At 67.6% G+C, this 56872-nt stretch carries 50 protein-coding genes (1 of these 50 cut by a window edge); 27 read left to right on the top strand and 23 right to left on the bottom strand.

Features of this window, described 5'->3' with window-relative positions:
• The 9 genes from budC to AC07O8_RS11635 form a co-directional block, all read left to right on the top strand.
• Positions 1–576, top strand: partial view of a meso-2,3-butanediol dehydrogenase gene (gene budC, locus AC07O8_RS11675; protein WP_495048187.1) — the 3' portion only. 186 nt of this gene lie to the left of the window's left edge; only the last 576 of its 762 coding nucleotides appear in the window; its start codon lies beyond the left edge, outside the window; its stop codon occupies positions 574–576.
• Entirely contained in the window at positions 576–1925 is a 1350-nt protein-coding gene (locus tag AC07O8_RS11670) for an NRAMP family divalent metal transporter (RefSeq protein WP_495048186.1), read from the top strand. Before budC ends, AC07O8_RS11670 begins: the two co-directional genes overlap by 1 nt.
• Positions 1926–1934: 9 nt before the next feature.
• Positions 1935–3035 (top strand): tetratricopeptide repeat protein, encoded by a 1101-nt coding sequence (locus tag AC07O8_RS11665; protein WP_495048185.1) that lies wholly within the window; start codon positions 1935–1937, stop codon positions 3033–3035.
• 145 nt (positions 3036–3180) lie between these two features.
• Positions 3181–3981: a tellurite resistance TerB family protein gene (locus AC07O8_RS11660; RefSeq protein ID WP_495048184.1), complete on the top strand. Its 801-nt coding sequence runs from the start codon at positions 3181–3183 to the stop codon at positions 3979–3981.
• Between the two features lie 541 nt (positions 3982–4522).
• Entirely contained in the window at positions 4523–4765 is a 243-nt protein-coding gene (locus AC07O8_RS11655; protein ID WP_297525041.1) for a hypothetical protein, read from the top strand.
• The gene (locus AC07O8_RS11650) at positions 4758–6734 is read left to right on the top strand and encodes an AAA family ATPase (RefSeq protein ID WP_495048183.1); all 1977 of its coding nucleotides are present in this window, start codon (positions 4758–4760) and stop codon (positions 6732–6734) included. Before AC07O8_RS11655 ends, AC07O8_RS11650 begins: the two co-directional genes overlap by 8 nt.
• 35 nt (positions 6735–6769) lie before the next feature.
• The gene (locus tag AC07O8_RS11645) at positions 6770–7168 is read left to right on the top strand and encodes a GFA family protein (RefSeq protein WP_495048182.1); all 399 of its coding nucleotides are present in this window, start codon (positions 6770–6772) and stop codon (positions 7166–7168) included.
• 157 nt (positions 7169–7325) lie between these two features.
• Entirely contained in the window at positions 7326–7823 is a 498-nt protein-coding gene (locus AC07O8_RS11640; protein WP_495048181.1) for a hypothetical protein, read from the top strand.
• 157 nt (positions 7824–7980) lie between these two features.
• Positions 7981–8751 carry a hypothetical protein gene (locus AC07O8_RS11635; protein ID WP_495048180.1) on the top strand — a complete coding sequence of 257 codons (771 nt, stop codon included), beginning with the start codon at positions 7981–7983 and terminating at the stop codon, positions 8749–8751.
• 182 nt (positions 8752–8933) lie between these two features.
• Here the strand turns inward: AC07O8_RS11635 and AC07O8_RS11630 are convergent, their stop codons facing one another.
• A complete protein-coding gene (locus AC07O8_RS11630; RefSeq protein WP_495048179.1) occupies positions 8934–10916 on the bottom strand; it encodes an autotransporter-associated beta strand repeat-containing protein in 1983 nt (660 codons plus the stop codon).
• Between the two features lie 316 nt (positions 10917–11232).
• On the opposite strand from AC07O8_RS11630, the gene AC07O8_RS11625 reads away from it, so the two are divergent.
• Both AC07O8_RS11625 and AC07O8_RS11620 read left to right on the top strand, forming a co-directional pair.
• Positions 11233–11649, top strand: a complete 417-nt coding sequence (locus AC07O8_RS11625) for a hypothetical protein (protein WP_495048178.1) — start codon at positions 11233–11235, stop codon at positions 11647–11649.
• A gap of 73 nt (positions 11650–11722) precedes the next feature.
• Positions 11723–12013, top strand: a complete 291-nt coding sequence (locus AC07O8_RS11620; RefSeq protein ID WP_495048177.1) for a hypothetical protein — start codon at positions 11723–11725, stop codon at positions 12011–12013.
• Between the two features lie 79 nt (positions 12014–12092).
• On the opposite strand, the gene AC07O8_RS11615 is transcribed toward AC07O8_RS11620, so the two are convergent.
• Positions 12093–12977, bottom strand: a complete 885-nt coding sequence (locus AC07O8_RS11615) for an IclR family transcriptional regulator (protein ID WP_495048176.1) — start codon at positions 12975–12977, stop codon at positions 12093–12095.
• A gap of 154 nt (positions 12978–13131) precedes the next feature.
• On the opposite strand from AC07O8_RS11615, the gene AC07O8_RS11610 reads away from it, so the two are divergent.
• From AC07O8_RS11610 to AC07O8_RS11580, 7 genes are all read left to right on the top strand, one after another.
• Positions 13132–14085, top strand: a complete 954-nt coding sequence (locus tag AC07O8_RS11610) for an MBL fold metallo-hydrolase (protein ID WP_495048175.1) — start codon at positions 13132–13134, stop codon at positions 14083–14085.
• A gap of 27 nt (positions 14086–14112) precedes the next feature.
• Positions 14113–15855, top strand: a complete 1743-nt coding sequence (locus AC07O8_RS11605; protein WP_495048174.1) for an FAD-dependent oxidoreductase — start codon at positions 14113–14115, stop codon at positions 15853–15855.
• Positions 15846–16085, top strand: a complete 240-nt coding sequence (locus tag AC07O8_RS11600) for a DUF2783 domain-containing protein (protein ID WP_495048173.1) — start codon at positions 15846–15848, stop codon at positions 16083–16085. The genes AC07O8_RS11605 and AC07O8_RS11600 overlap by 10 nt, the downstream gene beginning before the upstream one ends.
• Positions 16086–16096: 11 nt before the next feature.
• The gene (gene hmgA / locus AC07O8_RS11595; protein WP_495048172.1) at positions 16097–17470 is read left to right on the top strand and encodes a homogentisate 1,2-dioxygenase; all 1374 of its coding nucleotides are present in this window, start codon (positions 16097–16099) and stop codon (positions 17468–17470) included.
• A gap of 37 nt (positions 17471–17507) precedes the next feature.
• Entirely contained in the window at positions 17508–18830 is a 1323-nt protein-coding gene (gene fahA, locus AC07O8_RS11590) for a fumarylacetoacetase (protein ID WP_495048171.1), read from the top strand.
• Positions 18831–18897: 67 nt separating this feature from the next.
• A complete protein-coding gene (locus tag AC07O8_RS11585; protein ID WP_495048170.1) occupies positions 18898–19704 on the top strand; it encodes an EcsC family protein in 807 nt (268 codons plus the stop codon).
• A gap of 231 nt (positions 19705–19935) precedes the next feature.
• On the top strand, positions 19936–20703 hold the full coding sequence (locus AC07O8_RS11580; protein WP_495048169.1) for a DUF481 domain-containing protein: 768 nt from the start codon (positions 19936–19938) through the stop codon (positions 20701–20703).
• A gap of 98 nt (positions 20704–20801) precedes the next feature.
• On the opposite strand, the gene AC07O8_RS11575 is transcribed toward AC07O8_RS11580, so the two are convergent.
• Entirely contained in the window at positions 20802–22904 is a 2103-nt protein-coding gene (locus AC07O8_RS11575; RefSeq protein ID WP_495048168.1) for a DUF6600 domain-containing protein, read from the bottom strand.
• Between the two features lie 257 nt (positions 22905–23161).
• Complete coding sequence (def, locus tag AC07O8_RS11570) at positions 23162–23698, bottom strand: peptide deformylase (protein ID WP_495048167.1); 537 nt, start codon at positions 23696–23698, stop codon at positions 23162–23164.
• 54 nt (positions 23699–23752) lie between these two features.
• On the opposite strand from def, the gene AC07O8_RS11565 reads away from it, so the two are divergent.
• The 5 genes from AC07O8_RS11565 (at position 23753) to AC07O8_RS11545 (ending at position 31925) form a co-directional block, all read left to right on the top strand.
• Entirely contained in the window at positions 23753–24754 is a 1002-nt protein-coding gene (locus tag AC07O8_RS11565) for an MBL fold metallo-hydrolase (protein ID WP_495048166.1), read from the top strand.
• A 255-nt stretch (positions 24755–25009) separates the two neighbouring features.
• Positions 25010–26485 (top strand): DUF3375 domain-containing protein, encoded by a 1476-nt coding sequence (locus AC07O8_RS11560; RefSeq protein WP_495048165.1) that lies wholly within the window; start codon positions 25010–25012, stop codon positions 26483–26485.
• Entirely contained in the window at positions 26469–27320 is an 852-nt protein-coding gene (locus AC07O8_RS11555; protein WP_495048164.1) for a DUF4194 domain-containing protein, read from the top strand. Before AC07O8_RS11560 ends, AC07O8_RS11555 begins: the two co-directional genes overlap by 17 nt.
• A gap of 8 nt (positions 27321–27328) precedes the next feature.
• Positions 27329–30745, top strand: coding sequence for an ATP-binding protein (locus tag AC07O8_RS11550; protein WP_495048163.1), 3417 nt, complete (start codon positions 27329–27331; stop codon positions 30743–30745).
• Entirely contained in the window at positions 30675–31925 is a 1251-nt protein-coding gene (locus AC07O8_RS11545; protein WP_495048162.1) for a Wadjet anti-phage system protein JetD domain-containing protein, read from the top strand. The genes AC07O8_RS11550 and AC07O8_RS11545 overlap by 71 nt, the downstream gene beginning before the upstream one ends.
• Before the next feature lie 204 nt (positions 31926–32129).
• Here AC07O8_RS11545 and ntrC read toward each other — a convergent pair whose 3' ends face one another.
• From ntrC to AC07O8_RS11495, 10 genes are all read right to left on the bottom strand, one after another.
• A complete protein-coding gene (gene ntrC, locus AC07O8_RS11540) occupies positions 32130–33626 on the bottom strand; it encodes a nitrogen regulation protein NR(I) (protein ID WP_495048161.1) in 1497 nt (498 codons plus the stop codon).
• A 42-nt stretch (positions 33627–33668) separates the two neighbouring features.
• Positions 33669–34796: a nitrogen regulation protein NR(II) gene (gene glnL, locus AC07O8_RS11535; protein WP_495048160.1), complete on the bottom strand. Its 1128-nt coding sequence runs from the start codon at positions 34794–34796 to the stop codon at positions 33669–33671.
• Positions 34797–34859: 63 nt separating this feature from the next.
• Entirely contained in the window at positions 34860–35390 is a 531-nt protein-coding gene (locus tag AC07O8_RS11530) for a hypothetical protein (protein ID WP_495048159.1), read from the bottom strand.
• A 234-nt stretch (positions 35391–35624) separates the two neighbouring features.
• A complete protein-coding gene (glnA, locus tag AC07O8_RS11525) occupies positions 35625–37043 on the bottom strand; it encodes a type I glutamate--ammonia ligase (RefSeq protein WP_495048158.1) in 1419 nt (472 codons plus the stop codon).
• A 242-nt stretch (positions 37044–37285) separates the two neighbouring features.
• Positions 37286–38080, bottom strand: a complete 795-nt coding sequence (locus AC07O8_RS11520; RefSeq protein WP_495048157.1) for a competence/damage-inducible protein A — start codon at positions 38078–38080, stop codon at positions 37286–37288.
• Between the two features lie 44 nt (positions 38081–38124).
• Positions 38125–39063 carry an EI24 domain-containing protein gene (locus AC07O8_RS11515; RefSeq protein WP_495048156.1) on the bottom strand — a complete coding sequence of 313 codons (939 nt, stop codon included), beginning with the start codon at positions 39061–39063 and terminating at the stop codon, positions 38125–38127.
• Positions 39063–40115, bottom strand: coding sequence for a sterol desaturase family protein (locus tag AC07O8_RS11510; RefSeq protein ID WP_495048155.1), 1053 nt, complete (start codon positions 40113–40115; stop codon positions 39063–39065). Before AC07O8_RS11510 ends, AC07O8_RS11515 begins: the two co-directional genes overlap by 1 nt.
• 17 nt (positions 40116–40132) lie before the next feature.
• Positions 40133–40930, bottom strand: a complete 798-nt coding sequence (locus AC07O8_RS11505) for a polysaccharide deacetylase family protein (RefSeq protein ID WP_495048634.1) — start codon at positions 40928–40930, stop codon at positions 40133–40135.
• Between the two features lie 110 nt (positions 40931–41040).
• Positions 41041–42054 carry a YncE family protein gene (locus AC07O8_RS11500; RefSeq protein ID WP_495048154.1) on the bottom strand — a complete coding sequence of 338 codons (1014 nt, stop codon included), beginning with the start codon at positions 42052–42054 and terminating at the stop codon, positions 41041–41043.
• Positions 42055–42361: 307 nt separating this feature from the next.
• Positions 42362–43174, bottom strand: coding sequence for a TIGR00266 family protein (locus AC07O8_RS11495; RefSeq protein WP_297525078.1), 813 nt, complete (start codon positions 43172–43174; stop codon positions 42362–42364).
• Positions 43175–43257: 83 nt separating this feature from the next.
• On the opposite strand from AC07O8_RS11495, the gene AC07O8_RS11490 reads away from it, so the two are divergent.
• Positions 43258–44064 (top strand): IclR family transcriptional regulator domain-containing protein, encoded by an 807-nt coding sequence (locus tag AC07O8_RS11490; RefSeq protein ID WP_495048153.1) that lies wholly within the window; start codon positions 43258–43260, stop codon positions 44062–44064.
• Between the two features lie 90 nt (positions 44065–44154).
• Here AC07O8_RS11490 and phbB read toward each other — a convergent pair whose 3' ends face one another.
• The 3 genes from phbB to phaC all read right to left on the bottom strand — a co-directional run bounded on the left by phbB (position 44155) and on the right by phaC (position 48154).
• On the bottom strand, positions 44155–44892 hold the full coding sequence (gene phbB, locus AC07O8_RS11485; protein WP_495048152.1) for an acetoacetyl-CoA reductase: 738 nt from the start codon (positions 44890–44892) through the stop codon (positions 44155–44157).
• A gap of 129 nt (positions 44893–45021) precedes the next feature.
• Complete coding sequence (locus tag AC07O8_RS11480) at positions 45022–46209, bottom strand: acetyl-CoA C-acetyltransferase (RefSeq protein ID WP_495048151.1); 1188 nt, start codon at positions 46207–46209, stop codon at positions 45022–45024.
• Positions 46210–46363: 154 nt separating this feature from the next.
• Positions 46364–48154 (bottom strand): class I poly(R)-hydroxyalkanoic acid synthase, encoded by a 1791-nt coding sequence (phaC, locus tag AC07O8_RS11475; RefSeq protein ID WP_495048150.1) that lies wholly within the window; start codon positions 48152–48154, stop codon positions 46364–46366.
• Between the two features lie 158 nt (positions 48155–48312).
• On the opposite strand from phaC, the gene AC07O8_RS11470 reads away from it, so the two are divergent.
• The gene (locus AC07O8_RS11470) at positions 48313–48675 is read left to right on the top strand and encodes a hypothetical protein (RefSeq protein ID WP_495048149.1); all 363 of its coding nucleotides are present in this window, start codon (positions 48313–48315) and stop codon (positions 48673–48675) included.
• On the opposite strand, the gene pgeF is transcribed toward AC07O8_RS11470, so the two are convergent.
• Positions 48595–49395, bottom strand: coding sequence for a peptidoglycan editing factor PgeF (gene pgeF, locus AC07O8_RS11465; protein WP_495048148.1), 801 nt, complete (start codon positions 49393–49395; stop codon positions 48595–48597). The genes AC07O8_RS11470 and pgeF overlap by 81 nt on opposite strands.
• Positions 49385–50023 carry a maleylacetoacetate isomerase gene (maiA, locus tag AC07O8_RS11460; protein WP_495048633.1) on the bottom strand — a complete coding sequence of 213 codons (639 nt, stop codon included), beginning with the start codon at positions 50021–50023 and terminating at the stop codon, positions 49385–49387. The genes pgeF and maiA overlap by 11 nt, the downstream gene beginning before the upstream one ends.
• Before the next feature lie 52 nt (positions 50024–50075).
• Between maiA and AC07O8_RS11455 the strand changes: the two genes are divergently transcribed.
• Positions 50076–50624 carry an NUDIX hydrolase gene (locus tag AC07O8_RS11455; protein ID WP_495048147.1) on the top strand — a complete coding sequence of 183 codons (549 nt, stop codon included), beginning with the start codon at positions 50076–50078 and terminating at the stop codon, positions 50622–50624.
• On the opposite strand, the gene AC07O8_RS11450 is transcribed toward AC07O8_RS11455, so the two are convergent.
• A complete protein-coding gene (locus AC07O8_RS11450; RefSeq protein ID WP_495048146.1) occupies positions 50625–52553 on the bottom strand; it encodes a bifunctional diguanylate cyclase/phosphodiesterase in 1929 nt (642 codons plus the stop codon). It lies immediately after the preceding gene.
• A gap of 22 nt (positions 52554–52575) precedes the next feature.
• Entirely contained in the window at positions 52576–53199 is a 624-nt protein-coding gene (locus AC07O8_RS11445) for a transglutaminase-like cysteine peptidase (RefSeq protein WP_495048632.1), read from the bottom strand.
• A 219-nt stretch (positions 53200–53418) separates the two neighbouring features.
• Here AC07O8_RS11445 and AC07O8_RS11440 point away from each other — a divergent pair, with 219 nt between their 5' ends.
• Complete coding sequence (locus AC07O8_RS11440) at positions 53419–54285, top strand: HDOD domain-containing protein (RefSeq protein WP_495048145.1); 867 nt, start codon at positions 53419–53421, stop codon at positions 54283–54285.
• 120 nt (positions 54286–54405) lie between these two features.
• Here AC07O8_RS11440 and AC07O8_RS11435 read toward each other — a convergent pair whose 3' ends face one another.
• Together AC07O8_RS11435 and lpdA are read right to left on the bottom strand one after the other, a co-directional pair.
• The gene (locus AC07O8_RS11435) at positions 54406–55290 is read right to left on the bottom strand and encodes a delta(1)-pyrroline-2-carboxylate reductase family protein (protein ID WP_495048144.1); all 885 of its coding nucleotides are present in this window, start codon (positions 55288–55290) and stop codon (positions 54406–54408) included.
• Between the two features lie 62 nt (positions 55291–55352).
• On the bottom strand, positions 55353–56872 hold a 1520-nt coding region (gene lpdA / locus AC07O8_RS11430), incomplete at its 5' end, for a dihydrolipoyl dehydrogenase (RefSeq protein WP_495048143.1).

Raw genomic sequence — 56872 nt, 5'->3', positions numbered from 1 at the left:
TCGAAGTTCGACGAGGTCGCGGCCCTCGTCGCCGCGGCGGTGAAGCGCTTCGGGGGCCTGGATGTGATCGTCAACAACGCCGGCATCGGCACCGAAGGCGACGCGCTGACCGTCTCGCTGGAAGACTGGAACGAGACGATCTCCATCAACCTCAGCGGCGTCTTCCATGGTTGCCGCGCCGCGATGCCGGAGTTGCTGAAGCGCCAGGGCTGCATCGTCAATACCGCGTCGGTCTCGGGCCTCTCGGGCGACTGGCAGATGTGCGCCTACAACGCGGCCAAGGGCGGCGTGGTGAACCTCACGCGGTCGCTGGCGCTGGACTTCGGCGGCCGGGGCGTGCGGGTCAACGCGGTCGCGCCCTCGCTCACGCGGACCGGCATGACCGAGGAGATGCTTGAGGACAAGGACCTCGTCGCCCGCTTCATGGAACGCCTGCCGCTCGGCCGCCCGGCCGAGCCGGCCGACATCGCCGCCGTCGTGGCCTTCCTGGCCAGCGACGACGCGCGCTTCATCAACGGCGTGAACCTGCCTGTGGACGGCGGCGTGATGGCCTCCAACGGCCAGCCGAAGATGTGATGGCTGTCGTGCCCGAGCTTGATCCGCCCTCCGAGGAGGCGCCCACCGACGACTCGCCCGCCGGCAAGGTGCCCGTCAGCGCCCCCTGGTGGAGCAAGCTCGGCCCCGGCCTGATCACCGGCGCCGCGGACGATGACCCGAGCGGCATCGCCACCTACTCGCAGGCCGGCGCGCAGTATGGCTACGCGGTCGGCTGGACCATCCTGGTGACCTTCCCGCTGATGGTCGGCATCCAGCTCGCCAGCGCGCGCATCGGCCGCATCACCGGCAAGGGCCTCACCGAGAACTTCTCGAAGCTGTGTCCGCGCTGGCTGGTGGTCGGGCTCGTCTCGCTGCTGGTCGTCGCCAATGTCATCAACCTCGGCGCCGACCTCAGCGCGATGGGCGACGCGATGCACCTGGCCGTCGGCGGTCCGCCGGGCGCCTTCGTCGTGGCCATGGCGCTGCTCTCGCTGCTGCTGCAGATCTGGCTGCCCTACGCGCGCTACGTGATGCTGCTGAAGTGGCTGACGCTGACGCTGCTGGCCTATGTCGGCGTCGGCTTCGCCGCGCAGGCGGACTGGGTGCTCGCACTGAAGTCGCTGGTGGTGCCGACCCTGCACTGGGACCGCGAGTACACGACCACCGTCGTCGCGATCCTCGGCACGACGATCAGCCCCTACCTCTTCTTCTGGCAGGCCAACCAGGAGGCCGAGGAGATCCGCCGCATCGACGCGGATCGTCCGCTCGCCATCGCGCCGGAGCAGGCGACGGCGCAGTTCCGCCGGCTGCGCACGGACACGCTGGTCGGGATGGGGTTCTCCAACACGATCGCGTTCTTCATGATCGTCGCGACCGCCGCCGCGCTGCATGCCCACGGCGTGCGCGACATCGAGACCACCGCGCAGGCCGCGCAGGCGCTCAAGCCGATCGCCGGCGACTTCGCGTTCGTGCTGTTCGCCGCCGGGATCGTCGGCACGGGCTTCCTGGCGCTGCCGGTGCTGGCGGGCTCGGCCGCCTATGCCGTCGCCACGCTCGCGGGCGTGCGCCGCGGGCTCGACCGGCCGGCCCACTCCGCCAAGGCGTTCTACGCCATCCTCAGCGGCGCGATGCTGATCGGGTTGGCGCTCAGCCTGTCGGGCTTCAACCCGATCAAGGCGCTGTACTGGTCGGCCGTCGTGAACGCGGTGATCTCCGTGCCGATCATGATCGCGGTGATGGTGGCCGCGTCGCACCGCCGGATCGTCGGCGAGTTGCGCATGCCGCCGCTGTGGCGCGTGCTGGGCTGGCTGGCGACGGTGGCGATGGCCGCGGCCACGATCGCGATGATCGTGCTGCAGACTTCCAGCACGATCGCGGGCAGTCGCTAGACTGGCTCGATGACCGCACCCGCACCGTTCCACGACGCCTGGACCCTGCGCGTCGACGATGTCTGGCGACGCGCGCCGGATCTCACCGGCTCGCAGTTGATCGACGAGATCGACGCGCTCGCGGCCGAGCGTCCCGACGACGATGCGCGCGCCCTCTTCGAGCGCGCCTGCGCGCGCGACACGGCCGGGCTCGAAGCCGAGGCCGAGCCGCTGTACCGCGCCGCGCTCGAGTCGGGCAGGCTCGATCCTTACCGCCGCACGCGCGCGGTCATCCAGCTCGGCAGCACGCTGCGCTGGCTCAAGCGCTTCGACGAGAGCGAGGCACTGCTCGTCGGCGAACTGGCGCATCACATGCAGCCCGGCCACGACCGGCCGCTGCACGACGAGGCCCGCGCCATCCTGTCGCTCACCTACGCGGCACAAGGACGCGGCAACGAGGCAGCGGGGCTGGCGCTGGCCGCGCTCGCACCGCGACTGTCGCGCTACCAGCGCTCGACCCTGGCTGGCGCGAGGCAGCTCGCCGGCGAGGTCTGGGACGATGGTGCCGTCGTCGCGCCCGGCGCGGCGAGCGTCGAACTGATCGAAGGCCGCTTCGTGCTGCGGCCCTACCGGCCCGCCGATCTGACGGACTTCGTCGCGGCGGTGCGCGAGTCGCATGGGTCCATCGGCCGCTGGATGAAGTGGGCGCATGCGGGGTTCTCAGCCGCCGAGGGCGCCGAGTGGCTCGATCATTGCGCGCGGGCCTGGCAGAGCGGCACGAGCTACGAGTTCGGCATCTTCGACCGCGAGACCGGCGACTTCGTCGGCGGCGGCGGGCTCAACTCGCTGCATGCGGTGCATCCGTTCTGCAACCTCGGCTACTGGGTGCGTTCGTCCTGGCAGGGCCAGGGGGCGGCGTCGTCGGCGGTGCGGGCGCTCAGCCGGCACGCGTTCGAGAAGCTGCAGCTGATGCGCGTCGAGATCGTGGTGGCGGACGGCAATGAACCCAGCCTCGCCGTGGCGCGGCGCTGCGGCGCGCACTACGAGGGTCTGCTGCGCAATCGCATCCGGGGCGTGGACGGCAAGCCGTGGGACGCGCACATGTTTTCGATGGTGCCCGACTCGGCGTGATGCTGATTGGCGCGTCATCGCTAGCACCGACGTCGGCAGCGAACAAGCCGGCCCGACCGAATCGTTCGACAGGCTAGTCGGACTGGGGATACCGTCCGACGCCCTCAACTGACAGACTCTTCTACCGTGTTGAAAGGGGCTGGCGATGAGTGCGCATGGACTTCTGGATCAACTGCTGAGATCGGGTCGGGACCTGCTTCAGGGCGGCAACATGCCGGGCCGAAGCGGCTCAGGCGGGCTTGGCGGACTCGGTGGGCTGGGCAGTCTCGGCAACCTGGGGAACCTGGGGAATCTCGGCAACCTGGGCGGGCTCGGCAAGATCGGCGCGGGCGCCGGCGTGGCCGGCGTGCTGGGTGCGCTGCTGGGCAGCAAGCGCGGCCGCAGCTACGGCGGAAAGGCGCTGAAGTACGGCAGCATCGCCGCGCTCGGTTTGATGGCCTACAAGGCCTACACCGCCTGGCAGGCGCAACAGCAGTCGCAAGGGCAACAAGGACAAGCGCCAGGAACGGCGTGGACGCCCGGCTCGCCTGCGGCATCGCAAGCGCATCTCGCGGCCGAACCGCGCACGCTGGACCGGGTGCCGCAGGAGGAGGCCGAGGAGCACAGCCGCGCCGTGCTGCTGGCGATGATCGCGGCCGCGAAGGCCGATGGTCACCTGGACGATCGCGAGCGCGAACTGATCGAGCAGGCGCTCAGCCGCGAGGAAGACGACCCTGAGCTGCGCCGCTGGCAGGAGGACATCCTGCGTCGTCCGCTCGATCCGGCCGCGGTCGCGCAAGCGGCCACCACGCCGGAGATCGCCTCTGAGATGTACCTCGCGAGCCTGCTGATGGTCGACGAGACCAGCTTCATGGAGCGCGCCTACCTCGACGAGCTGGCCCGGCAGCTGAAGCTGCCGGACGGGCTGAAAGCACAGCTCGAGGCGCAGGCGCTCGCGCAGACCTGAGGCCTGCGCGCCGACCCGTCAGCGCGCCGGGTTGGCGTTGACGATGCCCCTGAAGTCATAGGGCACGACGATCGTCTGCACCTTGCCGGCAGCGACACCTTCGGCGATCTTGAGCTGGGCCTGCGCGTTCATGTACCGGGAGAGGCGCGCGGCACGCGCGCCACATCGTGACCCTCGCGTTTCGGCCGGTCGGAGCGCCGTGCCAGGACTTGCCTGCCTGCTGCGATCGTGGCCGCCTGGGCACACCCGGGCTGATGGTCATCGTTGGCGCGCCGCAACGCGCCGCGGCATCGCAGACGAATCGCACTTGCGCGGCCGCGTCGCCATGAGCATCATCCGCGCCCAACTGCTGAAGGCGCCCACGACAGCGCCCGCATGACGGAGATCCCTCTTATGTCCTCCTTGTTCATCTCGACGATCGACTGAACACGGTTCCCGAGCCCCGGCTGAACCGTGTCTGTTCACAGATACGGCCTCAGACCGCGCGGCATGCAAAGCCCCGCCGCCATTGAGCCGGGGCTTTTGCTTTTCGGAAACCGCAATGAGTGCACAACTCCGTTCCCGCGCCCTCCAGGAGGGGCGGGTCAAGGCCCTGCGCCGCATGAAACAAGCCATGACGCTGGTGCTCGAGACGAGCCCCGGCGCGCGCGACCCCGTGGCGCGCGCGATGGCCCAGCGTGGATTGCGCGGCGCCGGCCAACACATCCAGAGCCGCGGTGCCCAGCGCCGCGCCGACCGCGTGGCGCTGCAGGCGCTGCTGCGAAGAGAGGATTGGGATGAATGAATCCGACGACCTGCGTACGCAGCTGGCGCAGAGAAACCAGCAGCTGCAAGACGTCGCCGCCCGGCTCAAGACCGAGCTGTTCGGCATCGACGCCATCATCGACCGCGTCATCGATTCGGTGCGCGCGTGGTACGTGCTGCCCGAGCTCGTCTCGCGGCCCGTCATCGTCTGTCTCTGGGGCCTCACGGGCACCGGCAAGACGCAGCTGGTGCGCCGCCTGGCGCAGCTGCTGGGCTTCTACGACCGCTTCGTGGAAGTGCAGATGGACGGCTTCTCCAACGGCGCGGGGATGCGAGGCGCGCAGAGCATCTCGGGCATGCTGGCGCAATCCGGCGTGCGCGAGGGCGAGCCGGGCATCCTCGCGCTCGACGAGTTCCAGCGCTTCCGCACGATCAACGCCAAGCGCGACGAGCTGCGCGTCGAGCGCTACCAGGACGTCTGGGCCCTGCTCTCCGACGGCCGTCTGCCGCCGGCACTGTCGCTGCTGGCCGACATCGAATCGTCCATCGCCGAGGCGGCCTTCGACGCCGAGCGCGCCGACGCCGACGCCGCGAAGCTGCGCTTCAAGCTCCGCGGCTGGGAGGCGCAGGAGCTGCAGCGCACCCTCAAGCTCGACGAGCCGCTGATGGAGATCATGGCCTGGACGCCGGATCAGGTGCAGGCGCGGCTGCGCGCATTCCGCGAGAGCGGTCAGCAGCACTGGGAGACCGATTACAGCCGCTTGCTCGTCTTCGTCTGCGGCAACCTCGACGAAATGTACGAGGACCTCGCCACCAGCGTCGACGACTGCGACAGCGATGCCGACATCTTCCACGCCATGACCGGCAAGCTCAGCGTCATCGACGTCAAGCAGGCGCTCAACCAGCGCTTCAAGCCGGAGCAGGTGGCGCGGCTGGGCAACGAGCACGTGATCTACCCGTCGCTGTCGCGGCGCGCGTACGAGCAGGTGATCGCGCAGGGCTGCGCACGTTATGTGCGTGACTCTGAAGCGCGCTGCGGCCTGCGCTTCGAGCTGGCCGACAGCGTGCACGCGCAAATCTACGCGAACGCCGTGTTCCCCGCGCAGGGCACCCGGCCGCTGTTCTCGTCGCTGCACGCGATCCTCGGGACCGGGCTGGCCAAGGCGGCGCTGTGGGCGATCGAACGCGGCGCCGCGACCGGCGACTGCGTTCGCCTGAGCGCCGACGGTCGCAGCCTGATCGCGCAGTGGGGCGGTCTGTCGGGCGTCATCGCCGAGCCCTTCGAGATCAATCGCCTTCGCCAGCGCACCAACGCCGACTTCCGGGCGCTGCTCGCGGTGCACGAGGCTGGTCACGGCCTGGTCCACGCGCTGCTGTTCGGTCTGGCGCCCCGGGAGATCAAGATCCACGTGGCGAGCTTCGAGGGCGGCTACAACGCGTACACCTCGCGCAAGGTGTGGTCGCGGCGGAACCTGCTCGACTCCATTTGCACGAGCCTGGCTGGCCGCGCGGCGGAGCTGCTGGTCTTCGGCAGCGACATGAGTTCCAGCGGCGCCTCGAGCGATCTGCGCAAGGCCACGCGGACGGCGGCGCGCATGCTCCGCTACCTGGGGCACGGCGAGCGCATCGGTCGCGTCGACGTGTCCACGGACAGCGAGGAGCACGTCTGCACCGACGTCGAACTCACCAACGCGGCGGTCGAGGCGCTGCTGCAATCGGAGCACGCGCGCGCCACGGCGCTGATCGACGCGCATCGCGAGGCGCTGCTGGCGCTGGTCGACGAACTGATCGTCGAGGGACAGGTGACGCCCGAACGTTTCGCGGTCGTGGTGGGACTGCCGCTCGGCAAGGCGGAGGATGCGCTGGATCCGTATGCGGAACGGCTGGCGGCGTTTCGCGAGGCCGGCGCGGCGCCATTGGGCGCATCGCGTCGGCAGCGGCCGACGCCGACCGAGCCGATGCCTCGACATGGCGCCCCCATGGGACAACTCGTGGCCAGGGAGGCCTAGACTGCCAGGTGTCGGAACTTCGAAGCATTGCCGTCATGCGAGTCCACGGTTCTTGCCACTGCGGCGCCATCAGGTTCAGCGGAGAGGTCGACCCTGCGCAGGTCGTCGTGTGCCATTGCGACGACTGCCAGGTCCTGTCCGGCGCGCCTTATCGCGCGGTCGTCTCCGCGCCGATGGCGACCTTCGAGATCTCCGGCTCACCCAAGACGTACGTGAAGGTTGCGCAGAGCGGGAACCGGCGCGCGCAGGTGTTCTGTCCCGATTGCGGCACGGCGCTGTACGGCGCGGCAGCGGAGAACCCGACGCATGCTGTGCTCCGTCTCGGTTGCCTGGAGGAGCGCGACCAGTTGCGGCCGTCACGTCAGATCTGGACGCACTCCGCCGCGGGGTGGACAGGCTCGCTCGGTGAAGTCCCCGCCTCGCCGCGGCAGTGATCTGCGCTCCGGCAGGCGGCAACGCAGAATGTGGGAACAGCGACTATCCGAAATGCAGGGACGGCATCTGGCGGAGTTCAGGAACAGCCCGACTGGGAGAGGCGTCATCGGTCGAGCCGAAGTGGCGGAACTCGCAGCAAAGGATCCAGGACGGGCCTTGCTCGTTGCTCGTTCGATCGACCATCCCTGGTATCGATGCCAGGCACTTACATCCGTCGTGGAAGCCGATCCATCGGCCCCAACGGCTGAAGGTTTGCTGCTGGAAGCGCTCGCGGTTGCCGCGACTCAAGACGAGCCCAACCGTGTTGCGTGTGTAGCGTCCTGGCCGTTGCGCTTGCTCGTTGCCACCGGCTCGACCAAGGCCACGGAGCACACCCTTCAGTTGCTTGAAGTGATCGCCACAGAACCTCACGGTCTGCGCAGGCTGGATGGCCTGCGTGGAATCCTCGTCGCCGTCGCTTCCTCAGACCCGTTGCGCGCGCTGGTTCTGGAGCCACTCACGCTCGCTGCAGTCGCAAGCCATGGTTGGCGGACTGAGCGAATCATCGATGTCATCGCCGTCATATTGATGCCCTTCGACAGGGAAGCGGCGTCGAGACTGCTGAGCCTCCGCCCGCCAAGCCGATACACGAAGCGAAGTCGCGCGATGCTCTAGAAGCCGTCGGAAATGGCGCCACTGAGGGCGCCGTATAAATTCCCCCCACGGGGTGAATCGCGAGACTCCCACGCGCATGGACAATCGCGCCGTCCCGGGAGCCAAGAAGCCGCCATCGACGCTTCGCCCCGCCGGACGATCCAGGGAGAGAGATCACATGTTCAAGAAGCTGTTCGGCATCGGAGCCAAGACCCCCGCGCCGTCGCCCAGGCCTGCCCCACGTCCACGTCCCAGCGGCGAGCACCCCGCGACCACGGCACTGGTGAACACCATCCGCGAGCAGAGCGCGACCGACCCGCATATCGGCGCCAAGATCGGCGCGCGCGAGGTCCTGCAACGCCTGCTCGAAGGCTTCAGCCAAGGACCGCAGCGCCACGTCCATGCCGAATCGCTGCTCACTGCGCTCGGCGCCCTGGCCGGCTACGCCTGCCAGATGAGCATCCGCGCGCAATCGCTGCGGAAAGGGTCGCCGGAGTTCTCCGCCTTCATCACCATGGAGGCCGGCGGTCAGCGCTACTTCTTCGGTGATCCGCCCAATCAGCTGCTCCTGGAATCGGAGCACTCGGTGTGGAGCCTGGCGGCGGCGCAAGCCCAGTCGCTCGGACTGGATCCCTTGCCCAAGGCCTCCGAGGTCGCGGGGCACGTCGCATCGACCATCGGCACGCCAGCCTTCGGCATCCCGCGGCTGCCCGACGGCCATCGGCCAGGTGAACTCCCGATCGCCTACGTGCGCAACCTGTGGCCGGCGCTCTTCCCGACCGTCAAGCTGCTGTGCCCGGAGCCGACCCACTGGCCGCTGCTGTACGCCATCGCGGCGCAGCAGGCCATGGAGATGGCCAAGGCGACGATGACGGCCGACCTGCTGTATGCGCTGGTCATGGAAGCTGCGGCGCCGATGGCGAAGGTGGATCTGGATCGCATGGCATGACGCCGGGACATCTCCTGATGGCGCTCATGCCGCTCGTGCCCGGCCGCTCCCAAGCCACCCCGGTCCATTGCAGGACCCGGTGCGTTCGCCTGCGCGAGGACTTCGAGCTGGGAGAGGCCTCCTGCGAGGCCCTGGCCGACTACCAGCGGTTCGTCGATTGGGCCATGCAGGAGTAGTCGCCCTCAACCGTCCAGACGCACGCTCAGCTTGTTGTTGCCGTAGCTGGGCGTGATCTTGCTGAAGCCGTCGACGGTGAACGTGCCGTAGCGGCCCGCCAGTTGTCCCGTGGTCGAGATCAGCTCGATGGTGTCGCCGGCCTTCGGCGTGAAGCCGGCAGCGAATTTCACCGTCAGCGTGGCGCCCGATTCGATCGCGACGTCGCCCGTCACCGTCAGCTTGCCCGCGCCGTTCGCACCCATCTGCACTTGCAGACCGGCGGCGCTGCGCTGGCTGAAGCGACCCGCGATGCCCAGCGGAGCAGCCGCCTTGCTGGCGAGCGTGCCGCCGGCCAGGTACACATCGCCCTTGCCCAATGCGGACGCGCTCTCTGCGGACAGCGTGCCCGCGTCGACCTGCGTGCCGCCGGCGTAGACGTTGGCGCCCGACAGGCGCAGCGTGCCGCTGCCTTGCTTGGTCAGCTTGCCTGCACCGGCGATGTTGTTGCGCCAGGCGTCGACGGCGTGGAAGCCCCCCTTGGCCGCGTCCATCACGACGACGACATCCCCGTTGAACGCGCCGAAGCCGTCGGCCGCGGCGAACAGGTTCAGGCGGCCCCAGCCTTCCGCGTCGTCGACCAGCGGCGAGCCTGACGGCAGCGCCGTGGTCTTCAACACGACGCGGCGCTGTGCCGCGTCCAAATACGGCAGGCGCGTTTCCAGGAGCACCTCGGCGCCCTTGGGCACGACGGCCGCCTTCGTGGCGTCGCCGACGGTCGGCAGGTTGAAGGTCAGGCGGCGCAGCACGTCGGCGCGCATGGCCGCCAGATCGGTGAAGCGGTCGTTGGCGCTGGTGCCGGCGTGGGCGAAGGCGTTCAGCGCTTCGGCGTTGGTCACGCCGGCGGCAGCCTGCATCACCGATTGCGCCTGCTGATAAGCGACCGTCTTCGGATCGCCCTTGTTGGCGCCGGTGGCGATCGCGGCCGCCACGGAGGCTTGCGCCTGGATGCGGCCGCCGATCACGTCCAGCGGCGAATGCATGCCGGCGAGGATGCGGTTCTCGCCCATCTCGAGCGCGCGGGCGACCATCTCCTGATAACGCTGCGGCACCAGGTACGCGATGGCCAGCGCCTTGCGCACGCCTTCCGCCGTGTGTCCGCTGATGAAGCCGCCATCGGTGGCCGGCGTGCTGCTGCGCGCGGGCATCAGCGCGGGCACGACCACGACGCTGCTGCTCCACCGCCACGGGCGGGCGTACTTGTAGAAGCGCTTGGCGGGCTCGGTGGAGGCGTTCTCACCGACGTTGCCGATGAAGTCGACCGCCTTGCCGAGCGTCGCGTTGGTCGCGCTGCCGGTGCCGATGTCGGAGCCGCCGTCGTTGTAGAGCACGGTCGTGGCATCGGCGGGGACGCCGGTGATGGTGGTGCTCATGCCCGACGCGGTGCGCCAGGCCGCGGTCAGCGGGCCCAGGCCGTCGCTGATGCTCACGCCCTTGCCGCGGCGATCGTCGAGGTAGGCGGCGAGCGACTGGGCCTCGGTGCGCTTGGTCGTCGCGTCGATCACGTACTGGATGTTGGCGTTGTGGACGGCGGTGTTGAGCACCTTGCCGTCGGTCGCATCGCCGGGGATGCCGGTCCAGGGGGAGGCGGTCACGGCGGGGAAGTTGCCGTTGGCGGGCGCGGTGACGCCCGCGTCCACGATCGAGGTGCTCGGCTGCCACAGCGCCAGCATGCCGCCGACGACGCGCACGCCGGCGTTCGTCTCCAGCGTGGCATAGCGCGCATCGCCGCGCTGGTTGGTGAACGCGAAGTCCACGAAGGGGAGCACCTTCGTCTCATCCTGCACCGGCGCTGTCTCCGCGGCGCCCAGGCCCTTCGGCGCATCGGGCAGGACGGCGACGCTCAGATCGTCGCCATCGGATCCGCCGCCGCAGCCGGTCATGAGGAAGGCCGTCAGCACGGCAAGAGACAGCGGGCGCAGGACGAAAGGAAGACGCAGGGAAGCAGACATGTCGCGAGTGCCGGGAGAGGAAAACGCGGCACTCTAGGGAGCGCGTGTGTCGATGGGATGACGAGCGCTGTCATCGCCCTGAGACCTTGCCCTCGCGATTCATGACGCAGCGCTCGACGCCAGCCCGGCAGACCAGTCGGTGATCAAGCCTCAGCCTGCAAAGATGAACACGGAGGGACCGTCGGCCCATGCCGGTGCGGCCTCGGCTGCTACTCGATGTCCCCATTGCAGCGGAAGCGGACATGGCGTCTCCAGCACTCCCCTCCACTGCTAGAGTCGCGCGACCCATCACATGGCTTACGGCGGCTAGACCAGCATGACCGCGTTGCACGATTACGAAGATTGGCTGGACACGCTAGATGCTCGACTCCGCGTTCTCGACGGAAGTTTGACGTCCACGCTCGGCGTGGGTTACGTCGTTCCGTTGGGCGAACTAGGCTCGGAGTTCTTGGTCCTTCAGGCTGCTGGTGCGTTCTGGGCTTCTTTGCGGGAGACCGACGAGCAGCTGCCGCACCCGTTGCCCAGACGCTACCTGCTTCAGCGATTTCACAAGCTGGCTTTCGGGGCGCACCCGCAGGTGTCCTTCGAGCATTTCGCCCAGGAGTTCCTTCGGCAATATCCCGAGGTTCGTGCGAACGAGGTGCTGTCTTGGCGGGGAAGCCAATTGTCCGAGCGCCGCGGTCAAGGACGTCGCTGGTGGCGACGGATTCTTCCTGGTCGCTGGTTCGCGTGAGCGGAGGGGCGACAGACCGCTTGCAGCCTGAAGTGGACGGACGCTTTGCAGCGGAAGCGGACATACTTTGCTGATGAAATTCGCTGACCTACCGCTCCACGATGCCACGCTGTCCGATATTCACATCAGCTACGAAGCTGGGCGTTGCGACTTGGTTCTGCGCGTCGTGGGAGGGGGCGTCTACCAATTGGTCTTCGAAGGTTTCCGCACCTTGGATTTCCCAAGACACGAGCCATGGGGGCGATCTTGCTCGGTCAACGTCGCACGGCAAATCGCTGCTCAGCGCTATGAGCTCGAACTTCAGTCTGGCGACCTGCTTCGGGTAGAAGCAACGTATTGGGCCTTCCGGCCACTTCAGGCATGACTCGACATTCCGCCTCCAGGCTGAAGCGCCCCCGCCGCCGCGACTAGACCCCCTACACACTTCGCGTACAGATCCAACATCAGCCAGGGAACCGCCCCCCGATCTCGCGCATCAACGCCGTCGCCGCGCCTGTGAGTCCGCGCGCCACCGCGCCATCCCACGCCGCATCGAAAGCCCCGGACGGCCCGATCGCCGTCAGCGCCAGCGCCATCTGCGCATCGCTGTCGAAGACGGGCACGGCCAGCGCGCTGACGCCTTCGACGATCCCGCCCACCGAGCGGTGCAGCACGCGGCCGCGGATTTCACCCAAGGTCGCTGAGAACGCCGCCCACGTCGGCAACTCGCGCGGTCGATCGTGCGGCCCCACGCGCGCCAGGTCCGCCGGGCCCTTGCGGCGCGCTTCCGCGAGCATCGCTTTGATCTCCGCCTCCGGCCGGTAGGCCGCGAACAGCGGCCCCGACGCGGTGTCCGACAGCGACACCACCGTCCCGTGCCGCATCGTCACGTGCACCGCCGCCGGCGAGGCCGCCGTGCGCACGATCGTCGCGCCCTGCGAGCCCCACACCGCGATCGCCACCGTGTGGCCGATCTCCTCGGCCAGGGCCTCCAGCCGCGCCGTCGCCAGCCGGATCGGGTCGATCTGCCGCATGCCGATCAGGCCCATCTCCATCGCCAAGGGGCCCAGGCCGTAATAGCCCGTCGCCGGGTCCTGCCGCATCAGGCCGAGCTTGCAGAAGCTCACCAGGTAGGGATGCGCCTTGGCCGGGCTCATCTCCGCCGCCTGCGACAAGGCCTTCAGCGGCAGCGGCTGGCCGCGCGCCGCCGCGGCCTTCAACAGGCGGCCACCCACCTCGATGCTCTGGATGCCGCGCCTGTCCTCGCGATCATCACGATCCTCCCGCTCTTGGGGATCCTCGCGGTCGTTCGCATCCGGCGCGTCATCGGCGGTGTCTGGCATGGTCATTTCGCTATTGTTGAACGAATTCAGCGACACAGCTATATTTGCATCCAACAAACGAATTCCGTTTTGTTGAATTCCGTTCTGTTGAATTCCCTGGAGCGTCGATGTCCATCGCGGCGCTCCCGCCTTCCCCCTCAGCCAACGCCCGGGACACGCCATGACCAAGCAGTTCGCCAGCCACGCCGACGTCGAGGAGAAGCAGGTCTCCTTCGTCAAGCTCAGCGACAACGCCTACGCCTACACCGCCGAGGGCGACCCCAACACCGGGATCATCATCGGCGACGACGCGGTGATGGTGATCGACACGCAGGCCACGCCCGTCATGGCGCAGGACGTGATCCGCCGCATCCGCGAGGTCACCGACAAGCCCATCAAGTACGTCGTGATGAGCCATTACCACGCGGTGCGGGTGCTGGGCGCCTCGGCGTATGAGCCGCAGCACATCATCGCCAGCCGCGATACCTACGACCTCATCGTCGAGCGCGGCGAGCAGGACAAGGCCAGCGAGATCGGGCGATTCCCGCGGCTGTTCCGCAATGTCGAATCGGTGCCGGCGGGACTCACCTGGCCGACCATCACCTTCCAGGGCGCGATGAGCATCTGGCTCGGCAAGCTCGAGGTGCAGTTGCTGCAGCTCGGGCGCGGGCATACGAAGGGCGACACCGTCGCGTGGCTGCCGGAGCAGAAGATCCTGTTCTCCGGCGATCTGGTCGAGTTCGACGCCACGCCGTATGCCGGCGATGCGTACTTCGGCGATTGGCCGCAGACGCTGGACAACCTGGCCGCGCTCAAGCCCAGCGCGCTGGTGCCGGGTCGCGGCGCGGCGCTGACGACGCCTGAATCCGTGGCGCAGGGACTGGCGGGGACGCGCAGCTTCATCGCTGACTTGCATGACTCGGTGAAGGCTGGCGTCGCCGCGGGCAAGGAACTCAACGCCGTCTACAAGGACACCTACGCCGTCATGAAGCAGAAGTACGGCCACTGGGTCATCTTCGACCACTGCATGCCGTTCGACGTCACGCGCTGCTATGACGAGGTCACACAGTTCCGCGATCCGCGCATCTGGACGGCGCAGCGCGATCAGGAGATGTGGCAGACGCTCGAAGGCTGAGCGCTCTCCACGACCCGGGAGCCCGTGATGGATGCCGCCGTCGACTATCAGCGCGTCGTTTATCCCTACCGCCGCAGCGCGGACCAGGATGCGCATGAGCGCGGCCTGCCCGCGCGACATCCGGTGGTCGTGGTCGGCGCGGGGCCGGTCGGGCTGACCGCTGCCATCGACCTTGCGCTGCAGGGCGTGCCCGTCGTGCTGCTCAACAACGACGGGCGGCTCTCCGTCGGCTCGCGCGCGCTGTGCTTCGCGAAACGGACGCTGGAGATTCTCGATCGCCTGGGCTGTGGACAGCGACTTGTCGACAAGGGGGTCTCCTGGAACGTCGGTCGCGTGTTCTTCCGCGACGAACAGGTCTATCAGTTCAACCTGCTCGCCGAGCCGGGCCACCAACGACCGGCCTTCGTCAACCTGCAGCAGTACTACGTCGAGGGCTTCCTCGTCGAGCGTGCGCTGGAACTGCCGTTGGTCGACCTGCGCTGGCACCACGGCGTCACCGGGCTGACGCAGCACGATGACCACGTAGCGCTGGAGATCGAGACGCCCGAGGGGCCGTACACGCTGCTCGCCGATCACGTCGTGGCCTGCGACGGATCGCGTTCGACGCTGCGCAGGCTGATCGGTCAGGAGAGTCACGGCCGCACCTTCAAGGACCGCTTCCTCATCGCGGACGTGCGCATGAATGCGCCCTTCCCCGCCGAGCGCTGGTTCTGGTTCGATCCGCCTTTTCATCCGGGCCAGAGCGTGCTCCTGCATCGGCAGCCTGACGGCGTGTGGCGCATCGATTTCCAGCTCGGCTGGGACGCCGATCCCGAGTTGGAGAAGCAGCCGGAGCGCATCCTGCCGCGCGTGCGCACGCTGATGCGTCAGGCCTCGATCGCCGCGGGCGGCGACGGCGCCGTGCCCGACATCGAGCTGGTCTGGGCCAGCGTCTACACCTTCGCCTGCATGCGCATGGCTCGCTTCCGGCACGGGCGCATCGTGTTCGCGGGCGACGCGGCGCATGGTGTATCGCCGTTCGGCGCGCGCGGGGCCAACTCGGGCATCCAGGACGCGGACAACCTCGCCTGGAAGCTGGCAGCCGTCGTGCAGGGGCGTGCGCCCGATGCCCTGCTCGACAGCTACGCCCGAGAACGCGAGATCGCTGCCGACGAGAACATCCTGAACTCCACACGCTCGACCGACTTCATCACGCCCAAGAGCGACATCAGCCGGATGTTCCGCGACGCGACGCTCACGCTTGCCAAGGACTTCGACTTCGCGCGTCGGCTGGTCAACAGCGGACGGCTCTCGATCCCGACGGTGCAGTACGGCATGCCTGCCGCGGATGCGCCGATCCGCCTCGACGGCCGCGACGACTGGTTGCTGCGTCAGATGCAGCCGGGCCGATTCACGTTGATGGTGTTCCCGCACGAGCACGAGCACGAGGTCATCGTCGCAGGAAGGCGAGGTCAACGAGCGCTGGTGGGGCCGGAATGGGGCTTGGGGGTCCAGGAGGGATCCCCCATGCCCCGTGGAGAGCCCGCGCTTGGCCACGCGGAGTCTGATCCCGAGCTCCTGCTCACCCTCCACATCGACGCCGGTCTCGACGCCCACGGGCTGGTCCGCCAACGCTACGACGCCGTCCCGGGATCCGTTGTGCTGCTCCGCCCCGACCAGCACGTCTGCGCGCGTTGGCGCAACATGCCGACTTTGGAGGCGATCCGCGCCGCGATGCGATCAGCGCTGGGCCACGACCTTCCCCATGAGGAGCTTGCGGCATGCCTCTGATCACTGCCCCCCACTTCGACGCCGGTGACGACTTCTACGAAGCGTTGCTGAGCGCGCATCACGGCCTCGACGCCGACGCGAGCCACGCCTTCAACGCGCGGCTGGTGCTGCTGCTCGCGAACCACATCGGGCGACAGGACGTGCTGCTGGAGGCGCTCTCCGCCGCGGCGCGCGGCATCCCGGTTTCACCCGTTTCCATCGACGCTTCGCCCACGGGCGAGGCCTCCTGACGAGGACAAGCATGAACGCACCAGAGACACTCCGTTCGCCCGAGGCGGCGAACGCGCCCGGCACGGCGCCGAGCGCGCTGCAGTACCAGAGCGGCTTCGGCAATCAATTCGAGACCGAGGCTGTTCCCGGCGCGCTGCCCAAGGGCCGCAACAGCCCGCAGCGCGCGCCGATGGATCTTTATCCGGAGCTGCTGTCGGGCAGCGCCTTCACCGCGCCCCGCGTCGAGAACCGCCGCACGTGGTTGTACCGCCGGCAGCCGTCGGTCGTGACGGGCGCGTTCCACGCCTACGAGCAGCCGTTCTGGACAAGCGGCGCCGCGGGCGGTGTCGCAGCGCCGCCGGACCCGCTGCGCTGGCATCCGTTCCCGATGCCCGAGGACCAGCCGGATGCGCCCGGCGTCGACTTCGTCGACAGCCTCAAGACCATCGTCAGCAACGGCGATCCCGATGCGCAGGTCGGCATGGCCTCGTTGATCTACACGTTCAACCGCCCGATGACCCGCCGCGCGCTGATGAACGCCGACGGCGAGATGCTGATCGTTCCCCAAGAAGGCGGTCTGCGCGTCACCACCGAGATGGGGCTGCTCGACGTCGTGCCCGGCGAGATCGCGCTGATCCCGCGCGGCGTGACCTTCCGTGTCGAGGCGTTGGGCGGGCCGGACGCGGCCGCTCGCGGCTACGTCTGCGAAAACTACGGCGCCGCCTTCCGGCTGCCGGAGCTCGGCCCGATCGGCTCCAACGGCCTGGCGAATCCGCGCGACTTCCTCGCGCCGGTCGCGGCGCATGAGCCCGACGGCGCGCTGTACGAAGTGATCCGCAAGACCGGCGGCGCGTTGTGGCGCAATGCGCAGGCGGTGACACCGTTCAACGTCGTCGCGTGGCACGGCAACCTGACGCCGTTGAAGTACGACACGAAGGACTTCATGACGATCGGCTCGATCAGCTTCGACCATCCCGACCCGTCGATCTTCACCGTGCTGACCTCGCCCAGCGACACGCCCGGGACCGCCAACTGCGACTTCGTGATTTTCCCGCCGCGCTGGCTGGTGCAGGAGGACACCTTCCGTCCTCCCTGGTACCACCGCAACGTGATGAGTGAGTTCATGGGCCTGATCTACGGCCAGTACGATGCCAAGCCCGAGGGCTTCCGCCCCGGCGGCGCGAGCCTGCACAACTGCCTGGTGCCGCACGGCCCCGACGCCGACGCCTTCGAGGCCGCCAGCACGCGCACGCTGACGCCGCAGAAGCTGGACCACACGCTGGCCTTCATGTTCGAGAGCCGCTGGCGCTTCCGTCCGTCCGACTGGGCGCTCAACGGCGGCGCGCTCGACATCCACTATGCGGCCTGCTGGGGCGGGCTGAAGGACAAGTTCAAGCCCGCGTGACGGCACGCCTCCTCCACAGAACTCGAAAGGCTTACCCATGACCGACCTCGACCATACCCACGACCCCGCGCTGCGCAGCTGGGTCGCGTCCGCGAACACGCCGGACACCGACTTCCCGATCCAGAACCTGCCGCTGGGCATGTTCCGACTCGCGGGCGCGACCGGCTCGTTCCGGCCCGGCACGGCGATCGGCGACCAGGTGCTGGACCTGATCGCCGCGGCCGACCTGGGCGCCTTGTCCGACGGGCTGGGCGCGGTGCTGCGCACCTGCGAAGGCCTCGGCCTCAACCCGCTGATGGCGATGGGGCCGGATCTGCGTCGCCAGCTGCGTCATGAGCTCGTCGCCGCGCTGAACGCGGACGCGGGACCCGAGCGGACCCAGCAGCTCGCGCAGGCCCTCAAGCCGATGGCCGGCGTCGAGATGACCCTGCCCTGCCGCATCGGCGACTACACCGACTTCTACGCCGGCATCCATCATGCGACGACGGTGGGCAAGCTGTTCCGCCCGGACAATCCGCTGCTGCCGAACTACAAGTGGGTGCCGATCGGGTATCACGGGCGCGTGTCGTCGATCGGCGTCAGCGGCCAGAGCTTCCGCCGCCCTGTCGGCCAGACCAAGGCGCCCGATGCCGACGTGCCGAGCGTCGGCCCGATCAAGCGGCTCGACTACGAGCTGGAAGTCGGCGCCCTCGTCGGCATCGGCAACGAGCAAGGCCATCCGGTCGCCATCGGCGACGCGGAGCGGCACCTGTTCGGACTCGTGCTGCTGAACGACTGGTCGGCCCGCGACATCCAGGCCTGGGAGTACCAGCCGCTGGGTCCCTTCCTGTCGAAGAGCTTCGCGACGACGTTGTCGCCGTGGGTGATCACGATGGAAGCGCTGGCACCATTCCGCCGTGCGTTCACGCGCCCCGACGGCGATCCGCAACCGCTGCCGTATCTGGACGGCGAGTCCAATCGCGATCGCGGCGCCATCGCCATCCGTCTGGAGGTCCACCTGCAGACCCGCGCGATGCGCGACGCGGGCGACGCTCCGGCCAAGCTGATGGCGTCGGACTTCGCGGACGCGTACTGGACCGTCGCGCAGATGCTCACGCACCACGCGAGCAACGGTTGCAACCTGCAGCCAGGCGACCTGTTCGGGTCGGGCACGATGTCCGGGTCCGAGGCGGGCCAGGGCGGCTCCTTGCTCGAGCTGACCAACGGCGGCAAGCAGGCCATCACGCTGCCCAACGGCGAGCAGCGCACCTTCCTGCAGGACGGCGACAGCGTCGCGCTGGTCGGCCGCTGCGAGGCGCCCGGCCGCCGTGCCATCGGCTTCGGCCCGTGCGTCGGCACCGTGGTGCCGTCGGTGGTCTGATCGACGCCATGGCCGATGCAAGCAGCGCCGTTCGCTCGCGCGTCCGACAACAGACAGGGAGACGCGCATGGCGATGACGGCAGCACATCTGGAAGAACTCAAGCAGGCCCACCAGCTGCTTGAGCATCCCGGCTTCGCCATCCGGGTCGCCAATGTGCTCGGCAAGCCCTTGGAGTTCGTGCTCGAGCGACTGCCGCGTGCCGGTCGCACGGCCATTGCCGCCGCGACCGAGAAGGCGCTCCGGATGACCCTGGACGGCGCGGTGGCGACCCTGGCCAACAAGCACGACAAGGAGTCGCCGGTCCTGCACAAGGTCTTCGCGACCGTGACCGGCGCGGCGGGCGGCTTCTTCGGCCTGGCGGCCCTGCCCATCGAGCTGCCGATCTCCACCGGCGTCATCTTCCGCGCCATCGCCGACGTGGCCCGCGCCAACGGCGAGGACCTCGCGCAGACCGAGGTCAGGCTCGAATGCCTCAAGGTCTTCGCGATGGGCGGGCCCTCCCCGTCGGACGATGCGAGCGAAACGGGCTATCTCGCCGTGCGGGCGAGCATGGCGCGTCTGATCACTGAAGCCGCGGATTATCTGGCCGCCCAGGCCGTCGCCGAGGAAGCCGCGCCCGTCCTGGCCAGACTGATCGCCGCCATCGCCGCGAGGTTCCAGGTGCAGGTCGCGGAAAAGGTCGCGGCGCAGGCCGTGCCGGTGATCGGCGCCATTGCCGGCGGCTCCATCAACTATCTCTTCGTCAGCCATTTCCAGGAGATGAGTCGCGGGCATTTCACCTTCCGCCGACTGTCGCGCCTCTATGGCGTCGATGAGGTCACGAAGCAATACCGGGCACTGACCGCAAGCGCTCCCACGGCTAAAGCGGCCTGAAGGCTCCGCAGCCGAATGGGCCGTCACTGGCTGTGACGCCGCCGACCGGCTTCGTACTGTCCGATACACCCTCCGCGCGCTCCGCGCACGGCCCTGCGGCGCTCATGCCGGACCGTTGTCGGAGGATGTCGACTGATCCCGTCAGATGTTGGCCATGGCGGCATCGATCCCGTCAGACAGGATCAAGACTTGCCAACAGGGCGCATGTTCACTCTCCCCAAAGGAATCGACATGCCGCCGACGCGCCTCCTCGCCGTCTCCGCCGCCGCCTGCCTGGCCGCCACACCCCTGCTCTCTTTCGCCCAGGTCACCGTCAAGGACGACGGTCAATGGCGCGCCCTGTTCACCGCCGGGGCCAGCGTCTCGTCGGGCAACAGCGACTCGACGACGATCAACCTCAGCGGCGATGTCGTGAAGGCCACGAAGATCGACAAGCTGACCTTCAACGGCCGTGCGCTCTATGTGAAGAACGACGACGTGGACGCCGAGCAGCGCTACGCTTTCGGCACGCGGTATCAGCGCGACGTCACCGAGCGGGTGTTCGGCTTCGGCCAGTTCGATGCGCTCAAGGATGAACCCGCGAACCTGTCGTCCCGCTACTCCGTCGGCGCCGGTGCCGGTTATCACGTCATCAAGCAGGACAACGTCACCTGGGACGTGTCCACCGGTGTGGGCTTCACGCAGGAGCGCTACGTCGCCCCGGCGCTGCAGGACGGCGTCCTGCGCAGCAAGTACAGCAACACCGAACTGCTGTTCGCCGAGGAATCAAATCACAAGATCTCGGACAACACGACGCTCAAGCAGCGCCTGGCCTATCTGCCCGACCTGCGCAACAGCGGCGAGTTCCGCGCCACCTTCGATGGTGGGATCTCGGTTGCGATGACCCAGCGCTTCAGCCTCACCGCCACCATCCAGCATCGCTACGACAGCAACCCCGGCGACGGCCTGAAGAAGAACGACACGCTGTTCGTCACCGGCGTGTCGTACAGGATCGATTGATCGGGCCCTGCCGCGTCAACCCAGCAGCGCGATCAGGCGCTGCGCGGCCGGCGGCAGGTAGGCCTGCGCCCGAGGGGCTCGTGCCCCTCGACTTTCGTTCAGCGCTCCATCTGACGGCCGGGGCCGTCGCTGCGGCGCGGCGGGTCCGCCGCTCGCGGAGGCTCGGCGGCACGAGGCGGTTCCGCACGCGGCGCCGGCGCCGGGCGAGGTGCCTCGACGCGCGGCTGCGGCGTCGGCATCGGACGCGGCGCCTCAACGCGAGGCTGCTCGGCGCGGGGCGGCTCGAGCCGCGGTTGCGGTTGCGGTTGCGGCTGCTGCGGACGCTCGAAACGGGGCTGCTCTCCTCGGGGTTGCTCGAAGCGAGGCTGCTCCACCCGCGGTTGTTCAACCCGAGGCTGTTCGACGCGCGGCTGCTCCACGCGGTCGGGGCCACGATGGCGCCATTCGTTGCGATCACCGTCGCGACGCTCCGACGGGCGTTGCACGTCGGGAGTGCGCTGCGGCGACGGCGTGGGCGGGCCCTGCTGCCCTTGCGGCACCTGCGGCCGGACCGTCGCGTTGTCGGGCTCGGGTCTGATCACGCCGCGAACCGGGCGGCTCTCGCCGGGGCGCGTTTCATTCGGCGCGTCCGGACGGCCGTCGCCGTTGCGGTCCATGAAGGGGCGACCTTCATTGCGCCCATCGTTGCGTCCGTCGTTCCGGCCCGCGTTGCGGCCGTCATTGCGACCGTCAGCGCGACCATCATTGGGACCATCCGGCCGGCCATCGTGATTGCGGTCCACGAAGGCCCGTCCGTCGTTGCGACCATCCGGACGACCGTCGGCCTGCCCGATCGGACGCGGCGGCCACGACCGCTGCGGCTGCAGCGCGGTCGCCGGCAGCGGCGTCGACACCGGCCGCTGCGTGTACAGCGCGCCATGGTCGCGCTCGTTCCGGTAAGCCGGCGGATGCTGCCCCGGCCGCACCACCGTGGCCGGATTCGCATCCGGATTCACGCGGCGCCAGTAGGCCTGGCTGTAGCGGAAGCCCGGGGTCCAGGCTTCGCGCGGTGCCAGGGGCACCCAGCTGCCGTAGCGCGGCGGCGGCGGACGGCGGCCGCCGCCGACGACGACGCCCACGCCGACCGAGATCCCCGGTCCCACGCCGCCGACCAGCGCCGGCGCATACGCGGGACGACGGACATACGGCCCCGGCACCCAGCACCAACGCTCGCGGTAGTAGGCCCACCGGCCGTAATGGAAGGGAGCGAAACCCCAGGGCATGTCGTCCACCCAGGTGTAGCCCCAGCGCGCGCTCCACATCCAGCGGCCATAGCGGTACGGCGCCCAGTCGGCGACGACCACCTGCGGCACCCACACGGCGCCGTAATCGGAACTCTGCTCCCAGGCGCCGTAACGCGCCAGGTCCTCGGCGCCGGTCATCTCCGGCGACACGTAGGGCACGCTCGTGCCGCTGCCGACCATCGGCTGCACGGCGTCGCGGCTGTCCTCCAGGATCAACCTCGCGAAGCCGTCCTGCTGCAGCGGCTGGCGCTCCGTGCGCGGACCGTTGTCCCACCAGAACTCGGCCTGCTCGTTCGTGCCCAGCCACACCGGCTGCGCATCGGTCGCGCGCGAATCGAAGCGCAGCTTGCCTTGCCAGGCCTGCGCCTCGCTGCCGCGATCCAGCTGCGCCACGCGGTACAGGCCCTCGCGCTCGAAACCGAAGCGGCCTTCCAGCGTCCGCACCGTCCATTCGTCGGCCGACTCCTGACCGCGCACCCGCAAGCCCACCGCGCCCTTCACGATCTGCACCGCGATGCGGTTGTCGGCCAGGGCGTTGAATTCGATCTCGCTCCGCTGTTCGATCCACAGCGTCGACGAGCCGATCGTGACCGTCGCGCCGCTGCCGTCATCGGCGCGCAAGCGATCGCCCTCGCCGACGCTCTGGTTGCGGTGCATCTGCACCCATTCGCGCTCTTCGGCGTCGTACAGCCAGATGGCGCCGGTCAGGTCCGCCAGCCGTCCCGCGCGCGACGGTGCGTCCGCCCGCGCCGGACCGTGGGCCAGCAGCACGACCAGCGCGACCAGCACCAGCGAGGTGACCGTCCAACAGCGCGACAGCGCGCCCCGGTCCTGGGAACGCGCCGACGCCGCGACCGTGGCGGCCTCCGGCGAGGGCGGGAACGAGCGGTCCAGCGGACGATTCTGCGAACGGGTCATCGAGTCAGTCATGGCCTTGAGCCTCCACCGGAATCCGGAGGAATGCGGGACGCGGAACTCCGCGATCGTTTCTTAACGCTTCGGCGACGCCCTGGTGCACGCCTGCTTACAACTTGACGCCCTGTTGCTTGAAGGTCAAGCGGACGGCGTATGTCGCAGCGTATGTCGGAGCGTAGGGCCGAGCGTACGTCCGAGCGCAGGTTGGTCCTCTCCTGGGGTCGCCTCCTTTGCTCCGGCACCCGGCGCGCCCGGGATCCTCAATCGTCGGCGTTCGGGTCCAGGCCCGGAAACAGGATCTCGGTGAAGCCGAAGCGGCTGAAGTCCTTGATCCGCATCGGATACAGCGTCCCGACCAGGTGATCGCACTCGTGCTGCACGACGCGGGCGTGGAAGCCCTCGGCCTCGCGATCGATCAGGCCGCCGAAGGCGTCGAAGCCGCGATAACGGATGCGGCTCAGCCGCGGCACGACGCCGCGCAGGCCGGGCACCGAGAGGCAGCCTTCCCAGCCCTCCTCGGTCTCGTCGGACAGCGGCTCGATGGTCGGATTGATCAGCACCGTCATCGGCACCGGCGGCGCGTCGGGGTAGCGCTCGTTGCGCTGGAAACCGAACACGACGACCTGCAGGTCCACGCCGATCTGCGGCGCGGCCAGGCCGGCGCCGTTGGCGGCCGTCATCGTGTCGAACATGTCCTCGAGCAGCTGCTTCAACTCCGGCGTGTCGAAGTCCTCCACCGGCTTGGCGTGGCGCAACAGGCGCGGGTCGCCCATCTTCAGGATTTCTCGAACGGCCATGGCAGTTTCCTTGTACGGTTGCGTCATTCTAAGAACCCGAGACGGAGACTGCCTGTGAGCGCCACCCCCGCCCTGCCCCCGGCCCCGACATCGCTGCCGGCCTTCCTGGAAGCGCTGGCGCCCGGCGTCTTCACCATCGACACGGCCTTCCAGCGGGATCACTTCGACGCGGCCTTCCTGGTCGTCGACGACGGGCGCGCGGCCTTCATCGACACGGGGACGCGGCTGGCGCTGCCGCGGCTGCTCGGTGCGCTGGAGGCACTCGGCGTGCCGCGAGACGCGGTGGACTGGGTGATCCCGACGCATGTGCACCTGGACCATGCCGGCGGCGTCGGTCCGCTGATGGCGGCGCTGCCGTCGGCGACGTTGCTGGTGCATCCGCGCGGACTGCGGCACATGGTGGATCCGTCGGCGCTGTGGGCCGGTGCGCTCGCGGTCTACGGCGAGGCGGAGATGCGCCGCTCGTACGGCGAGCTGGTGGGCGTGCCGGAATCGCGTGCGCAGGCGAGCAGCGATGAGCAGCGCATCACCGTGGGCGCGCGCCCGCTGCGGCTGATCGACACGCCGGGGCATGCGCGCCATCACCACTGCGTGTGGGACGAGACGAGCGGCGGCTGGTTCACCGGCGACACCTTCGGCTTGTCGTACCGGGAGTTCGACGATCCGCAGCGCGGTGCGTGGATCATGCCGACGAGCACGCCGGTGCAGTTCGAGCCGGATGCGCTGCGCGCTTCCATCGCCCGGATGATGGCGACGCGGCCGTCGCGGATGTACCTGACGCATTACAGCGCCGTCGGTCGTGACGCGGCGGACGTCGAGCGCCTCGCGGCGCTGCTGGTCGAGCAGATCGACGAGATGGCAGCCATCGCGCTGCGGCTGAAGCACGAGCCCGATCGCCACGTGGCACTGAAGCGCGAGTTGCTCGCGCTGTACCAGCGCCGTGCCATCGCGCATTGCGGCGACCGCATGCCGCCGACACGCGTGGCCGCGCTGCTGGCGATGGATGTGGAACTCAATGCGCAGGGGCTGGGCGTGTGGCTGGATCGTCAGCGCTAGTGCCACAGTCAGTAAAAGGCCCAGCCCCTCGCTGCCCGGTGCCGTGCTAAGTTGACAGCATAAAAGTAGAGGGAGGAAGAAGCATGCCCATGCCAGCCCTGGGATTTCTGCGTCGGGTGCAAATACCTGCGATTCGCGGCAGCTAGCTCACCTGGTGAGCCACCACCGCCCCAAAATTCCCAATCGAGATCGGCAGGCTTGTGGCCACCCGGCCCTGGCTGCCTGAGCGGTTAACTCCAACATCGAGCGGCAGCCATGAGTAACTATGGCGTTTTGGGCCTGTATGACGACCTCAAGACTCTGAGGGAGCAGCCGAACTGGAAGCTCCTTGCAGCGCATAGCGCGCCTTCCGTCGCCGCATGCCTGTACTGCCTGTTGCTTGATGGACCGGACCGTAAGCTGCCCGCATCCGCGCTGCATGAGCGCCTTGCTCGCCAGCTGGACCTGCTTCAAAGCATCGGCGTCGAGATGCCACAGACGCCCCAGGCCTATGTCATTGACTGGCTTGGACAGGGTTGGCTGCGCCGCGACTTTCCGGAAGGGTCGACGGAGGAACAGTACGAGCTGACGGCAGACGCGGCCGATACCCTGCGCTACCTGATCAGGCTGAACCGCCCCAAGTCGTTCGCGACGGAAAGCCGCCTGACGTCGGTGCTGCACTTGCTGCAGTCACTTGCCGAAGCGACGGACCAGAACCCAGAGACTCGGCTAGCGGCCCTCTACGCCGACCGCGAGCGACTTGACGAGCAGATCGAGGCGGTCAAACAGGGAAGGTTCACCACCTTGCCCCCCGAGCGCGCCACCGAGCGGGCGAAGGAGATAATTTCTCAGGGGGAAGAGCTACTTGGCGACTTCCATAAGGTGCGCGAGAAGTTCGCAGAGATCAACCTGCAGCTACGCAAGGGCCTGGTTGAGAACGATGGCGCCCGCGGTGAGGTTCTGGCGAACATCTTTGACGGCATCGACGTCATCAAGCAGACCGATGCTGGCAAAGTCTTTGAAGCTTTCTGGGCGCTGCTGATTGATCCAATCGCCTCTGCAAGGTTCGAAGAAGCGCTCCTTCAAGTGGCGACCCGCCCCTTTGCAAGCAACCTTGGCATCGACGAGCGCCGCTTCCTCGCGCATCTGAAATCTCGCCTGGTCGACCAAGCCGCCGCGGTTCACAGCGTGCAGGCTAGCTTCGCCTCCGGGCTTCAGACCTTCGTCCGCAGCCGGGAGTTCGCCGAACAGCGGCGGATCTCCAAGCTGCTGAAGTCGACCCAGCAGGTTGCGCTGGCAGTAGCGGAGACCATCAAGCTCAACAAGCGACTCGACTTTCACCTTTTCCGAACTAGCGCTGCCATCCGCTCGGCGTCCCAGTGGCAGCTCCTTGACCCGATCGTACGCACAGCCGACACCTCCATGGCCGCGGCTGAGACCAGCACCGTCCGCCTTGAAGACATCCAGGAACTGGTTCAGCGCTCTGAGATCGACATGCGCTCGCTGCGTCGCAACGTGCGGGCCGCACTCGCCGAAGTCGAGCACGTGAGCATCGGCGAGATCTTGGCGCGCTTCCCTGCAGAGCAAGGTCTGGGCACCGTTGTTGGCTACTTGCACCTGGCCGTTCGCCACGCAGAACCGGCCGAGGGCCGCGAGATCATCCGATGGCAGGGGCACGACGAAACGTGGCGGCGCGCGACTGCTCCGCTCTTTTATTTCACCCGGGAGCGCTTGCATGAGCTCACAGACTGACGGGGCGGCCGCCCCAATCCATCACCAGGAAATTCCGCGCTTCTTGATGAAGAACTTCGTCCCGGAAGGTCCGTTCCCGAAGTCGGTCACTCAGGACAGACAGCCGCCGGAGCCAACCGATGACATCGCGCTGGACCCACTAAGCACCGGCACAGAGGACGCTATGTTTGCCGGAGACACCGGAGAACTGCGTGCGGAGACTCGCCGGTGCCTGGTTGCCTTGCTCAGCGGACCCAGTGTTGACGGACAGCGACAGCCTTCGCTCTGGTCTGTCCTTGTTCGCGACCGGAAGATCTTGCAGTCCCGGCTTCATGACATCTTTCTCGACCTTGTGGTCGACCCGGAGCAGAAGGTCGCCTTCATCCGCCAGGTCCCCAGCGATGACGGCGAAAGCATTCCCATCCTTCTTAGACGCCAGCAACTGACCTTCATCGACTCCACGCTCGTTCTATATCTGCGTCAAAGGCTGACAGAGGCGGACTCCGCAAACGAGCGCGCCGTGGTCTCGCTGCAGGAGATGACGGACCACCTTTCCGTCTTCGAGAAGGCGCAGAACAACGACGGTGTTCGGTTCGACAAGCAATGCGTGGGCGCCATCGAGAAGGTCAAAGCGTTGAACCTGATCAGGCCGATCCGGGGAAGCGACGGGCGGTTCGAGATCTCCCCCACGCTGAAGCTCCTCTTCAGCGCTGAAGATATCCAAATGCTTGCCACAGCCTACGAGTCGTTGAAGGCGCCCTCGCCTATCCGTGACATGTCTCTGGCTCGGGCAGTTGCCAAAGGCATCGCAGAGGGCGAAGAGCCCGAGGCCGACATCCTGGACAGCGAGGACTGAAGATGTTGTTGGATCCAGAACTTGACACCAACTTGCCGCGGCAGAACGCCGCGCATGTTCATCCGAACGACGCCGCTCATCTTGAAAAACTGAAGCGGGAGGAGTTGGAACAGTTCAAGCTCGTCAAGATCCAAAGCTTCAACTGGGGAACGTTCAACGGCCACCTGACCGTCGATGTTTCCCCCAAGGGCATGTTGTTCATCGGCCCATCGGGTTCTGGGAAGTCAACGATCTTTGACTCCCATGCGTCCCTGTTGACCCCACCGAATTGGGTTCATTTCAACGTCGCCGCACGTGACTCCGAAAGCCGTCAGGACCGCAACCTCGCCACCTACGTTCGAGGTGTTTGGGGCGAGCAAACCGGCGGCACGGGCGAGATCGCCGACCAGCAGCTGCGCAAGGGACCAACCTGGTCAGCCATCGCCGAGACATACCGCAACGGTGAAGGCCGGACCATCACGTTGGCCCATGTCTACTGGATCCGCACAACATCGAGCGCACTGAAGGACGTCGGCAAGCGCTACCTGGTGATCGACCGCGATCTCGACCTCGGCGAGCTGAAGTTCTTCCCCGAGAGTCAGTTCAACGCGAGGCGCTTCAAGTCAGACCTGCGCGGGGTCTACGACACTGATGAGTTCAGCGAGTACCAAGAGCGCTTTCGCTCACAGTTGGGCATCGACACCAAACATGCGCTGAAGCTGTTGCACAAGACGCAGTCCGCCAAGAACCTGGGTGGATTGACCGAATTCCTCAGAGATTTCATGCTCGACGAGCCTCGTACTCGAGCGATGGCAACTGACCTGGTAGACCAGTTCAGCAAGCTTGATGGTGCCCACAATGAGGTGGTGTCTGCAGGTCAGCAGATCCAGACGCTCTTGCCGGCAAGAGAAGCCGATATTGAGCGCCAGAAGATCAAGTTGCAGTGCAACGAAATCGAGGAAGTTAAGTTCGGCATCGACAACTTCCAGCAGGAACGCAAGGGCGAGCTGCTGATGCAAGACCTTCGTGCCAACCAAACTCTGCTAGAGGGTCAGTCCCAGGACCTGGTCATCAAGGAGCAGGCGAAAGACGATGCTCGAGCAGACCTGGACCGACTGCAGGAACAGCGTCGCGGCATGGGCGGCGAGCAACTTGAACGCCTGGAGGAGGAGCGAGCCAAGGCGTTGCTCGAAGCCGATGACAGGGAGCAAAAGCGCGTGAAGGTGAAGGCTGCGTGTATGGCGCTGGGTCTCACCCTCCCCGACTCTGCCACCCGACATGCCGAACTGGTCGACAGCGCGCAGGCCGAGCTGGAGAAGGCCGCAAACGGCGACACCTCGACTGACGAGCTGAAAAACAAGCTGATCGTGGAGAAAGAGGACACCGCGCGAGCGCTCCGGCTTGTTCAAGTTGAACTGACAAACCTCGCCCGCCTCGACAGCTCAAACATTCCATCGCACCTCACTGACATCCGTCAGCAGATGGCTCATGAGCTAAAGGTGCCCGAGAGCGCCTTGCCGTTCGCCGGCGAGCTTATCGAGGTCAAGGCGTCGGAAAAGGAATGGCAGGGCGCCATCGAGCGTGTCCTTCGTGGATTTGCGCTGACCATGCTGGTCGACGAAGGGCACTACCAAGCGGTCTCCAGCTACGTGGACCGGACATTTCTCAAGGGGCGCCTTGTCTATATCCGGACGCTGCCTCAGTCTGCACCGGCACAGGCGCCGAAGGCGAACTCGGTGGTTCAGAAGATCGTCGTCTCCGATGGCCCCTTCCGTCAGTGGGTCAACAGCGAGCTGAGGCAACGCTATGACCTTGAGTGTTTGGAAACCTCTGAGGAGCTGCGCGCCCGTGCCAGCGGCGTGACCAAGAAAGGTCAGATCAAGGCCGGAGGCCGTCGCCATGAAAAGGACGATCGAACGCGCGTTGACGACAGTCGGCACTGGGTTCTGGGAACAGACACCAAGGCGAAGGCCAACCTTCTTCTGGACGATGCCGGTCGGCTCGACAAGCAGCTCGAGAAGGTCACCCTGCAAATCGACAAGCTGGACAAGCAGGGGCGCGACCAGCTCAGACGGGTCATGTACTTCCAGACCATCGCCGATCAGCGATGGTCCGACATTGACTCCGCCACGCCTGCCCAGCGCGCGAAAGACTTGGAGCATCAGGCTACGCAACTTCGAGAAAGCAGCCCCAACCTGAAGGCTGTCGATGCCCGGATTGCCGTCGCGACGACCCGCCACAAGGCTGCTGAGAAGGCGCTCACAGAGCAAGCGGCAGACGTCAAGAACACCCAGAGACGCATCACCGCTCGTGAAGAAGAGATCGCCGATCGCGCTACGAAGGCCTACGTGGCGCCGACGCCGACGCAGCGCACCGGACTCACCGAGAGGCTGTCAGCGGCAAGCCGAGTTCCGACCCTCGAAACCCTCTCGGACGACATGAAGTTGATTGAGCGCCGCCTCGGGACCGAGGTGCACGCCCTCGAGGGTAAGGTCTCAGAGCTGGTGCGCAAGATTGAGGACGCGTTCGCGGACTACAACCGAGGCTGGCCCGCGGAGTCCGGTGGTCTGGATCCGAAGATGGTCAGCTTCAACGAGTACGACGCCAAGCTTACGCGGCTTCAAGTCGACGACCTGCCCAGGGTCGAGAAGAAGTTCAAGCAGCTGCTGAACGAACAGAGCAACCAGCACATTGCCCTGCTCGCGAGCCAGATCGACCAGGAGCGCCGCGACATCGCAGAGAAGATGGATGCGGTAAACAAGAGCCTTCGCAACGCTGAGTTCAACCCCGGCACCTACCTCTATATCGATCCAGAGGACAAGACACCGCTTGAGGCCAAAGAGTTCAAGGCTGACCTGCGTGCCGCCCTTGCCAACACGCTGAGCGTTGACGACCAAGAGGCCGAGAAGCGCTTCCAGAAGCTCAAGGAGTTGATCAACCGGCTCGCCAGCCAGCAGCCCAAGGATCTGCAGTGGAAGACCCTCGCGCTTGACGTGCGCCTGCATGTCGAGTTCATCGCTCGCGAACTTCGGGATGACGACGGCAGCGAAGTCGAGGTGTACCGCAGCGGCGCCGGCAAATCCGGCGGCCAGCGTCAGAAACTCACCGCCACCTGCTTGGCTGCTGCCTTGCGCTACCAGCTTGGCGGCCCGGGCCGACTGCGCCCCACCTTCTGCACCGTTTTCCTTGACGAGGCTTTCGACAAAGCGGACGCGGACTTCACCGAAGCCGCCATGAAGACCTTCAAGATGTTCGGTTTCCAGCTCATCATCGCCACGCCCATCAAGTCCGTCATGACGATCGAGCCGTATGTGGGCGGAGCCGCCTTTGTGCACATTGAGGACCGCAAGCGATCCAAGGTTTGCGTGCTGCCGTATGACGACGAGACACAGCGCATCGACTACACGCCTGTCGGCGGGGAGCCATCCAGCGATGCGCACGCCTGAAAACGTTCTGGCCTGGGCGCGACAGCGGTACACCAACCAGAAGCGCCGTTGGCTGGATGGGGCTGGTGATTGGCCGCTTTCGCTGTCCTTGGAGCGCCCGAGCGAGCAAGCCGCCCTGCAGGCGCCTAGCGAAGTGCGAGCCTGGTGCCACGCCTGGGCTCAATGGGCCCCACCATCCGCGGACGTGTCCGTCTCTACGGAAACGTTTAAGTGGTCAAGGTTGGGCGTTCAAACACTGCCGAACCGCATCACCTTCGCCTCACCAGCGGCCGTAGCCCTGTGCATCGGAGAGGCAGTCTCATGGGGGCGTGCCGTCGCGCGCAGAAGCGAGTTGCTGTCGCATTGGCCCGCGATAGCAGAGTCGGGCATGGGTACGCACTTCGAGACCCTGGCAGTCTGGCATGACGACGATTTTCAAAGGCTGGTGGCGCTCCTGAAGTGGTTCGATAGCAATCCCCGCTCTGGGATGTACCTCCGCCAGATCCCGGTCCGAGGCATCGACACCAAGTGGATAGACCTTCAACGGCGTGGCGTCGTCTCCGACGTGCTGCGCAGGCTTCGCGGGCAAGAGCGCTCAATCGTGGATGACGCGCCGCCCTCGGACTTGGATTTCTTCGACCGGTGCGGTTTGTTGAGACCGCCCTCCCCGCTGCGAGTACTGTTGCTGGCGTCGGAACTCAGAAGAGCAGTTGGGGGCCTGAGAGATTTTCAGGCCCCGCTCGAGCAAGTGCGCGAACTTGACCTCGCGCCAAGGCAGGCTCTCGTCGTAGAGAACCTGGAGACCGCTTACTGTCTTCCGGATTTCCCTGGGACCGTTGCATTCGTCGGGCTGGGAAATGCGGTATCTCTCGCCAGCACCATGCCTTGGATGAAGGATGTACCTGTCGTCTACTGGGGCGACATCGACACACACGGCTTCAGCATCCTCGCACGGGCACGCAAGGTCTTCGGCAACGTCAAGTCAACACTCATGGACGAGGACACGCTGAAGGCGTTCCTGGATCGCTCGACACTTGAACCCGCGCAAACATTTAGTGCGGACGTCGCAAACCTCTCCGACGGTGAGGCGGCGGTCTACCGAGATCTCTTGGAGGGAACTTGGGGTCGATCGGTGCGGCTAGAACAGGAACGCCTCGACTGGACATATTGCAAACAGCGCCTAAGCGAGGCTCTTATCTGAGAGCCTCGCCGCCAGACAGAGATCGATTGAGACACGCGGTTTGGAGGAGCCTCCACAGACGCCAGCGAAGGTGGTAATACTGACTGGCAGTGCCCGCTTGCGGGCGAACGCGTGTGAGCCGCTGTTCGCTGCGGACGTGCAAAGAAAACGGCGGCCGTCAGGCCGCCGTTCCGATCTCATCGTTGCGCTTGAGCGCAACGACACCTAGGCGTCGAGGTTGAGCTCCTGGATCTTCCGCGTGATCGTGTTGCGACCGATGCCGAGCTTCTGCGCGGCTTCGATGCGGCGACCGCGCGTGAGGTCCAGCGCGGTGAGGATCAGGCTGGCTTCGAAGCGGCGCGTGAGCACGTCCCAGACGTTGGGCTCGCCGGCCGCGAGCAGGCGTCTGGCCTCGCGCGCCATCTCGGCCACCCAGGCGTCGGGCGACGGCGGAATCGGCACCGCCGGCAGCGGCATCGAGGTCACCGACGCGGAACTCGTCAATCCGCTCGCCAGCGGCATGACCTCGGACGACATCGTCGCGGAGATCGCCGACCCATGCGCCCCCGGCGTCGCGAGCAACTCCTGCGGCAGGTCCTTGGCCTCGACCACCAGGCTCGGCGCCATCACGCTCAGCCAGTGGCAGATGTTCTCCAGCTGCCGCACGTTGCCCGGGAAATCGAAGTTCACCAGACGCTGCAGCGCCGCCTCCGCCAGCCGCTTGGGTTCGACGCCGAGCTCGCCCGCGCTGCGCTGCAGGAAGTAGCGCGCCAGCAGCGGCACGTCCTCGCGACGCTCGCGCAGCGGCGGCAGGCGCAGGCGGATCACGTTCAGGCGATGGAACAGGTCCTCGCGGAAGCGGCCTTCCTTGACCAGCGTCTCGAGGTTCTGGTGCGTCGCCGCGACCACCCGCACGTTCGCCTTCTGCGGGCTGTGACCGCCGACGCGATAGAACTGGCCGTCCGACAGCACGCGCAGCAGGCGCGTCTGCAGGTCCAGCGGCATGTCGCCGATCTCGTCGAGGAACAGCGTGCCGCCCTCGGCCTGCTCGAAGCGGCCGCGCCGCGTCGCCTGCGCGCCGGTGAACGCGCCGCGCTCATGGCCGAACAGCTCCGACTCCAGCAGGTCCTTCGGGATCGCCGCCGTGTTGATCGCGACGAACGGCCCCTCCGCGCGCGGGCTGTGCTTGTGCAGCGCCCGCGCCACCAGCTCCTTGCCCGACCCCGACTCGCCGGTGATCAGCACCGTCACGTGGCTCTGGCTGAGCCGCCCGATCGCGCGGAACACGTCCTGCATCGCCGGCGCCTGGCCCAGCATCTCGGGCATCTGCACCTGCTCGGCCTCGCCGACGGCCTCGCGCTGGCTCTCCTCCTGCGCGCGCCGGATCAGCTCCACCGCGCGCGGCAGGTCGAAGGGCTTGGGCAGGTATTCGAAGGCCCCGCCCTGGAACGCGCTCACCGCGCTGTCCAGGTCCGAGTAGGCCGTCATGATGATCACCGGCAGCCCCGGCAGCTGCTTCTTGATCGTGCTCAGCAGCTCCAGGCCCGAGCCGCCCGGCATGCGGATGTCCGACACCAGCACCTGCGGCGTGTCTTCCTCCAGCGCGGCCAGCACCTCGCGGGTCTGGCTGAAGCTGCGCACCGGCAGCCCCTCGCGCGTCAACGCCTTCTCGAGAACGAAACGGATGGAATGGTCGTCGTCAACAATCCAGATCGACTTCATCTATGGCTCCCCTTTCCCCCGTTGTCGGCTTGTGGCCGCGGCTCAGGGCAAAGGCAGGGTGATTCGGAAATCGGTCCGACCCGGCTGGCTGTCGCAATCGATCATCCCCTGGTGCTGTTGGGCGATCGTCTGCGCCAGCGTCAGCCCGAGACCGGAACCGCCATCCCTCCCTGATACCAGCGGAAAGAAGATGCGGTCCTTGATCTCTTCGGGCACGCCCGGGCCGTTGTCTTCGATATGCAATTCCAATGCCAAGCGCCAGCGCTGCTTGCCGATGGTCACCTGGCGGGCCACGCGCGTGCGCAGCGCGATGAAGGCGTCGCCGGCGTGGATGCGTTCGTGCAGCGCCTGCGCCGCGTTCTGGACGATGTTGAGCACCGCCTGGATCAGCTGCTCGCGGTCGCCGCGGAAGTCGGGCAGCGAGATGTCGTAGTCGCGGATCATCGTCAGCCCGCGCGGGTACTGCGCCAGCACCAGCGTGCGCACCCGCTCGCAGACCTCGTGGATGTTGACGTCGCCCACCACCTGCGCGCGCCGGTGCGGCGCCAGCAGCCGGTCCACCAGCGACTGCAACCGGTCGGCCTCGTGGATGATGACCTCGGTGTACTCCTCGAGTTCCTCCCACAGATCGGTCGGCTGCAGCTCCAGCGCCAGCAGCTGCGCCGCGCCGCGGATACCGCCCAGCGGGTTCTTGATCTCGTGCGCGAGGTTGCGCGTCAGTTCCTTGGTCGCATGGACCTGGTCGAGGTTGCGCTCCTCGCGGTCCTGGCGCGTCTGCTGCGCGTTCTCGATGAGCTCGATCACCAGCCGTTGCGGATCGTCGGTCTGGCTGACGATCACGTGCACCGGCAGCAGGTCGTCATGCGTGCGGGGGCCGCGGCGGATGGTCGCATCGAAGCGCGAGCTCGAGAACGCGTTGCGGCTCACTTCCTCGAGCGCCTCGACCACGCGGCCGGTGTCGATGAACCATTCGAGCAGGTTGCTGCCCTGCACCGCCCGGCGCGGCAGGTTGAACAGGGTCTCGACGGCGGTGTTGGCGAACTCGCAGGTGCCGTCGGCGCGGACCACGGCGACCAGGGTCGCCAGCAGGTCGAAGCAGGCGTACTGGGCGTTCTGCGCGTTCTGCGCGTTGTGCGCATCGTGGGGGGGAACAGGGGCGGGTGTCTTCATGCGGTGTCGCTCACGTCTCGATCGACACGCGACACCCCGGCGGCCCGGCCCGCCGGCCCTCGATCAGGGGTTGGGCGGCGGCAGCTTGGCGAGTTCGCGCTTGATTGCCTGGACGTCGGCTTCCTGGCGCGACACGGACGCCTTGAGCTCGGTCGTGCGGTCGATGTACTTCTGGTAGTTGCGTTCGTCGCCACGGCGCTCGGGCTGGCCGTTGTTGTATTCCTGCTGGACCTTGGCGAGCTTGCCTTCCGCGTCGCGCAGTTCCTGCTCGAGGATGCGGCGACGGTCGTCGTCGCGGACCCGCTGGTCCTTGCCATCGACCTTGAGGTCACCCTGGCCTCCCGGGACGGGCGAGGCGGTCGCCGGCGCGCGCGGCTTGATTGGCGCGATCACGGAGATCGGCGTGCCCTCGATGCTGCGGCATCCCTTGTCGGCGGCTTCCTTGGCGGTCATCGCGTCGGTGTAGAGCACCGGCGGACCGGGGCAGCGATACACCACGCCCTGCGCCGACGCCTGCCCGGCCGCCATGCCCAGCATGGCGGTCAGCATCGTCGCCAACCATGAAGGTCCCACCCGCTTGTGCTGCAGCGTCATCCGCATTCCCTGCTTCCCACTGACCAGAGTCGTCGGGCATTGTGACGCAATCGGTCACCCCCGGACGAATGCGTGCGCTCACGCGCTGTTGCCAGGTGTTCGAGTGTGGAAGGTCCGACACGGCGCTCCAGGACAGGCAAAAGAAAAGGGACGGCGCATGCCGTCCCTGTGCGAGATCTCGAACGTGCGGAGCGTGCCGTGCCGAAGCGGTCATGGCGCTCTCCGCGCGGACGATCACAGCGAGTAGTACATGTCGAACTCGACCGGGTGGGTGGTCATGCGGAAGCGTTGGACTTCCTGCATCTTCAGCTCGATGTAGGCATCGATGAAGCTGTCGGTGAACACGCCGCCCTTGGTCAGGAACGCGCGGTCCTTGTCCAGGTAGTCCAGCGCCTGGTCCAGCGAATGGCAGACGGTGGGGATCTTCGCGTCTTCTTCCGGCGGCAGGTGGTACAGGTCCTTCGTGGCGGCTTCGCCCGGATGGATCTTGTTTTCCACGCCGTCCAGACCGGCCATCAGCAGGGCCGCGAAAGCCAGGTACGGGTTGGCCGAGGGGTCCGGGAAACGCGCCTCGATGCGACGGCCCTTGGGGTTCGCCACGTACGGGATGCGGATCGAGGCCGAGCGGTTCTTGGCCGAGTAGGCCAGCTTCACCGGGGCTTCGAAGCCGGGGACCAGGCGCTTGTACGAGTTGGTGCCCGGGTTGGTGATGGCGTTCAGCGCGCGGGCGTGCTTGATGATGCCGCCGATGTAGTACAGCGCGAAGTCGCTCAGGCCGGCGTAGCCGTCACCGGCGAACAGGTTCTTGCCGTCCTTCCAGACCGACTGGTGCACGTGCATGCCCGAGCCGTTGTCGCCGACGATCGGCTTCGGCATGAACGTGGCGGTCTTGCCGTAGGCGTGCGCGACGTTCTGGATGATGTACTTCTGCAGCTGCAGCCAGTCGGCCCGCTGGACCAGCGAGCTGAACTTGGTGCCGATCTCCATCTGGCCGGCGTTCGCCACTTCATGGTGGTGGACTTCGACGGGGATGCCCATCTGCTCCAGGATCAGGCACATCTCCGAGCGCATGTCCTGGCCGCTGTCGACCGGGGGCACGGGGAAGTAGCCGCCCTTGACGGTGGGACGGTAGCCGCTGTTGCCGTGCTCGTATTCCTTGCCGGTGTTCCAGGCCGCCTCTTCCGCGTCGATCTTGACGAAGGAGCCGGACATGTCGACGTTCCAGCGCACGCTGTCGAAGATGAAGAACTCGGGTTCCGGACCGAAGTAGGCGGTGTCGCCCAGGCCGGAGGACTTCAGGTAGGCCTCGGCGCGACGCGCCAGCGAGCGCGGATCGCGCTCATAGGCCTTGCCGTCGGTCGGGTCGATGACGTCGCAGCTCAGGATCAGCGTCGGCTCTTCGAAGAACGGATCGATGTTGGCCGTGTTCGGATCCGGCATCAGCAGCATGTCGGAGGCTTCGATGCCCTTCCAGCCGGCGATCGAGGAACCGTCGAAGGCGTGGCCTTCCTTGAACTTGTCTTCGTCGAAATGGGAGACGGGCACGGTCACGTGCTGCTCCTTGCCGCGCGTGTCGGTGAAGCGGAAGTCAACGAACTTGACTTCGTGCTCCTTGACCAGGTTCATCACGTCGGCGACGGTCTTGGTGGCCATCAATCACTCCTAGAGGGGGCTGGATGAGAAAGAAAGAGTCGTGGGGCAACGGCCCAGCGCGGACGATTTAGCAGTTTGCATGCCAACAGATGGCGGCAGCGTGACAGTCAGGCGCCAGAGCGGTGCATGACGCGCAAGCCCTTGATGCCCAACGCGCCAGACGGGGGCGACGTCGGAGGATCAGAGAGCGGCGCTGCCAGACCCCGCGCGGCTCGTCCGGGCGGGATGCCCGAAGCGGTGCATCATCGCACCAATTCAGTGCTGATGGAGGCACCAAACTGGACGACGCCCGCGCGCAGGGCGGCGTAGGCGGCGTCCATCGCGGCGGCGTCGCCCTTGACGCCCAGTTCGATGTGCCGACCCCACTGCGGGTGGTCGACGCTGGGCAGCGAGAAGACCTTGATGCCGGGGAAGTCGGCCTCGACCCGCTCCATCAGCGGCGTGAGGCTGGCTTCCATCGCGCCCTGCACGATCAGCGAGCGCTCGCGCGTGCCGACCTCGCGGTGCAGGTCGGCGTGCAGGTGGTCGAGGACCCACTCGATCATCGGATGCGCCATCACCGGAAAACCCGGCACGAAGTACGCGCGGCCGACCGAGAAGCCGGGGATCTTGTTGTACGGGTTCGGGATGATCGCGGCCCGCTGCGGGAACACGCCCATCTCCATGCGGCGCAAGGTGTCGGGGTGGTCGCGCTCGGGCGTCGTGCCCTGCTCCGCGGCCATCTGCTGGACGCGCTGCCAGATCAGGTCGGCCGCCTCGGGGTGCAGCGCGAGCGGACGCCCCAGCGCCGCGGCCGCGGCCTGCCGCGTGTGGTCGTCCGGCGTCGCGCCGATGCCGCCGCAGCTGAAGAACAGGTCGCCGCCGTCGAAGGCGGCGCGGTATTCGCGGATCAGGTGCTCGCGGTCGTCGCCGAGGTATTTGGCCCAGGCGAGCGACAGCCCGCGCGCGCCCAGCAGCTCGATCACCTTGGACAGGTGCTTGTCCTGGCGCTTCCCGGACAGGATCTCGTCGCCGATGATGAAGAGGCCGATGTTCATGCGTGGTTCCTGCGCAGGCGTGGGAGCGGATTCAGCGACGGAGATCAGCGCGGTGACGGCTTGTTCTCGATCGCGGGCGATGGAGGTTCGAGGTCGTCGGCGATCAACGGCGGCGCGGTCGCATAGTTGGCCGGCAGCGCGTCCATCACCGGATCGGGCGCGCGATCGGCGACGGTGTCGGCGCGGCGCATCTCCTGCAGCGCGGCCAGCGCGTAATGCGAGAACCACAAGGAGCTGAACGCGAAGACCAGCGTGTACAGCCAGACCGAGACCAGGATCAGCACCGGCGCGAAGGCGATCGTGAGCGCGCCCATCGCCCAGATCGCGGCGGGCGCGGCACCGAGGTAGCCGGTGGCCAGGCCGAGCACCAGCAGCGGCATGCGGTGCTCGCTGACCAGGCGGCGGCGCTCGGGCGCGGACGCGTGCTCGGCGAGCACGTCGAAGGTGAAGACGCGATACCCCAGCCAGCCCCAGATCAGCGGCGGCAGGATCAGCGCCAGCGGCGGGATCAGCCAGAACGGCAGCGACGCGATCAGCAGCACGACGCACAGCACCGTGTGGCCGAGCGACCAGCCCAGGCTGGCGACGAAGCCCGCGCCGCGCTTGCGCTCCAGGCCGGCGAAGCGGCGCTGCGCGACCAGGTCCACCATCGACGGCGTCATCAGCAGCGCCACCAGCAGCAGGCTGAGCACGACCAGCGCCGGCACGGCCATCGCCAGCACGACGATGGGCGCGAGCACGGTACGGAACGCGGAGGCGCCGAGGCTGTCCAGCCACTTCAGCATGCCGTCGATGAGGCTCCACGATTCCATCGTGGCGCGCACGCCGGCGACCGCGGCCTCCCAGAAGAAGTAGCCCAGGCCGAAGGCCAGCGCCGCCGAGACGATCAGCGGCAGCAGCGACAGGCCGATCACGCGCGGATGCAGGCAGTACGCGGCGGCACGCCAGAACGAGTCCGCCAGGCGGCTCATCGGCTTGATCATCAGTCGTTCCCTCCGGCCGGCGCGCGGCCGGCGATGTCCATGGGCGCGCCGCCGGACGGGCTCGATCCGTCTCCGGGCGCGGCCGCGATCTTGTCACGTCCCACGAGCCGCTTGAGGCCCAGCCACTGCTGCGCCCGGAAGCCGCGTCCGTAGTCGCGTCCGCCCTCCTCCGGCAGCTGGTCGCGCACGCCGGTCGGGTCCCAGCGGTCCTCGAAGTTGGCGGTGCGGAACAGCACGTCCCAGATCGGGAACATCACCGCGAAGTTGTGGCCGCCCAGCGTCCCGCGGCCGAAGCCTTCATGGCCGATGCCGATCGAGTGGTGCAGCCGGTGGAAACGCGGGCTCACCAGCAGCCGCTCGCCGATCAGGCCGAAGGTCAGGCGCAGATTGGCGTGCTGCAGGTTCTCGAGCAATTGCGAGATCGCCACCAGCGCGACGAACTGCCCGGGACCGACACCGATCAGGCGCGCCGTGATCGCGACCGCGCTGTCGATGATCAGGTCGTCGAGCAGGTGGTTGCGGCTGTCGCTCCACATCGTCATCTGGCGCTGGCTGTGGTGCAGCGAGTGCAGCGCCCACCACCAGTTCCACGAGTGCTGCGCGCGATGCAGCCAGTACATCAGCAGGTCGAAGGCGACCAGGTAGATCACGAAGCTGACCCAGGCGACGTCCGTGACGCCGGGCCACAGCGCGTCGAGCTGGAAGGTCGGGATGCCGTGCATGCGCATCTCGCCGACGGCACCGTCGAACAGCGACTCCAGCGAGAAGAACATGAGCAGCCGGAACAGCCCCAGCCGCTGGATCAGCGTGTAGACGATGTCGATGCGGATCGCGTGGCGGTCGGTGACGGCCTCGGCCGGGCGCCAGCGCTGCAGCGAGCCGATCACCGCCAGCATCACGACGATCTGGATCAGGCCGACCAGCAGCCAGCCGGTCGCGTCGAACGCGTCCTCGAGCAGGTTGCCGTAGCCCAGGTGGAAGACGATCGGTTGAATGACGCTCTCGAACAGCGCCTGCTGCGCCTGTCCGAACAGATCGGTGAACCAGTCCATCACGCCGTCGGTCCTCTCTAACGCTTGGCCATCGATTCCTGCGGTCGCCGCATCCATGCGACGTACTCCGGATGATCGCGCAACGGCGCGAAGCACATGCCGCGGCTTTTCAATCCCTGCAGCAGCGGCTCCAGCACCGTCGGCGCCCACGGGTCCTGCCGCGACCAGATGCCCAGGTGGGCCATCAGGATGTCGCCGGGCTTGACGCGCCGCAGCGCCTGCTCGAGCAGCGCCTGGTTGGGGAACCTGTCGCTCGGCAGTTCGTCGCCGAGGAAGCCCGAGGCATTCCATCCCACGTGCCGGAAGCCGCAGGCCTGCGCCGCCGCCAGCAGCGCCGGCGACGTGCGTCCGGCCGGCGCGCGGAAGATCATCGACATCGGCCGGCCCGTCATCTCGAGGAAACGACGCGCGGGGCGCTTGAGTTCCTCGCAGTACTCGGCCGCGCTCAGCACGACGTTCTGCGGCACCTGCTCGCCCGCGGCGCGCTTGAAGCGGAACTTCCCGTCGGGCAGGTCCGCCGACCAGGCGTCGTGGTACCAGGTGTGCGAGCCGAAGTCGTGGCCCTGCTCGGCCAGCTGCTTCCACCACGGCGCCCACTTGTCGTCCAGCGTCTGGCCGCCGTCCATCGTCGGCTCCTGGGCCAGGAAGAACGTGGCCTTCGCGTCGAAACGCCTGAGCGTGTCGACGATCAGCGGCGCGACGCCCATGTGGCCGGTGTCGAAGGTCAGGTAGACCGGCTTGTCGCAGGGCGCGGCGGACGGCGCCGACGCCGACTGCGGCTGCGCCTGCACGACCGCGGTCAGGCCGAAGAGCAGCGCCGCGCCATGGCGCAGCGCAGGACGCAGCGCGCCGCGCAGCCCACGAAGGCGCGAGGAGCGCGGAACGGACGGCGTCTTCACGGGCAGCGGCCTGGGTCCGGTCGCGCTCACTGGCGCGGCATCTGGTCGAGCGTCCAGACGCCGTGCGGCGACTTGCCGACCTTGACCTGTTGCAGGATCTGCTTGGTCTGCAGGTCCATCACCGTCAGCTTGCGGGCCCAGCGCGACGTGAACATCAGCGTGCGGCCGTCGGTGAGGATCTCCATGTCGTCCGGGCCGCCAGGCGCCTTGAAGGTCTCGACGACGCTGAAGTCCGCCAGCGCGATCTTGCTGATCGTGTTGGCCGCGCGGTTGCTCACCAGCACGTGCTTCCGGTCGCCGAGCGCGCGGAACGAGTGCGCGCCGTCGCCGGTTTCGATGCGCTTCACCAGCTTGGGCTGCGCGGCGGTGACGTCGTAGACCTCGACGCTGCGCTCGCCCGTCAGCGCGACCAGCAGGTACTTGTCGTCGGGCGTCAGGTAGAGGTCGGCGGGCAGTTTCCCGACGGGGATCTTCCAGCGCGCGGCCATCGTGTTCAGGTCGATCGCCAGCAGTTCGCTGCTGTCCTGCAGGCTCGCGTAGACGACGCTGCTCTTGCTGTCGATGGACAGGTGGCTGGGCGTCTTCGGCGCGGAGAAGCGCTTGAACAGCGCCATCGGCTGCGCCGCGTTCTGCGGCTGCCACTTGTAGATGTCCACATGGTCCAGCCGGTTGCCGGCCAGCACCAGCCACTTCATGTCGGGCGAGAAGCGCAGGTGGTACGGGTCGGGGATGCCGCGGACGGTGCGCTGCACTTCGGCCGTCACCGGATCGAGGAAGGTCAGCGAATCGCCCAGCGCGTTGGCCACGACCATCGTCTTGCGGTCAGGCGTCAGGTAGAGGTGATGCGGCTCCTTGCCGGTCGGGATGCGCTTGATCTCGCGGAAGTCCTTCGGATCGATCACGCTGATGTCGGCGTCCAGCGAGTTCAGCACGAAGATGGGACTGCCGGTGGCCGCGATGGCGGCCGAGGCCGAGGTCAGCGCGCTCAAGGCGTGAACGACCAGGGCGGCCAGCACGGGCCGCACGAGGGAAGACAGCATGAAGATCCTCAACAGGAGATGCGCGGCGCGCCCAGCGCCACGCAGCCCTCAAGTGTAGGCGGGTTCACCCTAGGGTCCGGCCGGAACAGGCCCGCGGCGCCCCTGTTGATGCGGGCTTGGGCGTCAGGCGGGCCGGGTGCGTGAGCCGTTCTTGAGCGTTTCGGGGCGCCGGCTTCACGCGACACCATCTAAGGATCAGACGCAGGCGTGTCGTTGCACTCGGTTGCGCCGGACTTGCCGCCAGCATTGCGGCAAGTCTGCGCATGGCGAACTTCCGGGGCCGCCTGGTCCGACGCCGGGGGCCGACTTATTCGTCGTCACCGCCCAGCAGCCCGCCCAGCAATCCGCCGCCGGCCAGACCCGTCAACAGGCCGCCCTCTTCCCGCGAGCCGCCGCGCTGCGGGGCCGCGGCGAAGATTCGCGAGGCCAGGCGCGAGAACGGCAGGCTCTGCAGCCAGATCTCTCCGGGGCCGGTCATCTTGGCCAGGAACAGACCTTCGCCGCCGAACAGGGCGGTCTTGATCTTGCCCACATACTGGATCTCAAAACTCACGCTGGGCGTGTAGGCGACGACGCAGCCGGTATCCACGAGCAGCGTCTGACCCGGCTGGAGCGTACGTCGAACCACGGTACCCCCCGCATGCACGAAGGCCAGCCCATCACCATCGAGCTTCTGCATGATGAACCCTTCGCCACCGAAGAAGCCTGTCGACAGGCGCTGCTGGAGAGCAATCCCCAGCGACACGCCGCGGGCCGCGCACAGGAACGCGTCCTTCTGGCAGATGAGCGTGCCGCCCAGCTTGCCGAGATCCATCGGCAGGATCTTGCCGGGATACGGTGCCGCGAAAGCGACCCGCAACTTGCTATGACTCTGGTTCGTGTAGACCGTGGTGAACAGCGATTCGCCGGTCACCAGCCGCTTGCCGGCACCCAGCAACTTCCCGAAGAAACCGCCCTGGTTGGCGGACCCGTCGCCGAACACCGTGTCCATGCCGATACCGGCATCCATGAACATCATGCTGCCGGCTTCACCGATCGCTGCTTCGCCGGGGTCGAGTTCGACCTCGACGAACTGCATCTCGGCACCCTTGATTTCGTAGTCGACAACATCCATGGCCATGGTCTTCACCTCTTGTCTCATCACTTGGAAACGGGCGCGATATTAACGTTTCGCGGCCTTCCTCTACTTCGGTCATGACGCCCATGTCTCCTGACGAAAGCGCAAACAACGTCTCCCTGAAGCCCGGCGACAGCTACGTGCAGTCCTTTGCGCGCGGCCTGTCCGTGATCAGGACCTTCGACACCCATCACGCCCGGCAGACGCTGACGGAAGTCGCCAAGCGCTGCGGCCTGACGCGCGCCGGCGCGCGTCGCATCCTGCTGACGCTGCAGACGCTGGGGTACGTGAGATCGGAGGGACGCCTGTTCGAGCTGACGCCGAAGATCCTCGACCTCGGCTTCGCCTACCTGTCCTCGCAACCGCTGTGGCGCTTCGCCGAACCGGTGGCCATCCAGCTGGCCAACGACCTGCGGGAGTCCGTCTCCATCGCGGTGCTCGACGGCGACGACGTGGTCTTCGTGCTGCGCGCGCCGCTGCGCAAGATCCTGTCCGACCCGATGGGCATCGGCAGCCGGCTGCCGGCCTGGGCCACGGCCACCGGCCGCGTGCTGCTGGCCTCGCTGGCGGTCGAGGAGCGCGAGACCCGTGTGTCGCAGGTGCAGCTGGCGCGACGCGCGAGCAACACCGTGCGCTCGCACGAGGAGCTGCGTGCCGCGATCGAGCAGGCGCGGCGCCAGCACTGGTGCCTGGTGGACCAGGAACTGGAGGACGGCGTGCTGAGCGTGGCGGTGCCCATCACCGGGCGTGACGGCAAGGTCGTGGCGGCGATGAACGTCAGCACGCATGCGTCGCGCACGCCGCCGCAGATGCTGCTCGAGCAGGGGCTGCCCAAGCTCCAGGCGGCGGCGCAGAACCTGTCGCAGCTGCTGGTGCTGATGAAGAAGGACTGAGGAGGCGGCCGTAAGAGGCCGGAAGGCCTCAACGACGAAGGGCTGCCGAGGCAGCCCTTTTTCATGGTGTTCGCCGAGCTCGGCCCCTGCTTACCCCATGTGCAAGCCGCCGTTGCAGCTGAAGTCCGCACCGGTGGTGAAGCCGGACGTCTCACCCGCCAGCCAGCCGACGATCGAGGCGATTTCCTCGGGCTGACCGAGGCGCTTCACCGGGATGCCCGCCACGATCTTCTCCAGCACGTCCGGGCGTACCGCCTTGACCATGTCGGTGCCGATGTAGCCCGGGCTGACGGTGTTCACCGTGACGCCCTTGGCCGCCAGCTCCTGCGCCAGCGCCATCGTGAAGCCGTGCATGCCGGCCTTGGCCGCCGAGTAGTTGGTCTGACCGACCTGGCCCTTCTCGCCGTTGACCGACGAGATGTTGATGATGCGGCCCCAACCCTTGTCGACCATGCCCGGCACCACTTGCTTGGTGACGTTGAACATGCTGTTGAGGTTGGTGTCGATGACGGTGTCCCACTCGTCGCGGGTCATCTTCAGGAACATGCGGTCCTTGGTCACGCCGGCGTTGTTGACCAGCACCTCGATCGGGCCGTGCTCCGCGATCGTGCGATCGAACGCGGCGACGGTCGAGTCCCAGTCCGCCACGTTGCCCACCGAGGCGTAGAACGTGTAGCCCAGCGCCGTCTGCTCGGACAGCCACTTGGCGTGGTCACGGCTCGGGCCGCAGCCGGCGATGACCTTGAAGCCTTCCTTGTGGAGGCGCTGGCAGATGGCGGTGCCGATGCCCCCCATGCCGCCGGTGACGTATGCAACTTTCTGACTCATGCTTGCCTCCTGTATGACACGCCGGAGCGCCGCGTCCGCGGCCCGGGTGACTGGAATGGGGAAACGGGAAAGACGCGAAAAGCAAAAGGGGAAAGGGAAGAGGAAGACGCTGGGAAAGCGGTGCCGGCGTCAGCGCTCGACGCAGAGCGCGACGCCCATGCCGCCGCCGATGCACAGGCTGGCGATGCCCTTCTTCGCATCGCGCTTGATCATCTCGTGCAGCAGCGTGACCAGGATGCGGGCGCCGGACGCGCCGATCGGATGGCCCAGCGCGATCGCGCCGCCGTTGACGTTGACCTTGCTGACGTCCCAGCCCATTTCCTGATGCACCGCGCAGGCCTGCGCGGCGAAGGCCTCGTTGATCTCGAGGAGGTCCAGGTCCTTGGGCTGCCAGCCGGCGCGCTGCAGCGCCTTGCGCGAGGCCGGCACCGGCCCCATGCCCATGGTCTTGGGATCGACGCCCGCGCTCGCGTACGACGCCAGGCGCGCCAGCGGGGTCAGCCCCAGCGCCTTGGCCTTGGCGTCGGTCATCAGCACCAGGCCGGCGGCGCCGTCGTTCAGGCCCGACGCGTTGCCGGCCGTCACCGACCCGGCCTTGTCGAAGGCCGGCTTCAGGCCGGCCAGCGCTTCAGCGTTGGACTTGCGGTTGATGAACTCGTCGTTCGAGAACACGACCGGATCGCCCTTCTTCTGCGGGATCGTCACCGGCACGATCTCGGCGGTGAAGCGGCCCGCGTCCTGCGCCGCGGCGGCCTTCTGCTGGCTGGCGAGCGCCAGCTCATCCTGCTGCGCGCGGCTGACGTGGTACTCCTTGGCCACGTTCTCGGCGGTGATGCCCATGTGGTACTGGTTGTACACGTCCCACAGGCCGTCGGTGATCATGGTGTCGACGAGCTTCCAGTCGCCCATGCGCTGGCCTTCGCGCGAGCCCGGCAGCACGTGCGGCGCCAGGCTCATGCTCTCCTGGCCGCCGGCGATGATGATGTCCGAGTCGCCGTCGCGGATCGCCTGCGCGGCCAGCATCACGGCCTTCAGGCCGGAGCCGCAGACCTTGTTGATCGTCATCGCCGGCACGGTCACCGGCAGGCCGGCCTTGATGACGGCCTGGCGCGCCGGGTTCTGGCCGACGCCCGCGGTCAGCACCTGGCCGAGGATGACCTCGTTGATCTGGTCGGGCTGCAGGCCGCTGCGGCGCAGCAGTTCCTGGATGACGATCGCGCCCAGCTCGCTGGCGGGCGTCTTCGACAGCGTCCCTCCGAACTTGCCGATCGGCGTACGCGCCGCGGCGACGATGACGATGTCTTGGGGTGAACTCATGACGGTCTCCTTTTTCGAAACTGCTGGACGACGGGCGTCAGCGGGTGAATGCGGGATCAACTTGTTGAATGAACGCTGCGGAATGGACGCTTCGGTCTCAACTCGTGGATGTCAACTCTGAACCGGTTGGGTTCTCACTGCGCGGGCGTGGGTATCACGCACGCTGCTTCACATAGCGGCCTGGCGCCGGCTCGATGGCCTCGTGGCCGCGGCCGCCTGGCTTGCGCGGCGCCGCCTTCTGCGGACCCGCGTGGCCGGCCAGCCACTGCGACCAGTCGGTCCACCAGCTGCCGGGATGCTCGGTGGCGCCCTGCAGCCATTGCTGGTGATCGGCCGGCAGCGCCGCGCCCTTCCCCAGCCAGTGGCTGCGCTTCTTCTTCTCCGGCGGATTGATGACGCCGGCGATGTGCCCGGACGCGCCGAGCACGAAACGCTTCTTGCCCTTGAACACCTGCGTGCTGCGGTAGGCGGCGTCCCACGGGACGATGTGGTCCTCGCGCGAGCCGTAGAGGTAGACCGGCGCCTGGATCGCGCCGAGGTCGATCTTCTCGCCGCAGACGGTCAGTTGGCCGGGGATGCGCAGTTCGTTCTGCAGGTAGGTGTGGCGCAGGTACCAGCAGTACATCGGGCCCGGCAGGTTGGTCGCGTCGCCGTTCCAGTACAGCAGGTCGAAGGCCGGCGGCGCGTCGCCCTTCAGGTAGTTGCCGACGACGTAGTTCCAGACCAGGTCGTTGGGGCGCAGGAAGCTGAAGGTCGTCGCGAGTTCCTGGCCCTTGAGCAGGCCGGGGCCGCTCACGGCCTGGTCGCCGAGCGTCATCTCGCGCAACTGCACCGCCTGCTCGTCGATGAACAGGTCCAGGATGCCGTTGCTGCTGAAGTCGATCAGCGTGGTCAGCAGGGTGACGCTCTCGGCGGGCTGCTCGCCGCGCGCGGCCAGCACGGCCAGCGCGGTCGCCAGGATGGTGCCGCCGACGCAGAAGCCCAGCGTGTTGATCGTGTCGGTGCCGGCGATCTCCCGCGTGACCTCGATGGCCTTGATCGCGGCCTTGCCGATGTAGTCGTCCCAGGTCCAGTGCACGCAGTCGGCATCCGGATTGCGCCAGCTCACCACGAAGGTGCGATGCCCCTGCGCCACTGCGTAGCGGATCAGCGAGTTTTCCGGCTGCAGGTCGAGGATGTAGTACTTGTTGATGCAGGGCGGCACCATCAGCAGCGGGCGCGCATGCACCTTCGCGGTGAGCGGCTTGTACTCGAGCAGCTGGAAGAACTCGTTCTCGAAGACGACGCTCCCTTCGGTCGTCGCGACGTTGCGGCCGACCTCGAAGGCGGACTCGTCGGTCTGCGACACGTGACCGCGCTGCACGTCGGCCAACAGCAGCTGCAGGCCGCGGGCGAGGCTCTCCCCCTGCGTATTCAGCGCGCGCTGCTGCGCTTCGGGATTCAGCGCGAGGAAGTTGCTCGGCGACGACGCGTCGACGAACTGCTGCACCGCGAAGCGGACACGTGCGCGGGTCTTGTCGTCGGCCTGCACCTGATCCGCCATGCGCTGCAGTGTCTTCGCATTCAGCAGGTAGAGCTGGGCGGTGAAGTGGGCGAGGCGGTTGCTGTTCCAGGACGCATCGGCGAAGCGGCGATCCTTCAGCGAGGTGCTGGCCCCCGCGGTGGCAGCGGCGGCAGCGGCGCCTGCTGCGGACGTCGTCGCGCCCTGCGCGGCGACCGTGGATTCACCAAGCGCGGCGTTCCACAGCGCACTCGCTTGGCTGATGTACTCGGACTGCAGTTGCGACCACGCGTCTGGCGGGATCTGCATCGCCTGCAATTGCTTGAAGGCGTCGCCGAACCCGTGCGACAGCCCGCTGGCCGCCTGTCGGGCCTGCTGGGCCCAGTGTTCGAAACCGTGGACCGATGTGCCGGTGAACCCGGCGGCGGCGTTGTTCGCGCTCATGTGTCTCCTCATGCCGACCTGAGCAAGAAGCTTGCCACAGCCGACCACGCGCAAGAGGCGGATCGACGGGGAGGCTTCGCATATGCTCAGGCGCTTTGTAGCCCGATCAGCTTACCCCCGCGTGACGCTGCTGTCGCGAAGAGCAGAGGAAATCGTTGATGTATCTGGTGGCCATCGCGTGGATGTATGTGGTGCTGATGATGGCGATCGTTGAGGCCTTCAGCTCGCAGGGCTCGGTGCTGGGCGCGCTGATCACCTTCGTGTTCTACGGCGTGGTACCGCTATCGATCGTCATGTACCTGATGGGCACGCCCGGGCGGCGCGCCGCACGCAGGAAGGCGGAAGCGTCCGGAAGACCGCATGACGACGGGGAAGACGCTGTGGCGTCGATGCCGACATCGACGCCCACATCAACGTCGACATCGACCTCGACCCGCGCGTCAGCGCAGCCGGATGACGGCAGCCATGCGTCCGCTGCGCAATCCGCTGACACGCTCGTGGCGGAAAGAAAAGAAACGTGACGGCTCGCTGAGCGTGCACCAGCCGCCGCCGCTGACGTCGGCGATGCCGAACGCCTCCAGTCGTCGTCGCGCGAGGCCGTAGAGATCGGCGCGCCAGCGTGCGTTGCCCTGTCCGTCCGGCTGGAAGCGGAACATCGGTTGATCCTGATGGCGCGGCTCCGCGCCGAAGGCGGAGAGCACGTCGGCGCCGACCTCGAACTGCGCAGGTCCGATGCACGCGCCCATCCAGGCGCTGATCTCGCGGGGCTCGCAATGTCCGGCCTCGCACATGGCCGCGACGGTGTTCTCGAGCACGCCGCCGGCGAGTCCCCGCCAGCCCGCGTGCGCGGCACCGACAACGCCCGGACCGGCGAACAGGACCGGCAGACAGTCGGCGACCATCACCGCGCAGGCGAGCGCGGGATCGGTGCTGATCGAGGCGTCCGCGGGCTCGGGATCGGCATCGGGCAGCGCGTGCCCGGCATGCAGGCGCAACACGGTCGTCCCATGCACCTGCTTCAGGAAAACGGGATGACCGCCGATCGCGGCGGCGACGCGCCGGCGGTTCTCAACCACGTTCGCGGGGTCGTCACCGACCGAGCGGCCGAGGTTGAGGCTCGCCAATCCGCGCTGTTCTTCCAACGCCTGCGGGCCTCCGCTGACGCCGCCGGCGCGCGTGGTCATGAAGGCGTCGACGTGCGACGCGGACCACGCCGGTCGCAGCCAGTCGTCATTCCGCATCGGGACAGGCGCTCGGCTGCGTCTGGCTGAAGGCGTCGAGCGCCATGCACTGCTCGAAGATCTTCATGACCGTCGGCACATGATCGAGCCGGCTGCCGAAGCGCTGCGCGTTGAAGATCTGCGGCACCAGCACGCAATCTGCCATCGTCGGCGCGTCGCCGAAGCAGAAGCGGCCGGATCGCCCTTCCGCCTTCAGGCGATGCTCGACGACCGAAAGGCCGCTCTCGACCCAGTGATGGATCCAGCGGGTCTTGTTGTCGTCGCCGACGCCGAGGTCCTTCACCAGGTAGCGCAGCACGCGCAGGTTGTTCAGCGGATGGATCTCGCAGGCGATGTCCTGGGACAGCGCTCGGACGTAGGCGCGGCTCAGCGCGTCGCCGGGCAGCAGCGGCGGCTCGGGGTGCGTCTCGTCGAGGTACTCGATGATCGCCATCGACTGCGTGACGAGCGCGTCGCCGTCCTTCAGCAGCGGGACCAGACGCGACGCGGAGACGGCGGCGTAGGACTCGTTGAACTGCTCGTTCTTCGCGAGGTGGACGGACTTGTAGTCGAAGTCCAGGCCCTTGAGCGCCATCGCGATGCGGACGCGGTAGGAGGCGGACGAACGGAAGTAGTTGTAGAGCTCCATGGCCGGCGATGATGCCACGGGGTCCGCGATGGAGGCCGGTACACTGCGGGCCATGTTCCAAGCGCGGCGCTTCCAGCATTGCCCCACCTGCGGCGGCCAGATCGAATACCGCATCCCGGCCGATGACAACCGGGAGCGCGCGACGTGCACGGCGTGCGGCGCGATCCATTACGAGAATCCGCTGAACGTCGTCGGCACCCTGCCGGTGTGGGGCGATCAGGTGCTGCTGTGCAAGCGCGCGATCGAGCCGCGGCTCGGCAAGTGGACGCTGCCGGCGGGCTTCATGGAACTCGGCGAGACGCTCGCCGAAGGCGCGGCGCGTGAAACGGTCGAAGAGGCCGGCGCGCGGATCGAGCTGCAGAACCTCTACTGCGTGATGAACGTGGTCCGCGTCGGACAGGTCCACACCTTCTACCGCGCGAAGCTGCTGAGCCCGGAGTTCGATCCGGGTCCGGAAACCCTCGAAGCCAAGCTGTTCCTCGAACACGAAGTGCCGTGGGACGAGATCGCCTTCCACACGATCCGCGAAGCGCTGCAGCGCTTCTTCGAGGACCGCCGCAGCGGCAACGGGTATCCGCTGCATACGGCAGATATCGACTAGTCAGGGCTTGATTTCCTGGGCCGACGCCCACGGGCCGGTGATGCCGTCGAGTTCGCAATCCCACAGCGCCTGTGCGTCGAGCGCATCGGTGACGCCCTCCGCGTAGACCTTCAGAGACAGGCTGCGCAGCATCACCACCAGGCTGCGCACGAACGCCGCCCGAGCCACGTCCGCCGACACGCCGCTGACCACCGAGCTGTCGAGCTTCACGTAGTCCAGTCCGGCCTGGAAAAGACGATCGATTTGAGCCAGTCCGGCCCCCGCGTGTTCGAGGCCGAGTTGCACGCCGAATGGGCGCAATTGACGCCCCAGTTCCTGCAGCGCCTCAAAGTGCTGCGCGGCCGCCGGCTCCGCCAATTCCAGTCCGATCTGTCGCCGCACCGCCGCCGGCGCCGCCTGCACCAGTTCGCGGGCGCGCGCGATGAAGCTGCCGTCGTTCAGCGACGCCGGCGCCACGTTGACGCAGCGCATCCGCGCGTCGCGTTGCGCCGCCTGCAGCGCCAGCGCGAGGGCCTGCAGGTCGGCCTCGGCGCTCAGGCGATGACGCAGCGCCAGCGGCAGCCAGCGCGCGGCCGGCTCGAACTCGCCGACCGGGTTCAGCTTCAGTTGCAGCGGGCATTCGAGATGCAGGACCTGACGCTCGCGGCCGATCAGCGGGAACTCCAGCAGCCGGCTGCGCTGATGCGCCAGCGCGTCCGAGATCAACGCGCGCCACGCGCGCTCGCCCTGCGCGACCTCGTCCGAAGGCGGTGCTTCGCGGAGCTCCAGCACGACGCCTTCGCCCTGCTCGGCCTTGGCCAGCGCCGCATCGGCCGCGGCGAACCAGGCGCTCATGGGCTGGTCGCGCATCAGCTCGACCGCGCCCAGCGCGACGCCGACCCCCGATCCCAGGTTCTGCAAGCCGGCCCGCAACGCGTCAGCCAGAGCCTGGGCGGTGTCCCCGACGACGTTAGGCGCGGGCAGCCACAGCGCGAAGTCCGAGCCGTTGAGCCGCCCCGCCAGGCAGCCGCGCACCTGCTCCGGATACACCCGCAGCGCCTGCGCGATCGCCATCAGCGCCTGGTCCGTCGCGCCATGCCCGAGGCGCTGGTTCAGCCCCTGCAGGTCCCGCAGACGCACCAGCACCAGCCCCGCGCGCAGCGGGCCATCATCGCGCTCCAGCGCCGAGTTCAGTTCCGCCACGAACTGCCGCCGGTGCGACAGCCCGGTCAGTTCGTCGCACAGCAGCTGGTGATGCAGCGTGCGCAGCTGCTCGGCCTGGGCCTCGAACATCTGCCGCGTGCGCAGCACCATCGTGTTCATCGCGCTGGTCAGCTTGCGCATCTCCGGCACGCGCGGCTCCAGCACGGTCTCGAAGCGCCCTTGCGAGACGCCCTCGGCCTGCCGCACCGCCGTGTCCAGCGGCCGGCGCAGCCGCGCCAGCACCGCCGCCGCGGCGACGCCCGTCGCCAGGCCCACCGCCAGCAGCCACAAGGCCGTGCTGAGCGTCGCGCGCCACAGCGCCTCGTGCACGTAGCCGGTCTGGCCGCGCAACTCGATCTCGCCGGCGGCCTTCCAGCCGTCCGATACCTTGGCCACGCCGGGCGCCACGTCCAGCGGCAGCAGCGCCACGAACCAGCGCGGCGCATGCGAGGTCTGCGGCGTCTCCAGATGCCGTTCGAAGACCGGCGCGCCGCTGCCGTCCCGCCAGCGCACGCTCTCGTAGGCGCCCGCGTCGAACTGCGCCGAGATCAGCAGCGACATCAGCTCCGCGTCGCCCTTCTGCTGCGACAGCGCCAGCGCGAGCGCATTGGCGTTGTCGGCGTTCTTCAGCTGCGCCTGCGTCTGCAGCAGCTCGCGCAGCGACCAGGTGCTCACCGCCACGCCGCCCAGCGCCGAAGCCAGCACCGCGCCCAGGACCAGCCACCAGATTTGTCTTATCAGGGACATGTCGTGAATTCTCCGTCGCCCATCAGAAGCCCTCCGCCTTCGCCTTCGCCAGCAAGTCCCGCCACAGCGACAAGCGCACCAGCGGATTCCCCGCCGTGGTGGCGCCCACGCCGCTCCACAAGCCTTCCCCGTTGAAGCTGAACACCGGGGTCAGGTCGGGCCGCAGCGACGCGGGCCGGATCTCCGGGTTGATATTGTCCAGAATCAAGGGCTCCGCCTCCGGCTGCGCATAGTAGGCCAGGACCATGTGCGCCTGAGGCCGCCCCTGGAACTGCGCGCGCACGTACACCATCCGCAGCTTGGCCTGCGGCACGCCGGCACTCAGCAGGCTCATGTACTTGGCGATCGCGTAGTCCTCGCAGTCGCCCGCGCCCTTGTCCAGGAGCTCCAGCGGCGTGGCCCAGTAGTCGATCTGGCCCCACACCTCGATGTCGTCCTTGAACGCGATGCGCTGGTTGAAGAAGCCGTTGACCGTCGTCAGCCGGTCGCGCTCCTCAGGCATCGCCGCGGCGCGGTCCGCCATCTGCATCATGGCCTTCACCGCGGCCAGCGTCTTGGGCGAGAGCTTCGCGGCGGATTCGGTCAGCCTGTCCTTGTCCCACCCCCAGGCCAGCGCGGACCACAGGCCGGCCACGCACACCAGCACCGCCAACGCCCGTTGCGCCGGCGGGATTGTCCGGCCTGCGCGTGACGCTGTACGAGTGACGAAACGTGACATGCGCTGCAATGTATCTGGCCCGGCACGCCTTCGCGGGCGAAGTGCGACAGGCGATGCGTCCCCGGGAACGCGCCTCCGGACAAGCGGCAATTTGCCGCACCCCTTCACACGCCGGGTCGGAGCGCATCGGGATAATCCGGCCCTCACATGAAGACCCAAGCCATCCGCCAGGAACTCGATCAGGCCCGCGCCAACGGCCCGCTGCGCCAGATCCAGATTCCGCCCTGCCCCGAGCTGCTGCAGCGCCTGCGCGCGGCGATGGCCCTGCCTCAACCCGACCTCACCGAGGTGGGTCGCGTCGCCGCCGCCGACGTGGCGATGTCGGCGACGCTGCTGCGCGTGGCCAACAGTCCGTTGCATCTCGTGGCAGGCCACGTGCCTTGCACCACCGTCGGCCAGGCGATGTATCGCCTGGGCCTGGATGAGAGTGTCGCGCTGATGCAGGCCTTCCTGGTCCGTCATGCGATCCCGGTCAACAGTCCGCATCTGCTGCGCTTCTGGCAGCGCTCGACGAAGCGCTCGGTCGCAATGGGCTTCATCGCCGGACAGCTGCCCGGCATGCGGGTCGACCTGGCGCAGAGCTATGGCCTGTTCTGCCATGTCGGCATGCCAGTGCTGCTGCAGAGCGTGCGCGGCTACGGCGCCACGATGGTCGAGGCCGGCGCCCGCATCGACCGCCCGTTCATCGCCACCGAGAACGCCAACCACCGCACCGACCATGCCGTCGTCGGCGCGCTGGTGATCAAGGTCTGGCACCTGGCGCCGGAACTGATGACGGCCATCCGGCTGCATCACGACTTCGAGACGCTGAAGGACGGCAGCATCGAGCCGGAGATCCGCTCGTTGATCGCCGCAGGATTGATCGCCGAGCACTTGATGCGCCAGCATGAAGGGCTGGATGAGGACGCCGACTGGGCCGCCAACCGCGACGCGGCGCTGGCCTGGCTGCACCTGTCCGAGGACGAGCTCGAGCAGTGGGACGATGCGTTGCGGCCGCTGTTGGACGAGGCCTGAGCTCGGCTTGCGGGGCCAGGGGGCCGGCCCTCATACGTCTCGCAGGCTCCACAAATCGGGCCGGCCCCCTGGCCCCGCAAGCCTCCAGCTCGTGGTGGGCGTCGAGGGGGCGTGCGACGGTCAGGCGGCGCGGACAGCCACACGGGCAGCAGCCAGATCCCAACGCGCGCAACCGACACTCTTGAAGAGCCGCGTGCGGCCGTCGTCGACGGGCCGTTGACCCAGCACGAGATCGTCGATCGCATCCTGAGGCTCGAAGCGACCGGCCGCCATCAGGTCGCCAGCCTCGGCCTGCGCACCAACCGGGTCGTCGACCCAGATCTGCGCGCCCCGGACCAGCTCCTGCGGCAGCTCCACCATGTCGTCGCGGAAGGCGCCGACGCCGATCACGACCGCGCCTTCGCCCACGCCGGGACGCAGCACCGGCACGCGACTGGTTGTCGCGCACACAATGACATCCCAGGCGTGGCGCGTCTGTGACTCCGCCGGGAGCGGTTCGACGCCGAGTTCCTCGACAAAACCTGGCACCGTCTGGTGACCTTGCACATGGATGGTCGCCTGCGGATGCAACGCCTGGAGCGCCTCCACATGCGCGCGCGCCTGCACGCCGCCACCGACCACCAAGGCGCGTCGTGGCGCTTTGCGGATCAGATGCTGCAGCGCGAGCATGCTGACCGCGGCCGTGCGGCGCGCCGTGAGCGCGGGGCCGTCCAGCACCGCCAGGCGTTGGCCGGTGCGGCTGTCCAGCACGACGACCTCCCCCGAGATGGTCGGCAGGCCGAGCGCCGCATTGAGCGGATGCACGCTGACGAGCTTGGTGATCGACAGCGTGTCGCTCAGGCAGGGCATCACCAGCAGCACGCCGTCCTGGCGCAGCGGCAGCACCTGCCGCGGCGGGCAGGTGAGCCGGCCGTCGCGATGCTCGCGGCAGACCAGCGCGATCTCCTCCATCAGGGGAGACCACGGCAGCGCGCGCGAGGTGGCGGCGGCGTCGAGAACCAGCATCCGGTCGCGATTTCCGAGGATGATCCGGGCGGCTTGGGCGGCGTGGATGGCGCGGCCCGCGCTTACTTGCGCGGCGGCGGCAGGTCGGTGCACGAGCCGTGCGCGACTTCCGCGGCCATGCCGATCGATTCGCCCAGCGTCGGATGCGGGTGGATCGTCTTGCCGATGTCGACCGCGTCCGCGCCCATCTCGATCGCCAGGGCGATCTCGCCGATCATGTCGCCCGCATGCGTGCCGACGATGCCGCCGCCGATGATGCGGTGGGTCTCCTCGTCGAAGATCAGCTTGGTGAAGCCCTCGTCGCGGCCGTTGGCGATCGCGCGCCCCGACGCCGTCCACGGGAACAGCCCCTTCTTGATCTTGAGGCCGCGCGCCTTGGCTTCGTCCTCGGTCACGCCGACCCAGGCCACTTCCGGGTCGGTGTAGGCGACGCTCGGGATCACGCGCGCATCGAAGCGCGACTTGGCCAGCGACTCGTCGCCGAGCAGTTCGCCGGCGATGACTTCCGCCGCCACGTGGCCCTCATGCACCGCCTTGTGCGCCAGCATCGGCTGGCCGACGATGTCGCCGATGGCGAAGATGTTGGCCACGTTGGTGCGCATCTGCACGTCGACCGGGATGAAGCCGCGGTCGCTGACGACCACGCCGGCCTTGTCCGCGCCGATCTTCTTGCCGTTGGGCGAACGGCCCACCGCCTGCAGCACCAGGTCGTAGACCTGCGGTTCCTTGGGGGCGCCCTCGCCTTCGAAGCTCACCTTGATGCCTTCGGGCGTCGCTTCGGCGGCCACCGTCTTCGTGTTCAACATGATGTTGTCGAAGCGCGGCGCGTTCATCTTCTGCCAGACCTTGACCAGGTCGCGGTCCGCGCCGGTCATCAGCGTGGGCAGCATTTCCACGACGTCCAGGCGCGCGCCCAGCGTCGAGTACACCGTGCCCATCTCCAGGCCGATGATGCCGCCGCCGACGATCAGCATGCGCTTGGGCTGGCTGGTCAGTTCGAGCGCGCCGGTCGAGTCGATCACGCGCGGGTCGTTCGGCATGAAGGGCAGGCGCACCGCCTGCGAGCCCGCGGCGATGATGATCTTGCGGAACTTCAGCGTCTGGGTCTTGCCGGTGCGTTCCTGGGCCTCGCCGCTGGTCTCCTCGACCGACAGGTGGTTGGCGTCCAGCAACGTGCCGTAGCCGCGCACGACGGTGACCTTGCGCATCTTGGCCATCATCGTCAGGCCGCCCGTGAGCTTGCCGACGACCTTGGACTTGTGCGCGGCCAGCTTGGGCAGCTCGACCTTGGGTTCGGCGAACTCGACGCCCAGGTCGGCGAAGTGCTTGACCTCGTCCATCACCGCCGCGACGTGCAGCAGCGCCTTGGACGGGATGCAGCCGACGTTCAGGCAGACGCCGCCCAGGGTGGCGTAGCGCTCGACGATGGCGACCTTGAGGCCCAGGTCCGCCGCGCGGAACGCGGCCGAGTAACCGCCGGGGCCGCTGCCGAGCACGATCACGTCGTACTCGCCTTCGGCCGGACCGGTGTAGGTCGCGGCCTGCGGGGCGGGAGCAGCCGGAGCCGCAGCGGGCGCGGCGG

Source organism: Roseateles sp. GW821-FHT09G09 (genome assembly GCF_059415965.1).
This window is presented reverse-complemented; position numbering and strand designations above follow the sequence as displayed.

Coding starts and splice junctions, on each gene's coding strand:
- AC07O8_RS11490 (WP_495048153.1), top strand. CDS start 43,258: ATGTCTCCTGACGAAAGCGCAAACAACGTCTCCCTGAAGCCCGGCGAC.
- AC07O8_RS11580 (WP_495048169.1), top strand. CDS start 19,936: ATGCCGCCGACGCGCCTCCTCGCCGTCTCCGCCGCCGCCTGCCTGGCC.
- AC07O8_RS11560 (WP_495048165.1), top strand. CDS start 25,010: ATGAGTAACTATGGCGTTTTGGGCCTGTATGACGACCTCAAGACTCTG.
- AC07O8_RS11605 (WP_495048174.1), top strand. CDS start 14,113: ATGGATGCCGCCGTCGACTATCAGCGCGTCGTTTATCCCTACCGCCGC.
- def (WP_495048167.1), bottom strand. CDS start 23,698: ATGGCCGTTCGAGAAATCCTGAAGATGGGCGACCCGCGCCTGTTGCGC.
- AC07O8_RS11480 (WP_495048151.1), bottom strand. CDS start 46,209: ATGAGTTCACCCCAAGACATCGTCATCGTCGCCGCGGCGCGTACGCCG.
- AC07O8_RS11660 (WP_495048184.1), top strand. CDS start 3,181: ATGAGTGCGCATGGACTTCTGGATCAACTGCTGAGATCGGGTCGGGAC.
- maiA (WP_495048633.1), bottom strand. CDS start 50,023: ATGGAGCTCTACAACTACTTCCGTTCGTCCGCCTCCTACCGCGTCCGC.
- ntrC (WP_495048161.1), bottom strand. CDS start 33,626: ATGAAGTCGATCTGGATTGTTGACGACGACCATTCCATCCGTTTCGTT.
- AC07O8_RS11600 (WP_495048173.1), top strand. CDS start 15,846: ATGCCTCTGATCACTGCCCCCCACTTCGACGCCGGTGACGACTTCTAC.
- AC07O8_RS11610 (WP_495048175.1), top strand. CDS start 13,132: ATGACCAAGCAGTTCGCCAGCCACGCCGACGTCGAGGAGAAGCAGGTC.
- AC07O8_RS11455 (WP_495048147.1), top strand. CDS start 50,076: ATGTTCCAAGCGCGGCGCTTCCAGCATTGCCCCACCTGCGGCGGCCAG.
- phaC (WP_495048150.1), bottom strand. CDS start 48,154: ATGAGCGCGAACAACGCCGCCGCCGGGTTCACCGGCACATCGGTCCAC.
- glnA (WP_495048158.1), bottom strand. CDS start 37,043: ATGGCCACCAAGACCGTCGCCGACGTGATGAACCTGGTCAAGGAGCAC.
- AC07O8_RS11615 (WP_495048176.1), bottom strand. CDS start 12,977: ATGACCATGCCAGACACCGCCGATGACGCGCCGGATGCGAACGACCGC.
- AC07O8_RS11620 (WP_495048177.1), top strand. CDS start 11,723: ATGAAATTCGCTGACCTACCGCTCCACGATGCCACGCTGTCCGATATT.
- glnL (WP_495048160.1), bottom strand. CDS start 34,796: ATGAAGACACCCGCCCCTGTTCCCCCCCACGATGCGCACAACGCGCAG.
- AC07O8_RS11500 (WP_495048154.1), bottom strand. CDS start 42,054: ATGCTGTCTTCCCTCGTGCGGCCCGTGCTGGCCGCCCTGGTCGTTCAC.
- pgeF (WP_495048148.1), bottom strand. CDS start 49,395: ATGCGGAATGACGACTGGCTGCGACCGGCGTGGTCCGCGTCGCACGTC.
- AC07O8_RS11440 (WP_495048145.1), top strand. CDS start 53,419: ATGAAGACCCAAGCCATCCGCCAGGAACTCGATCAGGCCCGCGCCAAC.
- fahA (WP_495048171.1), top strand. CDS start 17,508: ATGACCGACCTCGACCATACCCACGACCCCGCGCTGCGCAGCTGGGTC.
- AC07O8_RS11630 (WP_495048179.1), bottom strand. CDS start 10,916: ATGTCTGCTTCCCTGCGTCTTCCTTTCGTCCTGCGCCCGCTGTCTCTT.
- AC07O8_RS11670 (WP_495048186.1), top strand. CDS start 576: ATGGCTGTCGTGCCCGAGCTTGATCCGCCCTCCGAGGAGGCGCCCACC.
- AC07O8_RS11435 (WP_495048144.1), bottom strand. CDS start 55,290: ATGCTGGTTCTCGACGCCGCCGCCACCTCGCGCGCGCTGCCGTGGTCT.
- AC07O8_RS11650 (WP_495048183.1), top strand. CDS start 4,758: ATGAATGAATCCGACGACCTGCGTACGCAGCTGGCGCAGAGAAACCAG.
- AC07O8_RS11495 (WP_297525078.1), bottom strand. CDS start 43,174: ATGGCCATGGATGTTGTCGACTACGAAATCAAGGGTGCCGAGATGCAG.
- AC07O8_RS11655 (WP_297525041.1), top strand. CDS start 4,523: ATGAGTGCACAACTCCGTTCCCGCGCCCTCCAGGAGGGGCGGGTCAAG.
- AC07O8_RS11515 (WP_495048156.1), bottom strand. CDS start 39,063: ATGATCAAGCCGATGAGCCGCCTGGCGGACTCGTTCTGGCGTGCCGCC.
- AC07O8_RS11510 (WP_495048155.1), bottom strand. CDS start 40,115: ATGGACTGGTTCACCGATCTGTTCGGACAGGCGCAGCAGGCGCTGTTC.
- hmgA (WP_495048172.1), top strand. CDS start 16,097: ATGAACGCACCAGAGACACTCCGTTCGCCCGAGGCGGCGAACGCGCCC.
- AC07O8_RS11450 (WP_495048146.1), bottom strand. CDS start 52,553: ATGTCCCTGATAAGACAAATCTGGTGGCTGGTCCTGGGCGCGGTGCTG.
- AC07O8_RS11555 (WP_495048164.1), top strand. CDS start 26,469: ATGAGCTCACAGACTGACGGGGCGGCCGCCCCAATCCATCACCAGGAA.
- AC07O8_RS11665 (WP_495048185.1), top strand. CDS start 1,935: ATGACCGCACCCGCACCGTTCCACGACGCCTGGACCCTGCGCGTCGAC.
- AC07O8_RS11635 (WP_495048180.1), top strand. CDS start 7,981: ATGTTCAAGAAGCTGTTCGGCATCGGAGCCAAGACCCCCGCGCCGTCG.
- AC07O8_RS11575 (WP_495048168.1), bottom strand. CDS start 22,904: ATGACCCGTTCGCAGAATCGTCCGCTGGACCGCTCGTTCCCGCCCTCG.
- AC07O8_RS11530 (WP_495048159.1), bottom strand. CDS start 35,390: ATGACGCTGCAGCACAAGCGGGTGGGACCTTCATGGTTGGCGACGATG.
- AC07O8_RS11470 (WP_495048149.1), top strand. CDS start 48,313: ATGTATCTGGTGGCCATCGCGTGGATGTATGTGGTGCTGATGATGGCG.
- phbB (WP_495048152.1), bottom strand. CDS start 44,892: ATGAGTCAGAAAGTTGCATACGTCACCGGCGGCATGGGGGGCATCGGC.
- AC07O8_RS11585 (WP_495048170.1), top strand. CDS start 18,898: ATGGCGATGACGGCAGCACATCTGGAAGAACTCAAGCAGGCCCACCAG.
- AC07O8_RS11625 (WP_495048178.1), top strand. CDS start 11,233: ATGACCGCGTTGCACGATTACGAAGATTGGCTGGACACGCTAGATGCT.
- AC07O8_RS11520 (WP_495048157.1), bottom strand. CDS start 38,080: ATGAACATCGGCCTCTTCATCATCGGCGACGAGATCCTGTCCGGGAAG.
- AC07O8_RS11645 (WP_495048182.1), top strand. CDS start 6,770: ATGCGAGTCCACGGTTCTTGCCACTGCGGCGCCATCAGGTTCAGCGGA.
- AC07O8_RS11545 (WP_495048162.1), top strand. CDS start 30,675: ATGACGACGAGACACAGCGCATCGACTACACGCCTGTCGGCGGGGAGC.